Annotated in this window: 53 protein-coding genes and 2 tRNA genes (1 of these 55 cut by a window edge); 13 read left to right on the top strand and 42 right to left on the bottom strand. The window is 41.2% G+C overall.

The genetic code is table 11. The annotated features are described in order from the left end of the window. Window positions 1-22: 22 nt before the first annotated feature. The 10 genes from EGT34_RS12205 to EGT34_RS12160 all read right to left on the bottom strand — a co-directional run bounded on the left by EGT34_RS12205 (window position 23) and on the right by EGT34_RS12160 (window position 8,198). Entirely contained in the window at window positions 23-442 is a 420-nt protein-coding gene (locus EGT34_RS12205) for a F0F1 ATP synthase subunit epsilon (RefSeq protein WP_000224542.1), read from the bottom strand. 17 nt (window positions 443-459) lie between these two features. Then, window positions 460-1,854 (bottom strand): F0F1 ATP synthase subunit beta, encoded by a 1,395-nt coding sequence (atpD, locus tag EGT34_RS12200; RefSeq protein WP_000094481.1) that lies wholly within the window; start codon window positions 1,852-1,854, stop codon window positions 460-462. A 30-nt stretch (window positions 1,855-1,884) separates the two neighbouring features. Next, window positions 1,885-2,754 carry a F0F1 ATP synthase subunit gamma gene (gene atpG / locus EGT34_RS12195; RefSeq protein WP_001284971.1) on the bottom strand — a complete coding sequence of 290 codons (870 nt, stop codon included), beginning with the start codon at window positions 2,752-2,754 and terminating at the stop codon, window positions 1,885-1,887. A gap of 77 nt (window positions 2,755-2,831) precedes the next feature. Further along, entirely contained in the window at window positions 2,832-4,376 is a 1,545-nt protein-coding gene (gene atpA, locus EGT34_RS12190) for a F0F1 ATP synthase subunit alpha (RefSeq protein WP_001186635.1), read from the bottom strand. A 46-nt stretch (window positions 4,377-4,422) separates the two neighbouring features. After that, the gene (locus tag EGT34_RS12185; RefSeq protein ID WP_000818995.1) at window positions 4,423-4,959 is read right to left on the bottom strand and encodes a F0F1 ATP synthase subunit delta; all 537 of its coding nucleotides are present in this window, start codon (window positions 4,957-4,959) and stop codon (window positions 4,423-4,425) included. 12 nt (window positions 4,960-4,971) lie between these two features. Next, complete coding sequence (locus tag EGT34_RS12180; protein ID WP_001024691.1) at window positions 4,972-5,442, bottom strand: F0F1 ATP synthase subunit B; 471 nt, start codon at window positions 5,440-5,442, stop codon at window positions 4,972-4,974. Between the two features lie 38 nt (window positions 5,443-5,480). Then, window positions 5,481-5,726 (bottom strand): F0F1 ATP synthase subunit C, encoded by a 246-nt coding sequence (atpE, locus tag EGT34_RS12175; protein WP_000424060.1) that lies wholly within the window; start codon window positions 5,724-5,726, stop codon window positions 5,481-5,483. An 84-nt stretch (window positions 5,727-5,810) separates the two neighbouring features. Next, complete coding sequence (gene atpB, locus EGT34_RS12170) at window positions 5,811-6,686, bottom strand: F0F1 ATP synthase subunit A (protein WP_000718586.1); 876 nt, start codon at window positions 6,684-6,686, stop codon at window positions 5,811-5,813. A gap of 104 nt (window positions 6,687-6,790) precedes the next feature. After that, window positions 6,791-7,189 (bottom strand): ATP synthase subunit I, encoded by a 399-nt coding sequence (locus tag EGT34_RS12165; protein WP_000084237.1) that lies wholly within the window; start codon window positions 7,187-7,189, stop codon window positions 6,791-6,793. A gap of 169 nt (window positions 7,190-7,358) precedes the next feature. Then, window positions 7,359-8,198: a metal ABC transporter solute-binding protein, Zn/Mn family gene (locus EGT34_RS12160; RefSeq protein ID WP_000490209.1), complete on the bottom strand. Its 840-nt coding sequence runs from the start codon at window positions 8,196-8,198 to the stop codon at window positions 7,359-7,361. A 127-nt stretch (window positions 8,199-8,325) separates the two neighbouring features. Here EGT34_RS12160 and EGT34_RS12155 point away from each other — a divergent pair, with 127 nt between their 5' ends. From EGT34_RS12155 to znuB, 3 genes are read left to right on the top strand one after another with little or no spacing between them, the layout of a single operon-like run. Further along, window positions 8,326-8,823 (top strand): transcriptional repressor, encoded by a 498-nt coding sequence (locus EGT34_RS12155; RefSeq protein ID WP_000093118.1) that lies wholly within the window; start codon window positions 8,326-8,328, stop codon window positions 8,821-8,823. Further along, window positions 8,796-9,584, top strand: a complete 789-nt coding sequence (znuC, locus tag EGT34_RS12150) for a zinc ABC transporter ATP-binding protein ZnuC (RefSeq protein WP_001112013.1) — start codon at window positions 8,796-8,798, stop codon at window positions 9,582-9,584. The genes EGT34_RS12155 and znuC overlap by 28 nt, the downstream gene beginning before the upstream one ends. A 3-nt stretch (window positions 9,585-9,587) precedes the next feature. Continuing rightward, a complete protein-coding gene (gene znuB, locus EGT34_RS12145; protein WP_000970835.1) occupies window positions 9,588-10,397 on the top strand; it encodes a zinc ABC transporter permease subunit ZnuB in 810 nt (269 codons plus the stop codon). A 1-nt stretch (window position 10,398) separates the two neighbouring features. Here the strand turns inward: znuB and EGT34_RS12140 are convergent, their stop codons facing one another. Then, a complete protein-coding gene (locus EGT34_RS12140) occupies window positions 10,399-11,025 on the bottom strand; it encodes a LysE family transporter (protein ID WP_000058354.1) in 627 nt (208 codons plus the stop codon). Window positions 11,026-11,182: 157 nt separating this feature from the next. Here EGT34_RS12140 and EGT34_RS12135 point away from each other — a divergent pair, with 157 nt between their 5' ends. Beyond that, entirely contained in the window at window positions 11,183-12,103 is a 921-nt protein-coding gene (locus tag EGT34_RS12135) for a Dyp-type peroxidase (protein ID WP_000126805.1), read from the top strand. Window positions 12,104-12,148: 45 nt separating this feature from the next. On the opposite strand, the gene EGT34_RS12130 is transcribed toward EGT34_RS12135, so the two are convergent. Then, on the bottom strand, window positions 12,149-13,846 hold the full coding sequence (locus EGT34_RS12130) for an NAD-dependent malic enzyme (RefSeq protein ID WP_000623101.1): 1,698 nt from the start codon (window positions 13,844-13,846) through the stop codon (window positions 12,149-12,151). A 486-nt stretch (window positions 13,847-14,332) separates the two neighbouring features. Here EGT34_RS12130 and argS point away from each other — a divergent pair, with 486 nt between their 5' ends. Both argS and EGT34_RS12120 read left to right on the top strand, forming a co-directional pair. After that, window positions 14,333-16,123, top strand: a complete 1,791-nt coding sequence (gene argS, locus EGT34_RS12125) for an arginine--tRNA ligase (RefSeq protein WP_001090281.1) — start codon at window positions 14,333-14,335, stop codon at window positions 16,121-16,123. Window positions 16,124-16,276: 153 nt separating this feature from the next. Beyond that, a complete protein-coding gene (locus EGT34_RS12120) occupies window positions 16,277-16,903 on the top strand; it encodes an SPOR domain-containing protein (protein ID WP_000467262.1) in 627 nt (208 codons plus the stop codon). A gap of 43 nt (window positions 16,904-16,946) precedes the next feature. Here EGT34_RS12120 and EGT34_RS12115 read toward each other — a convergent pair whose 3' ends face one another. The 7 genes from EGT34_RS12115 to guaA form a co-directional block, all read right to left on the bottom strand. Next, on the bottom strand, window positions 16,947-17,615 hold the full coding sequence (locus tag EGT34_RS12115; RefSeq protein ID WP_000626443.1) for a glutathione S-transferase: 669 nt from the start codon (window positions 17,613-17,615) through the stop codon (window positions 16,947-16,949). A 112-nt stretch (window positions 17,616-17,727) separates the two neighbouring features. Further along, window positions 17,728-18,135, bottom strand: coding sequence for an OsmC family protein (locus EGT34_RS12110; RefSeq protein ID WP_000127662.1), 408 nt, complete (start codon window positions 18,133-18,135; stop codon window positions 17,728-17,730). Continuing rightward, on the bottom strand, window positions 18,132-19,079 hold the full coding sequence (locus EGT34_RS12105; RefSeq protein WP_000069627.1) for a pirin family protein: 948 nt from the start codon (window positions 19,077-19,079) through the stop codon (window positions 18,132-18,134). The genes EGT34_RS12110 and EGT34_RS12105 overlap by 4 nt, the downstream gene beginning before the upstream one ends. 156 nt (window positions 19,080-19,235) lie before the next feature. Next, window positions 19,236-19,541, bottom strand: coding sequence for a DUF3861 domain-containing protein (locus EGT34_RS12100; protein WP_000809284.1), 306 nt, complete (start codon window positions 19,539-19,541; stop codon window positions 19,236-19,238). Window positions 19,542-19,601: 60 nt separating this feature from the next. Next, window positions 19,602-20,129 carry a PadR family transcriptional regulator gene (locus EGT34_RS12095; protein WP_001249781.1) on the bottom strand — a complete coding sequence of 176 codons (528 nt, stop codon included), beginning with the start codon at window positions 20,127-20,129 and terminating at the stop codon, window positions 19,602-19,604. Between the two features lie 220 nt (window positions 20,130-20,349). Beyond that, entirely contained in the window at window positions 20,350-21,138 is a 789-nt protein-coding gene (locus EGT34_RS12090) for an ANT(3'')-II family aminoglycoside nucleotidyltransferase (protein WP_001279064.1), read from the bottom strand. 65 nt (window positions 21,139-21,203) lie between these two features. After that, entirely contained in the window at window positions 21,204-22,772 is a 1,569-nt protein-coding gene (guaA, locus tag EGT34_RS12085) for a glutamine-hydrolyzing GMP synthase (protein ID WP_000210750.1), read from the bottom strand. 387 nt (window positions 22,773-23,159) lie between these two features. Here guaA and EGT34_RS12080 point away from each other — a divergent pair, with 387 nt between their 5' ends. Then, the gene (locus tag EGT34_RS12080; protein WP_169518027.1) at window positions 23,160-24,377 is read left to right on the top strand and encodes a DUF445 domain-containing protein; all 1,218 of its coding nucleotides are present in this window, start codon (window positions 23,160-23,162) and stop codon (window positions 24,375-24,377) included. A gap of 59 nt (window positions 24,378-24,436) precedes the next feature. On the opposite strand, the gene EGT34_RS12075 is transcribed toward EGT34_RS12080, so the two are convergent. Beyond that, complete coding sequence (locus EGT34_RS12075; protein WP_000483007.1) at window positions 24,437-24,874, bottom strand: DoxX family protein; 438 nt, start codon at window positions 24,872-24,874, stop codon at window positions 24,437-24,439. A 193-nt stretch (window positions 24,875-25,067) separates the two neighbouring features. On the opposite strand from EGT34_RS12075, the gene EGT34_RS12070 reads away from it, so the two are divergent. Continuing rightward, window positions 25,068-25,709, top strand: a complete 642-nt coding sequence (locus tag EGT34_RS12070; protein ID WP_000421343.1) for a DedA family protein — start codon at window positions 25,068-25,070, stop codon at window positions 25,707-25,709. A gap of 7 nt (window positions 25,710-25,716) precedes the next feature. Here the strand turns inward: EGT34_RS12070 and EGT34_RS12065 are convergent, their stop codons facing one another. The 5 genes from EGT34_RS12065 to EGT34_RS12045 form a co-directional block, all read right to left on the bottom strand. Beyond that, window positions 25,717-26,307 carry a LysE family translocator gene (locus EGT34_RS12065; RefSeq protein ID WP_000573143.1) on the bottom strand — a complete coding sequence of 197 codons (591 nt, stop codon included), beginning with the start codon at window positions 26,305-26,307 and terminating at the stop codon, window positions 25,717-25,719. 215 nt (window positions 26,308-26,522) lie between these two features. Further along, window positions 26,523-26,909: a hypothetical protein gene (locus tag EGT34_RS12060; protein WP_000677528.1), complete on the bottom strand. Its 387-nt coding sequence runs from the start codon at window positions 26,907-26,909 to the stop codon at window positions 26,523-26,525. A 10-nt stretch (window positions 26,910-26,919) separates the two neighbouring features. Then, window positions 26,920-27,762, bottom strand: coding sequence for a ParA family protein (locus EGT34_RS12055; protein ID WP_000957990.1), 843 nt, complete (start codon window positions 27,760-27,762; stop codon window positions 26,920-26,922). A 76-nt stretch (window positions 27,763-27,838) separates the two neighbouring features. Beyond that, on the bottom strand, window positions 27,839-28,231 hold the full coding sequence (locus tag EGT34_RS12050) for a SirB2 family protein (RefSeq protein ID WP_000338675.1): 393 nt from the start codon (window positions 28,229-28,231) through the stop codon (window positions 27,839-27,841). Between the two features lie 11 nt (window positions 28,232-28,242). After that, complete coding sequence (locus tag EGT34_RS12045; RefSeq protein WP_024437321.1) at window positions 28,243-28,551, bottom strand: BolA family protein; 309 nt, start codon at window positions 28,549-28,551, stop codon at window positions 28,243-28,245. A gap of 230 nt (window positions 28,552-28,781) precedes the next feature. Between EGT34_RS12045 and EGT34_RS12040 the strand changes: the two genes are divergently transcribed. Together EGT34_RS12040 and EGT34_RS12035 are read left to right on the top strand one after the other, a co-directional pair. Next, a tRNA-Gly gene (locus EGT34_RS12040) sits at window positions 28,782-28,857 on the top strand. A gap of 45 nt (window positions 28,858-28,902) precedes the next feature. Further along, a tRNA-Gly gene (locus EGT34_RS12035) sits at window positions 28,903-28,978 on the top strand. A gap of 98 nt (window positions 28,979-29,076) precedes the next feature. On the opposite strand, the gene EGT34_RS12030 is transcribed toward EGT34_RS12035, so the two are convergent. From EGT34_RS12030 to abaR, 9 genes are all read right to left on the bottom strand, one after another. Continuing rightward, on the bottom strand, window positions 29,077-29,838 hold the full coding sequence (locus tag EGT34_RS12030; protein ID WP_001279797.1) for a 4'-phosphopantetheinyl transferase family protein: 762 nt from the start codon (window positions 29,836-29,838) through the stop codon (window positions 29,077-29,079). After that, window positions 29,831-31,696: an alpha/beta fold hydrolase gene (locus tag EGT34_RS12025; protein WP_024437320.1), complete on the bottom strand. Its 1,866-nt coding sequence runs from the start codon at window positions 31,694-31,696 to the stop codon at window positions 29,831-29,833. Before EGT34_RS12025 ends, EGT34_RS12030 begins: the two co-directional genes overlap by 8 nt. Before the next feature lie 53 nt (window positions 31,697-31,749). Next, on the bottom strand, window positions 31,750-33,024 hold the full coding sequence (locus EGT34_RS12020; protein WP_000191722.1) for a DUF1302 family protein: 1,275 nt from the start codon (window positions 33,022-33,024) through the stop codon (window positions 31,750-31,752). Next, window positions 33,021-36,671, bottom strand: coding sequence for an outer membrane lipoprotein-sorting protein (locus EGT34_RS12015; RefSeq protein ID WP_024437319.1), 3,651 nt, complete (start codon window positions 36,669-36,671; stop codon window positions 33,021-33,023). Before EGT34_RS12015 ends, EGT34_RS12020 begins: the two co-directional genes overlap by 4 nt. A 24-nt stretch (window positions 36,672-36,695) precedes the next feature. Continuing rightward, complete coding sequence (locus EGT34_RS12010) at window positions 36,696-40,655, bottom strand: non-ribosomal peptide synthetase (protein ID WP_001060979.1); 3,960 nt, start codon at window positions 40,653-40,655, stop codon at window positions 36,696-36,698. Continuing rightward, window positions 40,652-40,912: an acyl carrier protein gene (locus EGT34_RS12005; protein WP_001030690.1), complete on the bottom strand. Its 261-nt coding sequence runs from the start codon at window positions 40,910-40,912 to the stop codon at window positions 40,652-40,654. Before EGT34_RS12005 ends, EGT34_RS12010 begins: the two co-directional genes overlap by 4 nt. Beyond that, on the bottom strand, window positions 40,909-42,684 hold the full coding sequence (locus tag EGT34_RS12000) for an acyl-CoA dehydrogenase (RefSeq protein WP_085947910.1): 1,776 nt from the start codon (window positions 42,682-42,684) through the stop codon (window positions 40,909-40,911). Before EGT34_RS12000 ends, EGT34_RS12005 begins: the two co-directional genes overlap by 4 nt. Window positions 42,685-42,734: 50 nt before the next feature. Further along, window positions 42,735-44,624, bottom strand: a complete 1,890-nt coding sequence (locus tag EGT34_RS11995; RefSeq protein ID WP_024437318.1) for a fatty acyl-AMP ligase — start codon at window positions 44,622-44,624, stop codon at window positions 42,735-42,737. 622 nt (window positions 44,625-45,246) lie between these two features. Continuing rightward, a complete protein-coding gene (gene abaR / locus EGT34_RS11990) occupies window positions 45,247-45,963 on the bottom strand; it encodes a LuxR family transcriptional regulator AbaR (protein ID WP_000446782.1) in 717 nt (238 codons plus the stop codon). A 760-nt stretch (window positions 45,964-46,723) separates the two neighbouring features. On the opposite strand from abaR, the gene EGT34_RS11985 reads away from it, so the two are divergent. Both EGT34_RS11985 and abaI read left to right on the top strand, forming a co-directional pair. Beyond that, window positions 46,724-47,140, top strand: coding sequence for a DUF4902 domain-containing protein (locus EGT34_RS11985; protein WP_060454585.1), 417 nt, complete (start codon window positions 46,724-46,726; stop codon window positions 47,138-47,140). A gap of 63 nt (window positions 47,141-47,203) precedes the next feature. Further along, window positions 47,204-47,770: an acyl-homoserine-lactone synthase AbaI gene (gene abaI, locus EGT34_RS11980; protein WP_000387874.1), complete on the top strand. Its 567-nt coding sequence runs from the start codon at window positions 47,204-47,206 to the stop codon at window positions 47,768-47,770. Window positions 47,771-47,825: 55 nt separating this feature from the next. Here abaI and EGT34_RS11975 read toward each other — a convergent pair whose 3' ends face one another. The 7 genes from EGT34_RS11975 to EGT34_RS11945 all read right to left on the bottom strand — a co-directional run bounded on the left by EGT34_RS11975 (window position 47,826) and on the right by EGT34_RS11945 (window position 56,420). Continuing rightward, complete coding sequence (locus EGT34_RS11975) at window positions 47,826-49,178, bottom strand: MFS transporter (RefSeq protein ID WP_001193289.1); 1,353 nt, start codon at window positions 49,176-49,178, stop codon at window positions 47,826-47,828. Between the two features lie 119 nt (window positions 49,179-49,297). Then, on the bottom strand, window positions 49,298-50,323 hold the full coding sequence (locus tag EGT34_RS11970) for an enoyl-CoA hydratase/isomerase family protein (protein WP_001091032.1): 1,026 nt from the start codon (window positions 50,321-50,323) through the stop codon (window positions 49,298-49,300). Window positions 50,324-50,335: 12 nt separating this feature from the next. After that, window positions 50,336-51,109 carry an enoyl-CoA hydratase gene (locus EGT34_RS11965; protein ID WP_001198689.1) on the bottom strand — a complete coding sequence of 258 codons (774 nt, stop codon included), beginning with the start codon at window positions 51,107-51,109 and terminating at the stop codon, window positions 50,336-50,338. Window positions 51,110-51,130: 21 nt separating this feature from the next. Beyond that, on the bottom strand, window positions 51,131-52,258 hold the full coding sequence (locus EGT34_RS11960) for an acyl-CoA dehydrogenase family protein (RefSeq protein WP_024437052.1): 1,128 nt from the start codon (window positions 52,256-52,258) through the stop codon (window positions 51,131-51,133). Between the two features lie 11 nt (window positions 52,259-52,269). Next, a complete protein-coding gene (locus EGT34_RS11955; RefSeq protein ID WP_002080114.1) occupies window positions 52,270-53,919 on the bottom strand; it encodes an AMP-binding protein in 1,650 nt (549 codons plus the stop codon). A gap of 81 nt (window positions 53,920-54,000) precedes the next feature. Beyond that, window positions 54,001-54,891 carry a 3-hydroxyisobutyrate dehydrogenase gene (mmsB, locus tag EGT34_RS11950; protein ID WP_024437051.1) on the bottom strand — a complete coding sequence of 297 codons (891 nt, stop codon included), beginning with the start codon at window positions 54,889-54,891 and terminating at the stop codon, window positions 54,001-54,003. 11 nt (window positions 54,892-54,902) lie between these two features. Further along, window positions 54,903-56,420 carry a CoA-acylating methylmalonate-semialdehyde dehydrogenase gene (locus EGT34_RS11945; protein WP_001092389.1) on the bottom strand — a complete coding sequence of 506 codons (1,518 nt, stop codon included), beginning with the start codon at window positions 56,418-56,420 and terminating at the stop codon, window positions 54,903-54,905. A 165-nt stretch (window positions 56,421-56,585) separates the two neighbouring features. Between EGT34_RS11945 and EGT34_RS11940 the strand changes: the two genes are divergently transcribed. After that, window positions 56,586-57,467: a LysR family transcriptional regulator gene (locus EGT34_RS11940; RefSeq protein ID WP_000861801.1), complete on the top strand. Its 882-nt coding sequence runs from the start codon at window positions 56,586-56,588 to the stop codon at window positions 57,465-57,467. Between the two features lie 57 nt (window positions 57,468-57,524). On the opposite strand, the gene EGT34_RS11935 is transcribed toward EGT34_RS11940, so the two are convergent. Continuing rightward, a protein-coding gene (locus EGT34_RS11935) for an amino acid permease (protein WP_000178999.1) crosses the window boundary here: on the bottom strand, window positions 57,525-57,671 show its end. Its footprint extends 1,284 nt past the window's final position; only the last 147 of its 1,431 coding nucleotides appear in the window; its start codon lies off the right edge, out of view — the gene reads right to left on this strand; its stop codon occupies window positions 57,525-57,527.

Here is a 57,671-nt window from a genome sequence, read left to right as displayed (position 1 = left end):
TTTTTCAATCTCGAACCGCGTCTTATTGAGCGCGGTTTTTGATTTTACGGATAGTTTCAAGCTGTGCAGCGGTTTCTGCCAAGGCAGCCAACGCAGCAGCTGAGTCCAAATCACTCTTTTGGTTTGCAAGCAATTGTTCAGCATTTTTACGTGCTTCTAAAATTGCAGCTTCATCCAAATTGTCAGCGCGGATTGCAGTATCTGCAAGAACCGTCACAACATGAGGTTGAACTTCTAAAACACCGCCAGATACATAGACGATTTCTTCTGTACCATTTTCCAACAGAACACGAATCGGGCCCGGTTGAAGCAAGGTTACAAGTGGAGCATGCCCTGGCAAAATACCAAGTTCACCACCTGCACCTTTCGCGATTAACATCGTCACTGCGCCAGAGTAAATTGACTCTTTAACACTTACGACATCACATTGCATAGTCGCCATGAGATGATCTCCTTAAATTAGAGTTTCTCAGCTTTAGCAATCACTTCGTCAATACCACCAACCATATAGAACGCTTGTTCTGGGATGTGATCGTATTCACCAGCTAATAGACCTTTAAAGCCACGAATCGTTTCTTTAAGTGGTACTAATTTACCAGGAGCACCAGTAAATACTTCAGCTACGTGGAATGGTTGAGAGAAGAAACGTTGGATTTTACGCGCACGGTAAACAACCAATTTATCTTCTTCTGCCAATTCATCCATACCCAAGATTGCGATGATGTCTTTAAGCTCTTTATAGCGTTGCAATACGTTTTGTACTGCGCGCGCAATTTCATAGTGCTCTTGACCAACAACTAATGGGTCTAACTGACGTGAAGTTGAGTCAAGTGGATCGATCGCTGGATAGATACCAGAAGATGCGATGTCACGGCTCAATACTACTGTTGCGTCTAAGTGAGCAAATGTAGTTGCAGGCGATGGGTCTGTTAAGTCATCGGCAGGTACATATACTGCTTGGATCGAAGTGATCGAACCAGACTTAGTAGATGTAATACGCTCTTGAAGAACACCCATTTCTTCTGCAAGTGTAGGTTGGTAACCTACCGCAGATGGCATACGACCTAACAATGCTGATACTTCAGTACCTGCAAGTGTATAACGGTAGATGTTGTCGACGAATAATAATACGTCACGACCTTTACCGTTTTCGTCTTTTTCATCACGGAAGTATTCAGCCATAGTCAAACCAGTTAACGCTACGCGTAAACGGTTACCTGGTGGCTCGTTCATCTGACCGTAGACCATTGCTACTTTGTCAAGAACGTTAGAATCTTTCATTTCGTGATAGAAGTCGTTACCTTCACGAGTACGCTCACCAACACCAGCAAACACAGATAAACCTGAGTGTGCTTTCGCGATGTTGTTGATCAATTCCATCATGTTAACGGTTTTACCAACACCAGCACCACCGAATAAACCAACTTTACCACCTTTCGCAAACGGGCAAAGTAAGTCAATTACTTTAATACCAGTTTCTAAAAGGTCAGTAGAAGCTGCTTGTTCAGCATAAGAAGGCGCTTGACGGTGAATCGGCAAACGTTCTTCAGTCGCAACAGGACCTGCTTCATCGATAGGACGACCTAAAACGTCCATGATACGGCCAAGAGTGGCTGTACCAACTGGAACAGAGATCGGTGCGTTTGTGCTAGTTACAGTAAGACCACGTTTAAGACCTTCTGTAGAACCCATTGCGATGGTACGAACAACACCATCACCAAGTTGTTGCTGAACTTCTAAAGTAGTTTCAGTACCGTCAACTTGGAGAGCGTCATAGATCTTTGGAACGCTTGTGCGCTCAAACTCGACGTCGATAACCGCGCCGATGATCTGAATGATACGACCGCTACTCATTGCTGTCTCCTCAATTCAAACTTAATAATGTTAAACGGCAGCGGCACCACCAACGATCTCAGAGATTTCCTGAGTAATCGCGGCTTGACGCAGCTTGTTATAGATGAGTTGTAAGTCTTTGATAAGCTGACCTGCGTTATCTGTCGCTGCTTTCATTGCGACCATACGTGCAGATTGCTCACATGCGACGTTTTCAATCACACCTTGATAAACCATAGACTCGATATAGCGAACTAATAAACCATTTAGCAATTCTTCTGCTTCTGGTTCATAGATGTAATCCCAACCATAAGTACGGTTGAGGTCATCGCCTTCTTCTGCTGGTGCTAAAGGAACAAGTTGCTCAACTTTAGGCTTTTGTGTCATTGCATTGACGAAACCATTTGATACGAGATAGATACGATCTAATTCGCCTTTATCAAATGCATCAAGCATAACTTGCACTGAGCCAGTTAACTGTTCCAAACTAGGGGCATCACCAATTTGAGTGGTTGCACCCAGCACTTTACCGCCGTAATTCTTAAAAAACGAAACCGCTTTTTGACCAATCAAAGCAAATTGAACTTCAATTGACTGCTCTTGTTGTGCTTTGACATGCTGCACAACTTTCTTGAACAAGTTAATGTTCAAACCACCTGCCAAACCGCGATCTGAAGATACAATGATGTAACCAACACGCTTAACTGGGCGGTCCACCATATAACGGTGTTTGTATTCAGGGTTTGCTTGTACCAAGTGAGCAATTACACGGCGCATATTATCGGCATACGGACGGCCCTGAGCCATGCGCTCTTGCGCACGACGCATTTTTGAAGCAGCTACCATTTGCATCGCGCGAGTAATCTTTTGCGTGCTCTTGATACTAGCTACTTTGGCGCGAATTTCTTTTAAATTTGCCATACGCTTAACCTAGTATTCGAAAGCCCTTTCGAGCTTCCGAAGGTTGATCCGTGAACCAAACTTAACTAAAACTGAACTTAGTAAGTTTGAGTCGCTTTAAAGCTTTCAATACCAGCTTTGATTGCTGCTTCGATGTCTTTGTTGTAGTCACCAGTTTCATCGATTTGTTTCATCAACGGAGCATATTCTGAACGGAAGTAAGCAATTAACGCAGCATCAAAGTCTACGATTTTCTTAACTTCTACGTCAGCCATATAGCCTTCGTTAGATGCATAAACAGAAACAGCTTGGTCAGCAATTGAGTAAGGAGCATATTGTTTTTGCTTCATTAACTCAGTTACACGTTGACCATGTTCAAGTTGTTTACGAGTTGCTTCATCAAGGTCAGAAGCAAACTGAGCAAACGCAGCCAATTCACGGTATTGCGCTAAAGCGGTACGGATACCACCAGACAATTTTTTGATGATCTTAGTTTGAGCAGAACCACCAACACGAGATACAGAGATACCCGCGTTCACAGCAGGACGGATACCTGCGTTGAATAATGATGTTTCTAAGAAGATCTGACCGTCAGTAATCGAAATTACGTTTGTTGGTACGAATGCAGATACGTCACCTGCTTGAGTTTCAATAATTGGCAATGCAGTTAAAGAACCAGTTTTACCAGTTACTGCGCCATTAGTGAATTTCTCAACGTATTCAGCAGATACACGTGAAGCACGTTCAAGAAGACGTGAGTGAAGATAGAATACGTCACCTGGATACGCTTCACGACCTGGTGGACGACGTAAAAGCAATGAAATTTGACGGTAAGCAACAGCTTGCTTAGACAAATCATCATAAATGATAAGAGCGTCTTCACCGCGGTCACGGAAGTATTCACCCATTGTACAGCCAGAGTACGGAGCTAAATACTGCATTGCAGCAGGATCAGCAGCCGCAGCAGCGACAACAGTTGTATACGCCATAGCGCCAGTTTCTTCTAGCTTACGTACAACGTTTGCAATTGTTGATTGTTTTTGACCAATCGCAACGTATACACATTTAATGCCAGAGTTTTTCTGAGCGATAATCGCATCGATCGCCATTGCTGTTTTACCAGTTTGACGGTCACCAATAATCAACTCACGCTGACCACGACCCACAGGAATCATGGTATCAACTGATTTATAACCAGTTTGAACAGGTTGGTCTACAGATTGACGCCAAATTACACCTGGTGCTACTTTTTCAACAGCATCAGTTAATTTTGCATCAATTGGGCCTTTACCATCAATTGGGTTACCCAAAGCATCTACGACACGGCCAAGAAGTTCAGGACCAACTGGAACTTCTAAAACACGACCTGTACAACGAGCTTTTTGACCTTCTTGAAGGCTTAGGTAGTTACCTAAAACAACGGCACCCACTGAATCCTGTTCTAGGTTCAGTGCCATACCAAATAAGCCGCCGTCGAATTCGATCATTTCACCGTACATTGCATCAGCAAGACCGTGAATACGCACGATACCGTCGGATACCATAACAATGGTACCTTCGTTTTTAGCGGTCGCGCTGGTGTCCAGATCTCCGATACGCTGTTTAATGAGCGCACTGATCTCGGATGGATTCAGTTGTTGCATTGCGCTATTCCTCAATCTTTTATTAGTTCAGTCTTCATCATTTGCATTATGCAAGAAGACGAGTACGCATTTTTTCAAGCTTGTTAAGCGCAGAATCATCTATCACTTGATCGCCTGCACGAATTACAACACCTGCAATAAGCTCAGGTTTAACTTCAACTGAAACAGTTACTGTGCTGTTAAAACGCTTTTCTAAAGCAGATTTCAACAGTTGCTCTTGTTCAGCAGTTAACGGGAAAGCCGATTCAATCACGACATCCACATTGTTGTTATTCTGTGATTTAAGCTGTTCATATTCTGCTGCAATTTCAGGTAACAACACTAATCGATCATTATCTGCAAGAAGTGTCAAAAAGTTAGACACTGCTTGAGACTGATCTTCACCTAAAACTTTAGCAAAAAGCTTCACTTGCTCCGCAGGAGTAAGTTCAGGGCGATTTAAATAAGCGGAAAATGCTTCGTCTTGCACCGCAGCACTGAGCACTTGTAACGCATTCGACCAATTGTCTGTTGCACCTTGCTCAGAAGCATAAGCAAATGCTGCTTTGGCATACGGACGTGCCAACGTCAAGAGTTCAGCCATAATTCGCCTCGCTTAAAGTTTAGCAGCCAGCTGAGACAGCATGGCGTTATGAGCTTCTGCATCAACTTGTTGGTTCAGGATCTTTTCTGCACCAGTTACTGCCAAGGCAGCTACTTGTTGACGTAATTCTTCGCGAGCAGAATTGATTTCTTGATCAACAGCTTCTTTAGCCTGTTGACGAATACGCTCACCTTCAGCCGCAGCTTGAGTACGAGCTTCTTCGATCAATTGCGCTGCACGACGGTTCGCTTGTTCGATCAATTGAGCCGCTTGTGCTTTAGCCGCATCAAGCTCTTGCTTTACTTGCGCTTGTGCATCGGCAAGGTCAGCTTTCGCTTTTTCTGCTGCATTTAAGCCATCAGCGATTTTGCGCTGACGCTCACTAATCGCATTGATTAGTGGTGGCCAAACAAACTTCATGCAGAATGCGACAAAAAACGCAAACGCAATCGCTTGACCAATCAATGTGAGGTTGATATTCATTGCAATTCCTCAAATAGTGGATTTAGGAATTAAGCTGATTAACCTACAAATGGATTAGCGAAGATGAAGAACAAGCCAATACCAACACCGATCATAGGCACAGCATCAAGAAGACCCGCGATTAAGAACATACGAGTTTGAAGTTGTGGAGCTAATTCTGGTTGACGAGCAACAGCTTCTAAAAAGCGACCACCCAAAAGACCAAAACCAATCGCAGTACCCAAAGCACCGAAAGCGATCAAGATAGCAGATGCAATTGCAACTAGACCTAAAGTGAGTTCCATGAAAAATTCCTCAGAGGTTAGGTTATTACCAAATTAAATTAAAAAAATTCAGCCCAACCATCGTTTGACAGTTAGGCAATACCATTAATGTTTTTCGCTTGCCATGCTCAAGTAAACGATGGTAAGCATCATAAAGATGAATGCCTGCAACGTGATTACAAGAATGTGGAAGATCGCCCAAGGCACAGATAACGCCCATTGAATCCAGAACGGCAATAATGCAATCAGGATAAAGATCAACTCACCGGCATACATGTTACCGAATAGTCGGAGAGCCAATGAAATAGGACGAGCAAGGAATGTTACCAATTCCAAAATCAAGTTCACTGGAATAAGCAACGCTTTTGCAACTGGATTACTTGGGTTAAATGGGTTAAGTGCCAACTCGCCTACGAAACCGCCAACACCCTTTTCGCGGATGCTGTAGAACAAGATAAGTACAAACACAGATAAAGACATACCAAGGGTAATGTTTGGATCTGTAGATGGAACGATCTTGAAGTAAACGTGGTGAGGGTCCATACCAAATACGTTAGCACCCACAAATGCAGCAACTTGAGGAATCCAGTCAACTGGGATCAAGTCCATTAAGTTCATGAGGAAAATCCACACGAAAATAGTGAGTGCAAGTGGAGCGATTAAACGTGATTTGCCATGAAAAGTATCACGGACACTTGAGTCAACAAACTCAATGATCATTTCAATTGCAGATTGGAACTTTGTTGGAACGCCAGCATTTGCAGCTCTCGCAACTATCCAAAATAACAAACAGAAAATCACACCAAGGCCAATTGACCAACCCATTGAATCCAAGTGAATTGCAGTGAACCCCATCGAATGAGCTTCTTCAGCAGTCTCAGCCAATTTCCATGTACCATCTGGCATTTTGCCATAGGTCATATTGGTCAAGTGATGCTTGATATACTCTGTCGAAGTGAGGGCATGTTCTTCAGCAGCCATAAATCACACCTGGTCAATGTCAATTACTAAAAAGAAGGGAAACGAACATCGGCGTACTGTCGATATCTCGCCACCCTCCAAAAAATCTTCAATTCTTCTTGTTTCTATACCCGTTTTTGTAGACGTGACACCCAAAAAGGAGCAACCCACGACATCGCTTGAACGAGAATAAAACCAAACAGCAATGCTAACGGTGATAAAGGTTTAACATTGCTCAAAATCAAAATAAATCCAACGATCATGATTGCAAATTTGCCTAACATGCCCCTATACATGTTAGACAGCACTTGTTTAGATGCTCTCGCACCTGCAGTTCTGAAGGATTGCCACGCAAAATAGCTCGTAGCAAGCCAGCAGACCAATGCACCAAGTGCCGCACTTAATGCTGCTGTCATGTCTTTTATGCTCCACGCCACAAGTGCGGAAACAGGGATCATGCATGCTTGTAAGAAGACCAAAGCTTTTGCTAATCGTCGGTCAATCAAGCGACTAGTTTGGCTCATTTTTATCCACTCACAGCATAAATGCTTGACAAGTTTAGCTGATGATCGCTTTTAATCGCAGGCATTATAGAGTTACACCCCTGAACATGCAATCTTTTCCCGACTTTAGTCGGGGTTTTTCGTGACAGGTGGTGCTGACGCTACAGTCAGCCTTTGTTTACTTTTTATCTCACTTTTGCGTATTTAATACACATTTATCGGTTTTTATCGCCAGTTTCTTCCATGCTGTTACAAAATTATCTTCATTATTCATACTTTCATCAACGGGTTGGAAGGTAATACTACCCAGTTTTTGATATTGCCCTTTTGTTGTAAAACTTTCTGCAAGTAAACACATCTGAGCTTTTGGTCGACTATCATTAAGGTACTTTATTTGTGCCGCTGTAGGAGCTACATGCGGGTCATCCGTTAAGGCACCAGCAAACTTTAAGTTTAGCGAACGCTCCAAATATTGATAAGCATCATGATAAGACCAATACGGTTTACCGTTGCTTGAGCTATCGTAAGCTTGAGCCGCCTGTAACATATTTCGTGCAAATGTATTCGCATTATTCCAATACTTCGCTTTGTTTTCAGGATGCTGTTGTGAACGTAAAGCTGCAATAAAAAAGCCAATACGTACTGCATTGTTTGGTTCTAGCCAGACATGCGTATCTACAGTATTTGGTAAAGCAGCCCCACGTGTATTGCGCTGTGGCAAAATAGAAAGAATACCGCTATCTAACAAAGCAATTGCTTTCTTATTGTTACTTAGCAATTTGTTGAGCGGAGCTTCATGAGCTTTTCCTAACCAGATCACTAAAGAGGCATCATTAATTGCTTTACGGTGTGCCGGTGTTAGCTGTACATCATGCCCACTTTGCCCTTGAAGCAATAACTGGGGTTCTTCAACTCCTTTGGTAATTTCTTTTGCAATCAAATAGATTGGGTGCGTAGAGACAACCAAACCCTGACTCCAACCTAACGTACTCATAAGAGAGAACATACTGAAAACAAAAACGCGGAACATGACAGACCATCAATTAGTAATAGCTCGAAGCATGTTATAATATAACAAAGTTACAAAAATACCTAAGATTAATCGAATGAAGCACCGCTTCATGCTAATATTCCATTAAAAATTTGAGGTTATGTCTATGAGTTCTTGCATGCATGAACATCATGATTCTTTGCATGGTGTACATGATCACCATAATGTCGCAAGTCGTTTAGCTGAAGCAGAAACTTTATGTACTGCGGTCGGTGCACGCCTTACGCCTTTGCGTAAAGAAGTTCTTGAACTCATTTTAAATGCTTCAGGTCCTATGGGTGCCTATGACTTATTAGCACGTATTAAAAGTCAAACAGATCGCCCTGCCGCCCCTCCTACTGTTTATAGAACTTTAGACTTTTTATTAGAAAAGGGTCTTATTCATCGCTTAACATCTATTAATGCTTACATACCATGCTGTCACCCACGTGAAGGTCATCAGGCTGCATTCCTGATTTGTACCGAATGTCACACGGTTAAAGAAGCATCTTCACAAGGTCTAACCCAACAACTTGACCAACTTGCAGCTTTAGATGATTTCGCAGCACAACACAGCATTATAGAAATTTCGGGGAAATGCCAGCAGTGCCGCACAGCTCGCTAAATCCTGTATTGATTCAACTTGAACAGGTCTCTGTTCATCGTGATCAGCGGGATATATTAAAAAAAGTTGATTTTGCTCTGCATGAAAATGAAATTGTGACCTTAATTGGTCCCAATGGCGCAGGTAAATCAACTTTAATTAAAGTTCTACTTGGTATTTTAAAGCCAAGTAGTGGACGTGTCATAAGCAATAAAAAACTAAAAATGGCTTATGTGCCTCAGAAATTTAATCCATCTCATAGTCTTCCTTTACGGGTACAAGATTTATTAGATCTTGAAAAGTGTAGCCCTGCCCTTCGTCAGGAAATTATTCAAGACACTGGTATTGCCAAACTACAACAATCAAAAGTTCAGCAACTTTCTGGTGGAGAGCGCCAACGTGTACTGCTCGCACGTGCTTTACTTAGAAAGCCAGATATCCTCGTTCTTGATGAGCCCATGCAAGGCTTAGATATTCAATCAGAAGCTGAGCTTTATGAATATGTACGTAGTCTGCCGGAGCGTTATGGTTGTGCTATTTTAATTGTTTCCCATGATTTACAGTGGGTCATGCAGGGAACTCAACGCGTTGTCTGTTTAAACAAGCATATATGCTGTAGTGGCTTACCAGAAAGTATTCAGCAGCATCCTGAATACCAAGCAATATTCGGTACTCAGCGAGTTTTCTATCAACATCATCATGATCACTGTGCGCATGGTGACGCTGCACACCCCTGCCCTCACAATAGCAGACCTCACATTCACCCGGAACCGGAAGCTTAAGCCATGATGGAATGGTTACAATTATTGTTACCCGCATGGATTATGGGAACCTTATTAGTCTTTTTGACTGCACCACTTGGTTGTCTCATGCTATGGAGACGTATGTCTTTTTTTGCAGACACCATGGCACATGGAACCTTACTTGGGGTAGCAATTGCTGGTGCTTTAAGCCTTCCTCTCTGGCTTGGCGTAGCAGGTACTGCAATTTTATTAGTCGCTATTTTGTGGGCCTTACATGACAATCGTTTACCAAACGATGCTTTGCTTGCCCTATGCTCAGCAACATTACTATGTAGTGGCCTCCTGTTTATTCAACATGTTCCAAGTTTAAGACCGGAGCTTTTAAGTTATTTGTTTGGTGACTTACTAAGTATTGATTGGCCAGACCTACCTGTTTTCACATTAATTATTGCAGTATCACTGGCAATTCTTTATCGCTTTTGGCAACCACAAATTCAAATTGCCATTGATCCGGATATTGCAATTAGTGAAGGGGTAAATGCGAAATGGCAGCGTCTCATTTTTATGTTACTGCTAGCCTTATTTACCGTATTAGCTTTACGTGCAGTAGGTTCACTTTTAATGGGGGCACTACTGGTTATTCCAGCATTGAGCGCTCGATTACTCGCTCACTCACCAAAGCAGATGGTTATTTGGGCCTTTGTTTTAGCTCAACTCGGTGTCAGTGTTGGCCTATGGTCAAGCGCAGCACTTAATATCTCGACTGGCCTCAGTATTGTTTTATGTATGGCTTTAAGTTTTGCACTTATCTTTATGGTTCAAAAAATGAAAAATCAAACTCAAGCGGCCTAAATCAGGCTGCTTGATGGACCGTACTTAGCAATAACGCTGCACAACTAAACATGACAGCAAAACCACGGTTCAAATATTTTTGTTGCTTAGGAGAACGTAGCAATCTTAAAACTTTTGAAGCTAGCCCTGTATATCCAGCCATTACAATCAAATCAATCGTAACCATAGTGGCTGCCATAATCAGATATTGTATCCATTGAGGTTTGCTTAAATCTAAGAACTGAGGCAAAACTGCCAATAGAAATACAATCGCTTTAGGGTTACTGATATTGACCACAAATCCATTTAACAGCAGAGCAGAAACAGATTTATCCTTTTTTTCGTGTTGAATTTCTATGTCTTTTACAGGTGCTGTCCACTGCAAATAAGCTAAATACAATAAATAGGCTACCCCAAACCACTTAACGGCTTGAAAAGCCAACGGGGTCGTTGCGAATAGAACACCTACACCCGCAGCTACAATCATGATTTGAATTAACAAGGCGATTTGCAAACCGATCGCATTCCAGTAGCCATGTCTAAAGCCATAATTTAAGCCGCTCGACATAGAAGCAATAGCCCCTGCTCCCGGAGAAATACTAATGACCCAACAGGCCAACATATAAGCAAACCAAACTTGCAAAGACATAGTGAAATAGATAATAAAAGTGGAATTATACCGTTTTATAAAACTATCGTGGCGATAATTCAAACAATAAAATCAATAAATAGACTACTAACGGCTCTTCGCATCAGGCACAATAATTGAAGCTCATACTAAATTATAATTGAGGAGAGATCTTCTAATGACTGCTCAATCTGTCATTTTGCCATTACCATCTGATCATGCCCGTTTTATTGTTCTTCGTTTAAAAGATTTAACAATTGCTGAATTAAAAGAACAACTCGAAGCTTTATTCGAAACACGTGACCGTCTCATTACTCAACATTCAGACGCACAAATTAAGACAGCAGTCGCTTTTGGTCCAGAACTTTGGAAGCAACTTTACAGTCAATCTCCTGCTGGTTTTAAACAACTTGAACCAGAAAATGGCGCATTCAATATGCCAGTCGTACCAGCTGATGTGCTTATTCACATTGCCAGTATGCGTTCTGATATCTGTTTTGCTTTAAGCCAAGCATTTTTTGAAGGGATTAAAGATAAAGTTGAAGTTCTGGATGAGCGTGTATGCTTCCGTTACTTCGATGGTCGCGATATTACTGGCTTTATAGATGGTACTGAAAACCCTCAATTTCCAGACGACCGCGCAGAAACCGCTCTCCTCCCAGAAAATGCTGGAGTATTTGCAGATGGTAGTTTCATATTTGCGCAGCGCTATGCACATGACTTGGAAAAATGGAAAAAACTTAAAGTCGATGCACAAGAAAATGTCATGGGCCGTACCAAGCTTGAATCTATTGAATTAGATGATGACGTTAAACCGGAAAATGCCCATGTCGCTCGTACTGTCGTTGAAGATGAGGATGGCGAAGAAATGGAAATTTTACGTCACAGCTTACCTTATGGTGACGGTCGAGGTGATCAAGGTTTATTCTTCATTGCCTATACTAAAGACCTGAGCATTATTGATGCAATGTTAAAGCGCATGTTTGGTACAAGTGGGGATGGCATCCATGACCGCTTATTGCACTTCGTGACACCACTTGACGGGGCATATTACTTTGCACCAAGTGAAGAACTATTAGAAGAAATTTTAGAGGCTTAAAAGAAAAAAAGAGGAGCTTAAGCTCCTCTTTTCACATTCTCATTCTTAGAAAGGAATACGTTTATATTTACGGTATTCTGGTTTCCAGAACGATTGATCAATCTTCTGCTTAAGCAAATCATCACTAATGGTTACAGCCACACCATCTGCCATTGCAGCTTTTGCCACTTCAAATGCAATCACTTTAGACACTTGTTGAATTTCACCTAAAGGTGGCAATAAATCCGCTTGTGGATCTTTCAGCAACGGTGAACAGTCTGCTAAAGCACTACTTGATGCCATAAGCATGTTTTCTGTAACGCGTTTAGCGCCTGATGCTACTACACCTAAACCAATACCAGGGAAGATATATGAGTTGTTGCACTGCGAAATATTATAAAGCTTGCCGTGATGATTTACAGGTGCAAATGGGCTACCCGTTGCAATTAATGCTTTACCTTCAGTCCATTCCACAATATCCGCCGGTACTGCTTCTACACGCGAAGTCGGGTTAGATAACGGCATCACAATTGGTCGTTCACAATTGGCAGCCATTGTTTTAATAATTTCTTCGGTGAATAGGCCCGGCTGACCAGAAACACCGATTAATACTGTAGGCTTGGCATTTTTAACAACATCAAGCAGTGAAATCACTTCTTCAATATTGCCCCATTGGTCTACTACTTCAGCTTTTTGAGCTAACTTACGTTGGAAGTCTAATAGGTTTGGCTGATTTTCAGTGATCAAACCAAAACGATCTACCATGTAAACACGAGCACGTGCTTCAGCATCGGTTAGACCTTCTGAAACCATTTGTGCAACGATTTGCTCTGCAATACCACAACCAGCCGAACCTGCACCTAAGAAAGCAATTGTTTGGTCTTTTAATTGTTTACCTGCTGCACGGCTTGCAGCAATTAAACTACCAACAGAAACCGCTGCTGTTCCTTGAATATCATCATTGAAACAACAAATTTTATCGCGATATTTTTCTAAAAGTGGCATCGCATTTTTTTGTGCGAAATCTTCAAACTGGATGAGCGCTTTTGGCCAACGACGCTTTACAGCTTCAATCACCATATCTACAAAGTCATAATACTCATCACCACTAATACGTGGTTGACGCCATCCCATGTAGATCGGGTCATTTAATAATTGAGGGTTATTCGTCCCTACATCGATTGTGATTGGCAATGTGTAAGCAGGGCTAATACCACCACATGCGGTATACAGCGAAAGTTTCCCAATTGGAATACCCATGCCACCAATACCTTGGTCACCAAGACCTAAAATACGTTCACCATCTGTAATCACGATGACTTTGACATTATTTTTATTAACGTTTTGCAAAATATCATCAATCACATCACGATCTGGATATGAAATGAAAACACCACGATGACGGCGATAGATATCAGAGAAACGTTGACATGCCTCACCCACAGTTGGCGTGTAAATAATTGGCATCATCTCTTCAAGATGATTTTCAATTAAGTGGTAGAACAGAGTTTCGTTGGTATCTTGGATATTACGTAAATAGATGTGCTTATTAATATCATCATTGAAAGCACAATATTGCTGATAAGAGCGTTGGCTTTGCTCTTCGATAGTTTCAATAATATGTGGAAGTAACCCGTGTAAGTTAAAGTTACTTCTTTCCTCTTGAGTGAAAGCGGACCCTTTATTCAAAAGGGGTAACTCTAAAAGTGTATAGCCTGCATAAGGGATATAAAGGGGATGTTTACTTGGGTGACCTGATATCATTGCCTATCTCATTTTCCAGCTTAGAACTCAGAAAAGTACAGTTTCAGCACTCTCTAAAGCTCGTTGTATGCGTAAGCTTAAGACTATTTAATACAAAATAGGTATTTTAAACTGTGATATTGAAATTGAATACTATTTAGAAAAAACATATAACAAAATTAATATTAAAAATTAATTATTTACATTTTTCATCTTTTTAAAACTATTCTTTCTTAACTCCATATATGACTTAAAATCTTATATTTTTGCCCTATACTACATTTCCATAAAAAATACCAAGTGTTTTACTATCTTATAATTTCAAAATTATTACCTAAAAAGCCTGTATTTACGTATTTTTAGAATTTTATTTTTTAATATTTATGAAAAAAATAGTTCTCGGAAACTTCATGAAAGAAATTAGATGAAAGCGTTAAATGCACTCCCCTAACTCATAGGAAATTTGCTATATTTGACGTTTTTCTGCGACATCTATTTTCGATTGATATGAATACGGCAATACAAGCAGCTCTCGACCATGCAGTGCAAACCCTTCAGCAAGAAGGTGTGCTTCCTTCGGATTGGAATAATTCAAGCAATTTAACGCGCACCAAAGACCGAAGCCATGGCGACTTTGCTTCTAATATTGCCATGATCGGCTCTAAAGCTGCTGGTATGAAACCACGCGATTTAGCTGAGAAAATTCTAGCAGCGCTACCAGAAGTTGCAGACATCAGCAAAGCTGAAATTGCAGGCCCTGGTTTTATCAATTTCTTTTTAAATGCAGATCAACGTTTTGCAATTCTTGACCAGATTCAAGCTCAAAAAGAAAGCTTTGGTCGTAGCCAATCAAATGCAGCTAAAAAGATTCAAGTTGAATTCGTTTCTGCAAACCCGACGTCTAGCCTACACGTAGGTCATGGCCGCGGGGCTGCTTATGGTATGACTGTTGCAAACTTGCTTGAAGCAACAGGTGCTAAAGTTGATCGCGAATATTATGTAAATGATGCTGGCCGTCAAATGGATATTTTGGCGACTTCTACTTATTTACGTTATTTGGAATTACTTGGACAAAACCTTGTATTCCCTAAAAATGCATATCAAGGCGATTACGTTAAAGAAATCGCACAAGGCATCATTGATAAAGATGGCGATGCTTACGTTCATGAAGTTGCGAATGTTTATAAAGATGTACCAGAAGACGTACAATATGCTGAAGAGCTAGATAGCGAAGGCAACAAAGTCGTATTATCTGGCGACAAAGAAAAACACATTGACGGTCTTATTGCCAACTCACAACAATTATTAGGTGAAGGCTACCGCGTATTCCATCAGGCAGCACTTCATGCCATTTTAGATGATATTAAAGATGACCTTGCTGACTTCGGCGTAACCTTTAACCAATGGTTTAGTGAAGCATCTCTTAGCGCAAAAATTGACGAAGCGTTAGAAACACTTGATCAACGCGGCTTCTTATATGAAAAAGATGGCAACATCTGGTTTAAATCGACTGAATTTGGTGATGAAAAAGACCGTGTTGTGAAGCGCCGTAATGGTCAAACAACTTACTTTGCATCTGACATTGCATATCACTTAAATAAACTACAACGTGGTTATACTGACCTTGTTGATATTTGGGGTTCTGACCACCACGGTTATATCTCTCGCGTAAAAGCTGCGATTGATGCAATGGGTTATGACTCGAAAAAATTAACTGTTCTTTTAGTTCAGTTCGTAAGCTTATGGCGCGGTGGTGAGATGGTTCAAATGTCATCTCGTTCAGGTCAGTTCGTGACTTTACGTGACTTGCGTAAAGAAGTCGGCAATGATGCAGCTCGTTTCTACTACGTGATGCGTAAAAGTGAACAACACATTGACTTTGACCTTGACCTTGCTGTTTCACAAAGTAAAGACAATGCGGTGTATTATATTCAATACGCTCATGCACGTATTTGCCGTATGCTAGAAAAAGCAGCAAGCACTGGCTTACAATTTGAAGTAAGTGCTGCTCGTTCACATGCTGCACGTTTATCACTTGATGCAGAAACTGAAATTCTTGCTAAACTGGCTGCATATCCAGACGTTGTGTTACGTGCTGCTAATGCATATGAACCACACCAAGTAGGTAACTACTTAAAAGAATTAGCTGCGCTATTCCACGGTTGGTACAATGAACACAAAGTTTTAAGTGATGATGCTAAACTTACACAAGCACGCTTATTACTTTCAATCAATGTACAGCAAGTATTGCGCAATGGCTTAGAATTACTCGGTGTTTCTGCACCTGAAGCCATGTAAGTTAGTGTTGGGGTGTTTGGTCAAAGCCATATACCCCTTCATGTTGTAAGAAATAACGCTTTGCAAGGAAATCTATCTATGCGAAGCGATGTTTTAAAGTAAACGAGAACTAAACTCGAAATAAAACAATCAAAATACAGAGGAATAATCCACGTGTTTGGCAAAACGCAACGCGGTGTATCTGAAAGACCTAACAAGCCTAAAAAGCCTTTAATTCCTAAATGGTTAGGGACACTTGTCGCTATTTTAGCGGTCTTATGTATCGCAGTAATGCTCATGCTTTGGAAACCGTGGCAACCTGTTTCTTCAAAAAACCAGATTACTTCTGAGCACTATAAAGAAGAAGAAACCAATAAAGATTACCGCTTTTATGATCTATTGCCTCAACAGCAGGTCACTCCTATTCCGGAACAGGCAATTCCAGAAAGTAAAAATCAGGGTACTGCCATGATTGTAGAAGCTCCTAGTACAGCTCAACCTGCCGCTTCTGAACCTGCAAGTGTAAGCACTGACGACACTACTGACTCAACAGCTGCTATACCTCAACAACCAAATTATATTTTACAAGTTCGAAGCTATACTGACCCCGATCAAGCAGATGCTCGACGTGCAGAAATCATTTTAAATGGCTTATCGGCTGATGTAATTAAAAGCTCTGAGAATGGAAAAACTTGGTATCGTGTTATTTCTGGTCCATATGACACTCAAGAAGCTGCTCTCGCTGCTCAACAAACATTGCAGCATAGCGGTATTGACTCTATCGTGATTAAACGCAGATAAAGATTAAGCAATAAAAAAGGAACAAATATTTGTTCCTTTTCTTTTATATATCAGCACAATTTCTTTCGTTTGACCCTAAACCTTTCTGTCTCGCTTTTTGAAAAGCTGGTCTTTGCTGAATCCGATGTAAGAACGCTTGAATATGCGGATATTTACCTTGAAGACGTGACTGTAGAGCCTCTAGTGGAAAACTCATTTGAATATCTGCAAATGAAAAATCCCCTGCAAAATATTCATGCTCAGCCAAATAATTTTCTAAAAAACTAATATGGTCTTTCATACGTGGACGAACAAAATTTGCTTTAACACCTTCTGTAATTTTCTTTGCTACAGGCTGAATTAGCCACGGTACATGTTTATTGACGTTATTCATGACCAAAGTCATCACTAATAACGGCATAAGTGAGCCTTCGGCATAGTGCATCCAGTAAATATACTGCTGTAAATCCTGAGCTTGCTTAGGTTTAAACTGCTTTTTTTGATCATACCGCTGCTGCAAATACTCTAAAATAACAGCCGATTCCGCGATAACTTGCTCATCATCTGTCAAAATAGGTGCCTTGCCAAGCGGATGAATACATTTCAATGTTTCTGGTGCTGAATAGTTCGGAAGACGTTGATAAAAATGAATATCATAATCCAAGCCTAACTCTTCTAAAGCCCATAAAATCCGAAACGATCGCGAACATTCCAGGTGGTGTACACTAATCATGGTATTGCCTACTTTTATTTTTCTTTTTACATAAAAAACAGCATGTGATCATGCTGTTTTATTCCATTTGTGGGATGGATATAAAATCATCCACCTCAACAAAATAGCATTTTTATGCTGTAACAAGCACAGTATGAATGTCTAAACTACGTAACAAAGTTTTAGTGACTGGGGTTTTACTGCATATGGTTAAGATTTTTTGCTGAAGTTCTTCGTTTGGAAGTTCTTTAAAAACAATACGACGCTCGATATGTTCTTCATGCTCTCGATTGGTATGAAAATCAATTTCAACCGAGTACTCACCAAAATCATAACCCTTATGTTTTGCATACATTCTTAAAGTAATAAGTGTACATGCTGCCAGACTTCCGGTAAGCAAATCATAAGGTGCAGGCCCTTGGTCATGCCCTTCTAGCTTTTCAGGCTCATCACAAAAGTATTGATGACGGCCGCTGGTAATTTCCCCTTTCCATTGTTCTGCAAGAGGCTTTGCTTTACTGCTCGCAATTACTGCTGTCATTTTGATGCTCTCATTTGATCTGGAAGAACTGGTGCTTCTAAGCGGGCACCCACATAATCTGGAATTTCACCAAAACGCACGTCATGATTAACCCATTGCTCACGTGCTTCTTTTAAATCGTCCATCGTACGTGCAACGAAATTCCACCATAATAAGATCGGAGTTTCAAAAGGTTCACCACCGATTAATAGCACACGGTTCCCGTTCTTTACTTCAATCTCAATTTCGTTCAAACCTGTATCTAATACAACCATATTGTCAGCAGTAAGTTCATGGCCATTCACATGAGCTACGCCATCTAATGCCATAAAACCATATTCAAATTTAGGATTTAGTGGAATACGTGTCTTAGTATCTTGGGTAGCAATGAGATCAACCCCTACTAACGGTGTATGAACCACAACTGGAGAAGTTGTCTCTAAATATTCACCCACCAGTACAGTAAATTCCAGGCCGTCTTTTTCAACAACAGGAAGATCGGGATAATGTTCAAATTTCGGATCCATGTTGCGCTTATGGTCCGGCAATGCAATCCAGAGCTGTGCCGCATGCATTTGAGTTTCAGTATCAGGTGCAACCTCGGTATGAGAAATACCATGTCCTGCTGTCATCAAGTTTACCTGTTTAGGGCGAATTAATTGCTTTGACCCTAAACTATCGGTATGCATCATGGTCCCTTCAATCATCCAAGTGAAGGTTTGCAAACCAATATGTGGATGAGGTCCTACATCTAAACCATTGCCGGCAGGAAATGTTACTGGTCCTGCATGATCTAAAAAGCACCATGCCCCAATCATTCTTTTTTGTCGACTAGGTAAAGCCCGCTTAATCACCGTCCCCTGTCCAATTTCGGCAGAGCGAATTGGAAATTCCTGAATAAATTGATTGGCAAATTTTTCGCAATCCTTTGAATCCGAAATATCGTAATCGTTATTATTGCTCATGATATTACTCTCTTTTACCTATGCTTGTGCAATGAGTCGTTATACTGATCTTAACAATACACTCATTATTCAATATAGTCTTTTAGTAATACACAGGGTGCCATGAATGAGACAATCAATTTTTAACAATCGAAAATTTAAAGGTATATGGCCAACTTAAGGTGATTGAGTCTTAACTTGTTGTTTTAAATTCTTCATAAATTGCCCAAACTGTGGCAAGAATTCTTGAAACAATGGATGGTCTCGATTTTCTAACATGACTTCACTAAATAACTTTAGACCGACCGCAAAAGACTTTGTGGTTTGATCATCAAAAAATTCTGCGTTCTTTAACTTTTCAACAATCTCAAAAATATCGTCATGATTACCAGTATAGAACTCGAGCCTTTCCGTATAGGTAGAAACTTCCCCTTTGGCATCTTTTAAATGTTGTACCGTAACGTGATATTGATGCTGTTTCATACATAAACTCTCTATTAAAGTTGATAGTTTTTGGATAATTTCAACCTGTTTAAGGCCCACTTATAGGCGCCCAATCGCAACAGCAGCCTGATCAATTTTTTCAGCAATTTGATAGATCTGCTCTTGCTTCAAGTCAGTGGTATTCAATTTCAAACGTAAAGCCGTCTTTAAGTTTTCCATGGCACGGTGAATTTCGATTAATTGATCATTACTGTGAATTTCACGTCTCAAACGCAATTTCTCTAACAACCCACTTAGCTTGTCTTGGTGTTCATTTAAATAAGCTTCCCCAAATTCCGTAATTTGATATTGTTTACGCTCTACATCTAGCAAGTTAATGAGGTTCATTTCTTCCAGGCTGGTTAAAGTCGGATAGATTGTTCCTGCACTTGGTGTATAGCCATCGCCTACCAGATCACTTATTTCTTTAATAATTTCATAACCATGCTTAGGATTTTGCTGAATAAGATGAAGGACTAAAAGTTTCATACGTCCAGCTTCAAAAAGTCTCCCACGACGCCCCGAACGGTGATGGCCGTGATGATAGTCATTATGTTCAGCATGATGATGTTCTGATTGTTGTCTCATCTTTGGAGGTTCTCTAATACGCACAATTTATAACTATTAAGATATATCTTAATATATCTTTTATCAAGAAAAAGTAATAAAATCTAACCTATTGTTTTGATAATTATTAAAATTAATATTATTTTCTTTAAACACTAAGTAATAAAAAAGAGTGCTTAAGCACTCTTATATAGCCGTATGTTTAGTAAAGACGGTAAAAAAGCCAGAATCTAAAAAATTATTATGTGATCAAATTTCTTTTCTGCTCAAACTGCTCTTCAATTTTTGAACTCAGAAAATTAACAATAGGCTGCAAAGCATAATGTTCCTCTTGCCAATTTTGCTTGCCGATTTCCCCTCTATATTCCTGTATAAGCCGCTGCAATACGAATTTCTGCTCAGGAGGAAGCTGAGGCATAACCCATCGAGCTGCATTGTCTTTTGAAGCAATATCCTTCATGACTAAACTAAAATAGATCCGGCATAAAGCTAAAATCTGGTTTCTTTCATCTGCATCCTCATCCCAATGAGCTACAATTTCGGGATAAGTATCAGACATTGCTTGCCATAGTTCTTGATCAGAAATTTCAGGTGCCCATTGGTCCAAAGCTGGACCAAATAAAACTGTATGATGAAATCTCGCTTTTCTAAGCAATATACTAATATCTGGGTCTTTCTGCGAACTTAATGTTCCACCTTCTTTAAGTTCTTCACGTAGCCATTCACCAAACTGCATTTCATAACTTAAAGGATAATTTCCAGACTGAATCTCATCTTTTAATAAAATAGTAACTTCTAATGGTCTTTGTAATTCCCCAACAGGCTGTGAAATTTTTAGTAATTCTTGTGCAAGCTGCTCGCGTAAAGCAGATGTTAATGGTTGAGTAACCACGACCAGAACATCAAGGTCACTTTCTGGCCCTAAGCCACCATCAACAGCTGAACCATAAAGATAGATTGCAAATAATGATTCCGCTAAAAGTTGCTGTAATTTTTCTTGTAGATATTCTAACTGAATGAAATCAGACATCTCTCACCTCCTTCGGAAGAAACAGATATAAAAAAGGCAGGATTTAATCCTGCCTTTTCATTTGATTATTCCCACTCAATCGTTGCTGGTGGTTTAGATGACACATCGTATACCACACGTGATACATCTTTAATTTCGTTCATAATACGTGTTGAGATTTTATCAACCAATTCGTATGGTAAATGTGCAAAACGAGCTGTCATAAAGTCAACTGTTTCAACTGCACGAAGCGCAATCACCCATGCATAACGACGGCCATCACCCACTACACCAACTGACTTAACAGGTTGGAATACAGCAAATGCTTGAGCTGTTTTGTCATACCAGCCGCTGTCACGAAGCTCTTGCATAAAGATATCATCAGCAAGACGAAGAATATCTGCATATTCTTTTTTCACTTCACCCAAAATACGAACGCCTAAACCTGGGCCCGGGAATGGATGACGGTAGATCATGCTATGTGGCAAGCCAAGTGTAGTACCTAATTTACGTACTTCATCTTTAAACAAGTCACGTAAAGGCTCAACCAATTCAAATGCTAAATCGTCTGGTAAACCACCCACATTGTGGTGAGATTTAATAACGTGTGCTTTACCTTGTTTGCTTGCAGCAGATTCAATTACGTCTGGGTAAATTGTACCTTGCGCCAAGAATTTCACGCCATCAAGTTTACGTGCTTCTTCAGCAAATACTTCAATGAACTCACGACCAATAATTTTACGCTTCGCTTCAGGATCGGTAACGCCAGCTAGAGCATTTAAGAAGCGCGCTTCTGCATCCGCACGAATAACACGAATACCCATGTTTTCAGCAAACATTTGCATCACTTGGTCACCTTCGTTTAAACGAAGCAAGCCATTATCAACAAATACACATGTTAATTGGTCACCAATCGCTTTGTGTAAAAGCGCAGCAACAACAGATGAGTCAACACCACCAGACAGGCCTAAAAGTACTTTCTCGTTACCAATTTGCTCACGTAACTGCTCTACACGCAAATCGATGATGTGTTCAGGTGTCCAAAGGCCACCGCATCCACAAATTTTGTGAACGAAATTAGAAAGTAGCTCTTCACCTTTTGCCGTGTGTGTTACTTCTGGGTGGAACTGAACACCGTAAAAACGGCGTGTTTCATCACTTACAGCAGCTACTGGACAGCTTGGTGTACTTGCAGTAATCGTAAAACCTTCTGGAATCTGGCTCACTTTGTCGCCGTGGCTCATCCAAACGTGTAGTTGGTTTTCGCGGTCTTGTAAGTTGCCAATAAGTTGGTCACGTTTAACGATATCAACTTCGGCATAACCAAACTCATGTACAGTACCCGGCTCAACTTTACCGCCTAACTGTTCAGACATGGTTTGTAAACCATAGCAAATACCCAATACTGGAACGCCTAATTCAAACACCACTTGCGGTGCGCGAGGGCTGCCCTCTTCATGCACACTCTCAGGTCCACCTGATAAAATGATACCGTTTGGCTTAAAAGCACGAATGTCTTCTTCAGACATATCAAAGGCATACATTTCAGAGTAAACACCAGCTTCACGTACACGACGTGCAATGAGCTGACTATATTGAGAGCCGAAATCCAGGATCAGGATACGATCTTCAGTAATTTGAGTATTGGTAGTCATGACAAACCACTAAATGGCAAAAGAATTAAGCGCGCCATTTTAACATTTTTCACGCTTCGACGCACCGCAAATCATCATATATCTTATTTTTTTCATATTAGAATCATTTTAATAGTTAGAATAATCGATATAAAATATTATTTATTTATATTTATCAATACCCTAAAAGTTACTTTAGAACTTCATGCACATTGATAAATTCATCACATTCTATGCAACATCATAATGAATTTGATGTTAAGATGACCCGATAAAACAGGCATTACCATGGAAAGGTAAATACCATTAAGCGATATTTGTCTGACCTTAAACAGTTATCCGTTTTTTATGGCTTGTTGCCCCATATCAAAATCAATAGAAATCTAAGGAACAACAATGCTTCAAACTATGATTGCAGATTTCCAGCAACATTTTTGGTTGTATGTCTCTATTCCTTTCATGAGTGGTTTAATTGGCTATGTCACTAAAGTGATTGCCATTCAAATGATGTTTTCACCACTTGAATTTAAAGGTATTAAACCGTTTTTTGGCTGGCAAGGTATTGTGCCTCGTAAAGCCGAAAAAATGGCAACGACTGCTGTAGAGCTTATGACGGCTAAGCTCATTAAGCCCGAAGAAATTTTTGCTCGCCTTGACCCCAAGCGTATTGCTAAAGAAATTGAAAAACCATTAATGGCAGCAGCAGAAGATATTACCCGTGAGGTTGCTCAAGAATATCAACCAGGCTTATGGGAAGGCATGCCTGAGTTTGCCCGCCAAAGACTGATCCGCAGAGTGCAATCAAAAGCCCCGGAAATTGTCGAGCACATCATGAGTGAAGTGCAACGTGACGTAAATCGATATTTTGATATTAAACATTTGGTCATTAGTAATTTACTTAAAGACAAACGCCTACTGAACAATATTTTTAAACGTGTAGGCAAACAAGAGTTTAAGTTTTTCAGTAACGTTGGTTTTGTATTTGGTTTTGGTATTGGTGTAATCCAGATGCTCTGCTGGATTGTCACACAAGGAAAATATCCTTGGATGCTACCTCTGTTTGGCGGATTTGTAGGTTTTTTTAGTGACTGGATTGCCCTACAAATGATGTTTAGACCCCTCTATCCGAAAAAAATATTGGGCTATACATGGCAAGGTCTATTTATTAAACGTCAAAATGAAGTGGCAGCTGACTATGCAGCTTTAATTTCCAAACAACTTTTGACTTCACGTCATATGATGGAAGAGTTGTTTTCAGGTACACACTCTGCACGTGTTATTGAGCTGGTTAACCGTCATGTCAAACAGGAAATTGACATGCAAGCAGGTGTAATCCGCCCACTCGTTGTTTATGCAATTGGTGGAGAAAAATACCAGAATATGAAAACTCAGGTTGCGGAACGTATCATGCAGCAACTTCCAGAGACCATGAAATATGTTGAGTCTTATGCAGAAGACGCCATGAATATTCGCAATACCCTGATTGAGCGTATGCAGAAATTAACGCCTTCGGAATTTGAAGGTATGCTACGTCCAGCCTTTAAAGAAGATGAGTGGGCACTCATTGCAGTAGGCGCAGTACTTGGTTTTGTTGTTGGTGAGCTACAAATCCAGTTTATGCTTTAATTTTTAAATATAAAAAAACCGGATGAATGAATCATCCGGTTTTTATTTTGCTTTAGATATTATTTTTCAATTGCATGGTCGAGGCTAATACGTCCAGCACCGTGAAGCATCAAGAAAAATAAACCACCTGCCATTGCAAGATTTTTCATAAAGTGGATGCCATTGTTATATTGTGCTGCTGCATCAGCCCCACCTTGGTGAAATAAGAACGCAGTTAAGATGCTAAAGATCCCAAGACCAAAAGCTGCGAAACGTGCTTGGAAACCAAATAACAACGCTAAACCACCACCGAACTCAACCAGAATAACTAATGGTAGAAGTCCACCTGGAACACCCATTGCTTCCATATATCCTGCAGTTGCTGCATAACCGGTAATTTTCCCCCAACCAGCAGCAAGAAAGATATAAGCGATAAGAAGACGAGCAACAAGGCTAATAAAACTGTCTGCGCCTGGTTGCGTCACGATATTTTTGACCACCACATTTGGATTAAACATATTGCCACCTTTATTTAATGCTTATTTGTTGATGAACTCATTCTAGGTTTGGGACATTGATAATTAAATACTCAAAATCCATATATATCGTTGCACAAATAGGATGATCAATTTGTATATTTTTGATGTTTTATACTGACTTTCTATAGGCTCGCTGCTAGGATTTGAGCACGGTTTACCACTTAATCATCTCATGGAACTTCTTGATTTTATTCTACACGTTGATCAGCATCTCGCCGAATTTATCACAAATTACGGGACGTGGATTTATGGCATTTTATTTTTAATTATTTTTGTCGAAACTGGTTTAGTGGTTATGCCGTTCTTACCGGGTGACAGCTTACTGTTCGCAGCAGGTGCTTTAGCGGCTTCTACAGGCACAATGGACCCTTGGTTACTGGGCATTCTACTCTTCATTGCCGCGGTTTTAGGCGATACAGTGAACTATCATATTGGACGTTTTATCGGTCCACGTGTATTTGAAATGAATTCACGCTTTATTAATAAGCAACATTTAATTAAGACTCAAGAATTCTTCGCCCGTCATGGTGGCAAGACTATTATTTTTGCACGTTTCATTCCATTTGCTCGTACCTTTGCACCTTTCGTTGCTGGCGCTGGCAGCATGAATTATAAGTTTTTCTTAACTTATAACGTAATTGGCGCATTCTGTTGGGTAGCTTCTTTTGTCACTTTAGGCTATCTCTTCGGTGGACATCCACTTGTAAAAGATAACTTTACCCACCTTATTTTTGGCATCATTATTATTAGTATTTTACCGGGTGTGATCGGCTTCATACGTCAAAAGCTAAAAAACCGAAAAGCTAACATTTAAAGAGCAATTAGAAAAAACGGAATACCACCGGAAGCATACATAAAATAAGTAACATGGCCGATCCTTTATATAGATGATCGGCCTTTATTTTTTTCATTGATCCCGTCAATAAAGCACGTCCGAAAAACATCCAGAAACTTGCTGCTGGAATAAGAATCAAAGTAAAAGCAGCCAGAACCATGAGAAAATTCTCAGGCGAATTCCATGTTTCAGCGGGGAAAATACCTGCGGCAAAAAGTAAAGACTTAGGATTTTTTAAAGTTGAGAAGAATAATTGACGTGGGCGAATATTACGATGATTTTGGCTAAATTGTTGTAAATGCGTGGTTTTCCATAAGCGGAATGCCATCCAGAATACATATAATACGCTAGTGATGTGCAAAATAAGCAGTAGTGCAGGCCAAACCGGATCTGCCAAATGAATGAACACTGCCCAAAAACTAATGCCATAAGCGTAGCCCAACCATTCCATTGGGATAAGCCAGAATGTTTTAGATAAACCTTGTGAGTGAGCGGCGGTTGCAAGTAATGCGTTTGTCGGGCCCGGAATAAGTAAAACAGCCAACATAGCTAATACAAAAAACCAGCTCTCAATCATATAATTTCCACATTAGTAAAGATGCGGCAACATTAAACGAAATGGGCAAAATATAGCAAGTTTAGAGCGTATTCTGATTAGAAAGAATACAAGTTATTCTAAGGCTTATCTTTAAAAAATTATTGATTTATAATAATTTTACTATGAAACATTTTGCTAAACTTTATTCATCACAATATGCAATTAGTTAGCATATTGTGATGCAAAACCGATGATTAATTCGTCTTTTTCCGAACAATAATTGGACAATTCTTAAACTGAGCAGCCTGAACAATGGCTTCTTGTTGACCTAATACACGTGAAAGTTCCGTGTTTTTGGTTGAAGAAGATTGTCCCATATTGACAGAGATGGATGGGCCGAATCCCCAACCGCCTCGTCCCCAGCCACCGCCAAGCCCAAGTCCAACACCCATACCTGTACTTTTTGGTGTCTGTACACCATTGTCGATATATTGTTGAATACGGTTATATTCACTTTGTAGTTGCTGGCAACTCAAAGATTGATACTGCGTCGGAGACACATAAGTCGGTTTTACCGTTGTAGCACAAGCGCTCAATAGTAAAATGGCCGCTGCCAAAGGCACAATATATAAGCCTTTCATCATTTTTCTCTTATCGTTTTGGTTCAATTTCGCTGAACAATGCCTCATAAGACTGAGTCAATTTGTGTTCTGGCGCTAAGTGAGCCAAAGGTAAATTTTTCTGATGTGATTCTTTCATCAAAATCGAAGGCGGTAACATGCTATTGAGCACGGGTAACCCTTCATCTTTTAACTGTTGAACCACTTCCCGAGGTAGTTTTGCTTGGGACTGGAACTGATTCACCACAATTCCTTCAATTTCCAAGCGATCATTATGATCATCTTGCGTTTCGAGAACATTTTCAATCAATGTTTGTAAAGCACGCTTTGAAAAGACATCACAGTCGAAAGGAATCAGGACCTTATCTGCTGCAATTAATGCAGACAATGTGAAAAAGTTAAAGGCTGGAGGTGTGTCAATATAAATGCGGTCATAGCGCCCAACCAAGCTTTGAATAGAGTCACGCAATTTATAAATTTTATGTTTGCTTTCAAGTGCATGCTCAAGAGCACCGAGCGTAGGGCTAGCCGGAAGCACATCTAATTTTGCAAAGGATGTAGAGTGTACAAAACTGTCGAGATCTTTGTTGCGTGGAGCTTTTAGAATTGAGCCCAGTGCGTTCCCAATTAAACCTTTTTGTTGATTATTTCCCAACACATCTTCAAAGAAGTTTTCAATATTTGGTTCTAAAACTGCTTTATCAGCAGCGTATGTTGCTTCTTCACCTAAAAGGTATTGGCTTGAGTTGGCTTGAGGATCAAGATCGATAACCAAGGTCCTTAAGCCATGTTTGGCACTAATGGCAGCCAAATTTACAGTAATACTTGATTTCCCTACACCGCCTTTTTGGTTAAACACCACACGAGTTAGCATGTTTCCCTCTACATATTTTTTTACTGTATGCAGTTTAACCTAGAGCTTACGCAAAAAGGCAAAGAATGTAGAACAATTAAGCAAAAACAGGTTTCACTATCACCAGAATAATAATGGCAACAAATGCGATTGCACTAATGACCAAACCCGCACGGCGCTGAGCTAGCAAAATAGTGTCATCCTTTTTAAAGGCTTTCATTAAAGATGATAAGAGCACTAAAAATAAGATAATTTTAGCGTAGAACCATGGCTGTACCTGAAAGTTCTTCATCACCAGTAAAATTGCTCCGGTAATGAAAACCACGGTAAATGACAAATGCTGTAAAGCAACTAAAGCTTTACGCCCTGCTGGGTTAGGTTGTTCACCTTGTACACCAATAAATAGTGTTGAAGCGCGTAATACAAAAACCATAAGTGCGGCTGCTACCGCAGTCATATGGATAATTTTAGTGAGTAAATGTGCATCCATAAACTAAGCCCTTAGCTTTTAGGTGCATGTGCACATTCTGGACTCGCTGGCGCTTGGCCTTGCCACTCACTTGGTAAATAAGCGTGGATTGCTAAAGCATGAATTTGTCCTGGATTCATTAAATCAGAAGCCAAGGCATAAACTTTTTGATGACGCTGAACCAAACGCAAGCCGTTAAATTCTTCACTCACCACAATCACTTTAAAGTGGGATTCTTTAACAGGAAAATAACCACCGTGGCCGGCAGACTCATTAATGACTTCTAAATGGCTAGGTGCAAGGGTCTGTAACCGTTCAATCAACTGTTGTTCAAGGCTCATAGCTTTTCCTTTTACGATTATTCGTATATTTAGACCTAGTATACCCTGTCTACACACAAACAAAAGTTGCTCTTGTACGCTTTGACTTCAAACAAAATGTCTATTTATTCGGCAACTTATCAATAAAAATAACTCTAAATGCTCATTTCTGTTTTTATTTTATGCAATCAGCATAATTATTTGCATAAAGTTGTTGACCCTTGTTTTGCTTAATGTATTATAAGCGGCACGCGGGAATAGCTCAGTTGGTAGAGCATAACCTTGCCAAGGTTGGGGTCGCGAGTTCGAGTCTCGTTTCCCGCTCCAGATTGGTTTTTTTTGAGAAAGTTTTAGTAAAAACTGCTCATACATGCGGGAATAGCTCAGTTGGTAGAGCATAACCTTGCCAAGGTTGGGGTCGCGAGTTCGAGTCTCGTTTCCCGCTCCAAATTCAAAAGGCACTTATCGAAAGGTAAGTGCCTTTTTCTTTTGATCTGTTTATATATTTAGAATTTCAAAATCGCTCATTGCAGTGATTTAAGTTAGTTATTGTTCGCAAGGTTCTAGAGTTATTCGATGTGTAGATATATAAGGTAATAATTGAAAACAATCTATATTAAAGCTTTCTAGGCAATGACTCTGCTGTAAACATAGGGAAAAGATAAAACTATAATTATAGATATAACTTTTAAAATGATACTGCTCAGTTCTTTGAACATCATTATTGGTTAAATCGCAAAATTGTATATGTTCAGGAGATACATGAAAGTTGAGCTTCTTTAAATGACGGCTCATTCCTTCACCAGTACATTTAATATAGGATTCTTTTAAGGTCCATATTTGAAAAAAACGTTGATATACACTAGTTGGATTAGTCCATTCATTTTGCTGAATCCATTCAATTTCACTTGGCGCTAACACGCTATCGACACGCCTCCATTCGAACTCATGGTTCATTCTTTCGACATCGACTCCTATTTCTCCTTTTTCTGTCACAGCAAAGACAATAAGGTCCGCAGAGTGACTAAGATTAAAATAAATAGCCTTATTGCCTCGTACAAAAGGTTTGCCGTTAGGTTGTAATTGAATGATGACCTCATGAGGCAAGATACCCAACTTATCTGATAAAACAGACTTCATTAACACACGAGAAATTAAGAAAAGTCGTGCAGCATGAGAATGATATTGATCATATCTCAGCTTTTCTGCCGCATTGAGAAAGCGGAGATAATGACTCAATATGAGATGGTTATCTGGTACCCGTGAAACTGGGCAAACATAAACCTGTACTTGGGCTATATCAGACATCACTAAGCTGTGCTGTAGTGCTGATGTACTTTGTCAGAACCGGTGTAAGGTAATCATAAACCGCTTCTACATGGGTAACGTGTGGATTATGACCTGCGCCAGCGATGATATGTACAGGAATCTCAGGACTGATTGGAGTAACAGTTGGATCTTTCTCTCCCACAATAATCTCGATTTTAGATCGAAGCTCAGAAAGCAAAGCTGTCTGTGCTGCGCGCTGCTGCGGCAAATTAATGTGGTGCATGTACTCACTAATATGCTTAGACACTGACATGCGGCGTAGTGAATCCATCGCATATCTCACTGACAGATTTTGTTGCCCCTCTGGATGTAAATCTTTAGCAATCACATCTTTCGGCACAAAACGGAAAATGAGTTTAGATATCGCTTGTATCTGAAACATTCTTGCAGCCTGTGCCTGAATAAAATAAGGCGATATAAGGATAAGGCGTGCAACTTTATCTGGATATTTCTTTGCAAGATTTAATGCAAAAAGACATCCTAATGAGTGGGCAATCACCACACTATTTGGTACCAAAAGCTCTGCAGCAGTATCAATAAATTGAGGGTTATTATCTTCCATCATTTCATAACTACCTGAACGCCCAAGTCCCGGTAAGTCCATCATAGCGACCTGATCATAAGTAATTTTATTGATGATTGGAGACCAACATGCACTATCAAATGGAATGCCGTGTAAAAATAATGCAGAAGCTTTTTCTGATCCAACTGGCTGTTTAGTATAGATTTCTGTCCAATATCGGTTCTGATAGCTAAAAGAATTAGGTGTTGGTACTTGCATACGACCAAAACGTGTAAACACCAAGCGATCAATCCAGCGAGAAAAATAAGGCATGATACTGATCAGGTCTGCGATGCCCATCTTCGCCGCCATCGCCTCTGCCCCAGCAACATGGTAATGCTCGGTAGAAATGAAAGAAAGTTGCTCTTTAGAACCGTCAAGTAATACCTCTGGTAATTTCTCGAGCAAAACTTTAGGTATTTGTAAATGTGGTGAGCTAACTCCCAAATGCTCAGCAGCTAGGTGAACTAGGCGATGAAATTTGGGTGTCGCAGGATCAAGCAGCATATACTCCTGAGCAATGGTCTCAGGATAAGATATCGTTCGGATCAGAAAGCTCACAATATACTGCATATTGCATAGAGGGAGGAATGTGTCACGACCACCTGGTAATGCCAGTAAACGTCCCTGATAGAGCTTATCAATCATGTCCGCAATACCAATATATTGCATATCGCCATAATTATAAAAACCATCAATGACTGTCGCCGGATTTATTGCAGTCCATGGCACATTTAAACGCTTACAGGCCTCAATGAAAGCTTGATGCCCTAGAATTTTTGAAGCCTCATAACCACCATGTTTGCAATACAACTCATCAGCCGATTCTTGCGGCGGCGCAGCCACACGATACCCGCCAATCCAGATAAATCGCTCAAGCTGCTTCAATGTTGCAGCCCATTCAATCAACGCCAGCCCTGACTTAATATTGGTACGCTCAGCTTCAGCTTTGCTAATGCCCCAATTAAATGATGCTGCGAGATGATAAATTACATGGATTTTTGTCTGGGCGTCCGATAATAGAGAGTCCAGCTTAAAATCGCGGCTTAAATCATATTCGACAAACGAAATAGACGGATCGACCAGTCCTTCTGTTGCAATGAAACCTAATAGCTTATCTTTCTTGGTTGCGGCATTACGCAGCGCAGCAATCACCTGATGACCTTCACGCAGAAGTTCAACGATCAATCTGCTGCCAATAAAACCTGCTGCACCTGTTACTAATATGGTCTTCCGTGAAAAATTATCTTTTTTTGCGTTATTTAAATTATCCATAAATCACCTTATTAGGTGCTGGGCACTCCAGCATTGTTTTGAAGCGAGTTATCTTAAAAGTTATATCGAACCTGGGCATACACCAGACTGTTATCTCTAAATTGTCCTAGTACCGTATCATTTCTGCCCCAGAAGCGATCTCCACCTGCATTTAACTGCCAGTGATCATTGAGGTTGTAGTTAATACGTACTCTCAACAATTCATTAGGCTCTGGTGCAAAATAGAATCCTGTAAACTCTAACTTTAAATTGTCATTCAATAGGTTAAACGCATAACGCAGCATAGCTCCATACTGATCTTGCTCATATTGATCGCTGATTGTTTGCTGATAACGGTAGACTGTACTCAATGATGGATTTGTTAGGCTATCGGCAGATTTAAAGTCTTCTGTATGCTTGTACACGCCTACTAAACTCAGCGTAGAATTTTTTAATGACCATTCCGGCCCCATAACTACAGTTAAATTATTTTTCTTATGGGTAAGATCTTCACTACCATTCGAGTCAGTGTGGGTATATGCTGCTTCACCACGCCATACGATATCGTTATGGTTATAACTGAAATCAAATCCATAGACAGACATAGGATTATTTTTCAGTTGCAATGTGGCCTCCCCTGTTGGAGACGCTGAAAGAACTGACAGATCAGGCATATGATCTAAACCTGAGAAATACGATGCCCCTACATCTAGACCATCTACGGAATAATCCCAACGCATTGCAAATGCAGGACGGCTCTTACGGTCTATGTCATACTGAACACCAGCAATCTGACGCAATGGAATCACATCTGAACGACTACGCGGATACCACAATGCCGTCCATTTATTGGTTCCAGATTCAGGAATATAAGTCAATTTGATTGCATCATTTCCTAGACGTTGATCTGTCTCATCTGGTACTAGACGCGTATAGTCACGGGGCGATAGGTTATCCGTTGGGTTAATTCCATCCGCTCTCCCCCAGACGACAATCTGACGGCCAACATCGACATAGACGGTCTGGTCCCAATTATATGACGCATACAACTCACGTAAGTTACGATTTACCTTACTCACCTGATCTGGGTTTACAGTGTGGTCTGTTTCGTCTGAAACCACTATGTCGTAATGCAGCTTAAATGCAGGGTTAAATTTGAGTGTACCATTGGACCAGAAACTTGCTTGCCCAATGTTTTTTAACGAACTTAAATCACGATCTGATGACCACACATCGAGTCTAGCTGAGTTTTGGCTCACAAAACTCATTTCGCTGTCATCTGCATAAGTATGCTGCAGTAGCATAAAGCTACTGCAGCATACAAATACCCAATAGGCACCTTGCGTCATTTCTCAAGACTCTGCGGTGAGAAAAGCTTATCGGACAAGGTTTTTTCTGCCGCAAAATCATTGACGATCACTTGCGTCATATGTTGAGTTTGCAGATTCTTCGCCATAGATTTCATGGCTTGCCATCTTGGTTTCACTTTGCCGTAAGGACGGATATCGGTGAATTCAATATGTTTTAATGGTTTGCCTGCTGTATCCCAAATGTCGATGGTTGCTGTAACAAAGTTGTCTTTGAGTATGCACATACGACGTTTGCTATAACCAAAGTCACTCTTCACCGTATTATTGATTGGCGTTGCTTCAATCATGTAGCAATCTTTGCCATTAAATTTGCCATCTGCAAGTTTCGTGTATTTCCAGTCACTGAGCTTATAGCCAAGGACATCACCATAACTAAAGTCCGTACCAATAAAAGCATCACCCTTATTCGCTGATGCAAGACGGCGTACTTTTTTCAATGCAGGCAAATAGACAAACATACTATCGCTGCCTTTTGCATTTTCAATTAACAGCGTCGTGGTTCCTTGGACATCTGCTGGCGAGATAAACTCAGTCAAACGCATGTTGTTCTGAGTATTTCCAGCAAGCTTGGTCATATTTTTAGTTAAACGTACACGTTGCTCGCCATTTTTAGAGGTCAAAATAAATTTGGCGCTAGCTGTTGAAGACAAGAACTTAGAGGCATCATCACTACGATTAACAATATCTTGAACTTCATCTGCATGAGATGTTTTAGGCATCGACATTGTAAGCGCCGTACCTAACAAAAGGCTTGTCACCACAGTTTGTGCAACAGGAATGCTCTTCTTCTTTGAAGAAAAGATAAAACGAGGTTTTAATATTAGAATCATTGTAGGTACCATAATTAAGGTTGCAAATACACTGAAAAGCATCGCAATCACAATAAACATCGCGAGCCATTGATGAACGTGGAAGCCTTGTGATAAGGACAATACGCCATACCCACCGGCAACCGCAGTCGCGACAAAAAGAGAAGCCTTACCAGCAGTACTTAAAGTTTTACGAATAGCGTCTTTGATATCGCCGCCTTCTTCGCGCAAGATTTCACGCAAGCGGTAGAGGAAGTAAATGGCATAATCCGCACCAATACCTACAGCCATGGCCGAGATGAGAGAGTTCGGAATATTGAGCGGAATATCGAGCCAGCCCATCACGCCAAAGATGGCAAGAATTGAGAACAGAAGTGGAGTCAGAACAATCAGTCCAGCTGAAATCGAACGGAAAACCAATGCTGAAATAAAGAATACGGCAAATGAAATTTGTAGAATGTTCATGAGCTTGCCGTGAACCATCGTTTCAGTCAAAGCAATGGTCTGCGTTACATCACCACCAAAACTCACTACAGCCTTGTCGCCCAATTGACCCGCCATATACGTTTTTAGCGACTCAAGGATTTCTTTAATGCGATGATTACTGCCAGTTTTCAGAAGAATCGTGATCTTGGCATAGCGTTGAGTGGTATCAATGTATGAATCAAAATCCGTCGGCTCACCAGACATTGAATACAGCAGCAGATACTGAGCAACGACATCTTTGGTTCCAGGAACCTGAAATGCTTGTGGCTGATCAGCATTCATTGCCTGATTCATTCGTTTGATATAGTCCACGATAGAGATGGTTTTACCGACCTCTGGAATTGAGTTCGCGAACTTTTCAGTATTATCAATCGCTTTTAAGATTTCAGGATTTTCAATACCATCACGAACCTTCGTATCAACCATAATATAAAGGCTGTTTGTGCCACCGAGAGACTGATTCAAGAATCTGTCATCTTGTTGCATTGGTAAGTCACGAGAGAAGAAATTACGGCTATCGTTATCCACCACAATGCGGCTCGTGCCAATAGCAAGGAAGATGCCCATTGCCGCAATCGCAGTCATTAACATCATTCGTGGACGAACTGACAAAATGACATCACCAATACGGTTTGGAATCCAATCCCAAATTGGCAAGCCTTTGCGTTTGACCTTCACAACCGAAGGTGGTGGCAACATTGAGCGGAGTGCCGGAATAAAAGTCATCTCAATCACCAGCGTACTGATGATCCCAATTCCTGTAAAAATACCAAATGAACGAATCGTTGGAATGTTGAAGGTCAACAGAGAGAAGAATCCAGCCGCTGCAATACCACCAGCCAACACCATAACCGGACCAACACGAACCAAAGACTGCACTACAGCTTCGCTATTGGCAGCTTTAGGCTCCATCCCTTGAGCAATCAGGCGATCAAAATCTTCATAGTAGCGCTTGAGCAACTGCACGGCGTGCCCTGCTGCAATCGCTAGAATCAGAATTGGTGTAGGTGAGTTAAAGATATCCATTGGCTGTTTGAACAAGCCCATCATGCCCATACCCCATGCCACAGCCAACAAAGCTGTAACGAGTGGCAGAATCAAACCTTGCTTACTGCGGAATGCTTCAAAGTGCAATAAACCAATCACTAAGACGGCAATCGGGAACAAGATATTGATACGCTTAGAGTAGTCTTCAGCTTTATCCAGATACACAGGATTGCCACCGACACTGATGGTCATATCTTTAGATTGTTCACTCTCTACGATTTTGTTGATCGGGCCCATCATCTTTTGGAAGCCCTCTGGACTTTCCTCAAGCTCAAGCAAAATCGCAGCAGTTCGTTGATCTTTAGATACCACTGAATTCATATAGGTTGGATTCAGTGCCAGTAGTTTTTTCAGGTGATCGATATCTTCTTGAGTGACTGAACTACTCGGCAATAGTTTCTTGGCATCGAACCCTTCTGCATTCGCCTCGATACCTTTTGCCTGACGTGCAGCCAGACTCATCATCGTGGAACGGACCACGCCCGGTGCATTATCAACTTCTTCGGTAATGCGTTTGACTTTCTCCAATACTTGCGGCTGATAAATATCACCCTGCTTTGGAGTAATACCAATCACGACCATATATTTGGAGCCGAATTTCTTTTCAATCAGCTTGGTCGAGGTGATGTAAGGATGCCCTTTAGGTGCAAGTGCATCTGGGTCAATAATAATTTTTACGCCAGATGCAAGATATGCCAGAGCAAGTGTTAAGAGCATCACTACAGTCAAGACAATACGGCGATGACTAAGAATCCAACGCGCGTATTTCTCCATCATTTGTTGAGTCTTACGAGGTGGTTTATTGGCCTCGTGAGTTGGTTTATTTTCATTGCCAACTGACTCATAGGCTTCACCCTTTTGAGCCAATGCTTGAAGATTGTCGACATCTTTTTTGAACTGGGCGAGCACCATCTTTTTTAGCAGTGCTGGCGGCAATACACCAAAAAAACTACCTGGCTCTGCTTCAAACACCCATTCAATCCATGTACCTTCCGGATGTGGTTTGAAACGGTAAGTACCTGTGTAGTGAAAGGGTCCCTCCACTACTTTAAACGCATACAATTCGTTCGGTACTAGATGTGTAATTTCACCTTTAAAGGACATTTCACGACCAATAAAGCTAAAACCGATTTCGTACTTACTACCCACACGCGGATTACTGTCTAGCAATTCAGAATGCTTACACGACAATTGCCAACCTGCATCATTGGCCGGGTTTGCAAGGTAAGTGAAAACCTTGTCAATCTCGGCCGGTATGAGGAAAGCATGTTCTATGGTCACCATAGTTGTTCTACCTTCTTATATTTCTTATGTAGGAATTGGGTACATCTGATCAATTGTCTGGGCTACAGCCACGACATTCTCAGCGTACATAATTGATGAGTGGTCACCAGGCAAATCGACTTGTGTCAACGTGTCTTTGACTAGTTGATCCCAACCTAGACTTTCTCCAAAGTCTTCCTGCTCATCTTTGGCCTTGACCAAAAGGATTGGAAAATCTTCAGATTCTGGGAAATAGGTCTGGAGTGCGATGCCATTCGCCAAATAAGTATCAAAGTAAAGTCGGAAATCTGATGGGTCTGCATCGAGAGGCAGAACATTAATGGCTTTAGCTTCTTTAAGTACATGATCAAACATTTGATCTGGACTCAACTCACGCAAATATTGCGCTGGGATCGTCAACTTTTTGCCATAAGGTGCAGCCAAATCACGGGCGAACCAAGACAAAAGCATGGCATCGTCGGCATCTTCAGGCACATTCTCTGGAATTGGAGCACGGGTATCGATCATGACAATACCTGTGACCTGTTGCCCCATTTGACGCAACTGACGACTGATCTCATATGCAATCGCCCCACCGAAACACCAACCACCGAGGAAATAAGGTCCTTGAGGCTGCATCTTTTGCATTTCAGCAATATAGAGCGTCGCCATTTCTTCAATCGCCACTTCCGCAGCATCGGCTTCAATCAGTCCAGGAGACTGAATAGCACGTAGTGTACGGTTCGGATTGAGATGCCGCGAAAGCTCCATATAACAGAAGGTACTGCCACCAATCGGATGGAACAGCCATAGCGGTTGTTCATAGGTTCCACGGCGCAGCTCAATTACGATGGATGGTTTAATTTCTTTATTTTCACGAATGATCTCACCCAGACGTTCCACAGTGGAGTACTGTGCCAACAAAGCAACTGACAGTTCGGTACCGAAAGCCTTTTTGAGATGATTGACAAGCTTCACAGCTAATAGTGAATGCCCACCTAATTCAAAGAAATCATCATGTATACCAACTCGCTTGACCGACAAGATCTGCTCAAAGGTAGTACACAGTTCGATTTCAATCGGATCACGCGGTGCAACATAATCATTGCTCTGCTCAAAGATCGGCTCAGGAAATGCCTTACGATCCAACTTATTGTTGGCCGTCATTGGAAACTCATCCAATCGGATAAAAGCACTTGGCACCATATAAGCTGGAAGATGGATTTGCATGGTCTTTTTCAAACTAGCAATATCAAGCTCTTGTCCAGTTACATACGCCACCAATTTCTGGTCGTTGTCAGCTGTGGACTTAACCAGCACTACTGCATCTGTAATACCGTCGATTTGTTTGAGAACATTCTCGATTTCACCTAGTTCGATACGGAACCCACGAATCTTGACCTGAAAATCCAGACGTCCGTGATGAGTCAAGCGTCCATCTGTACGCAGGCAGACTTTATCCCCTGTACGGTAGAGTCGACCGGCATTTGGTAGAGATGGCAATGTTCTAAATTGTGCATTTGTCAGTTCAGGTCGATGCCAGTAATCAACTGCCAGACCATCACCGCCAATCCAAAGCTCACCCATAACACCTGGTGGAACTAAACGCTGCTGCTCATCAAGGACATAAAGCTGAGTGTTCGCCAGTGGTTCACCTAAATCAATATACTTTGCATCAGTGATACGAGCCGCACTAGACCACACTGTAGTTTCGGTCGGACCATAGACATTCCATAGACAACCGACTTTACCGAGTAGTTTTTCTGCCAGAATAGTATCTAGCGCTTCGCCTCCACAGAGTGCTGTCAATCCCGCATTGCCGCTCCATTCGCTGTCTAAAAGCATTTTCCAAGTAGCCGGTGTTGCCTGCAGGATATTGATAGACTTGGCATTTAGATAATCCACCAATTGATTGCCATCTTGTGATACCTCACGTGGGCAAACATGGACCACACCGCCGTACATTAGCGGAATGAGTAATTCAAGAATTGAAATATCAAAGGCATAAGTAGTGATTGCTAATAGCTGAGTATCAGCAGTTACTTGCAATCTATCATTCATGGATAGCAAGAAATTGATAATTGAAGGATGCCCAATACGGACACCTTTAGGCTTACCTGTCGAGCCTGATGTGTACATCACATAAGCAATGTCGCCAAAGGCAAGCGTCTCGCGCACCTGTTCAAGTGCCACAACACCAGCTTGATTGATATCTAAGCATGACACAGAAACGTTAAGAGCATCCATCAACTCGGTTTGAGTCAAGATGACTTTAGGTTCGGCATCTTCAATGATGTTCTGTAGACGTTCAGTTGGGAAATTAGGATCCAGTGGCACATAAGCTGCCCCTGCCGCCCAGATCCCAAGGATTGCTGCTGGCAATAACGCCGTGCGGTCTAACATTAGACCTACACGATCACCTTGAGTAATACCGTGTGCACGCAAATATTCAGCAATACCAGCAATATGTTGACCTAACTCACAGTAGCTAACCGCATGATCCTTTGAGGTCAAAGCATGATTGTCACCACGCTCTTCTATCTGCTTTAGAATCATTCCAAGTAGATCATGCTGAGCATAATCAGTCACCTTTCCACGGAGGGCCTCAAACTGAATGCCATCTTTATAATCAGGTGCGATATCTAACTCAACGATCTTACGTTCAGGGTGAGCCACCATCTCTGATAGTACAGCTTGCAGCAGTTGCACCATATTCTCGGCAGACTGTGCAGAAAATAGATCAGTGTTGTATTTCAATACGCCAACGAGTTCACCTTGATATTCACCGCCCATTTCCAGCGTAATATCCAACTGCCCTTCTTGCTGGCGAACCGGAAAACTTCCTAACGTCAAATCTTGTCCAACCAAAGTGGCCGGAGTCTGGATTGGTAGGAGTAGTTCTTTAAACTCATCCATACCGCCCAAACGTTCCCAGAACACTCCTATCTGAGCCAATGGATTAATACTGCCATCACGCTTTGGTGAAACCGCCTCAACTACTCTAGAAAAGGCAACTTTTTGATGCTTAAGGCTCTGTCTTAATTGTTCCTGAACCTGCTGCGTAAATTGACGTAAAGTCTGATCAGCATCGATGTCTATGTGAATAGCAATCGTGTTGACAAACTGACCCAATGCATTACGTAAAGAACGTTCAAGTCGTCCTGCTACGGGCGTAGCAATCACTAGATTATTTTCATTAGATAGTTTGTGCAGCAAAATATAAAAGCCAGATAGCACAAGCCCGAACAACGTGATCTCATAATCTTTTGCCAAGTTTACAAGACCAGATGACACTGACTCAGGCACACGGAAAACCAGTGAACTGCCTTTATGTTGCTGTACAGCTGGACGTGGGTAATCAAGCGGAATGCTATGCACATGCGGTGCATGCTTCAGTGCATTTTTCCAGAAAATTAAGCTCTCATCAGTATCATCAATCACGCTGCTCTGCTGCTTATCGGCATACTGTGCAAATTCGATTCCGTTCACTGCATCCGACTCTGCAACGAGTCCAAAACGTTTGCTAACGTCTCGCAGCAATAGACCAATTGACCAAAAATCCATGAGCGCATGATGAATCACAAATGCGATCACATAATGATTTTGACCGCGTTCATAACAATGAATACGCCATAACGGTGGCTGAGTCAGGTCAAACGGCTGCTTGGCGTCTTGCTCAACCAATTGCGTCAATTCAGAAGCTTCAATATGACGAGCATCAGAAAAGATGATATTCGGATACACGCGATCCCAGATGAGTTGCTCAATTCCCTGATCATTGGCTGGCATGCTTACGCGCAGTAGCGGATAATCATGCATTACCGCTTCTAGTATTTCTATTGGCTTGTTACCTAATGGTTGGTTAACCTTCACATCAAAGGCCACCACCATATTGTAGGCACTGCAAGTTGGCTCAAGACGCTGGATATACCAAATGCCAAGCTGCTCTGCAGAAATCGCATGACGCGACAGAACTTCCGGTTCTAGTCGTGCAAGGTTGTTCATGAAGCAACTCCCTGCTGCAACTCAGAAACAAGATATTCAGCCAACGCATTGATTGTTGGGTAATCCCATAATAGTGTTGGCTCAAGTTCTAATTTCGTCAGATCTTCTAAATCCCCAGACACAGACAAAGCAACAATCGAATCAAGACCATAACTGGTAAATTTTTGATCTGGATCAATCGTCTCAGGCTCTACGCGCATCTCTTTAGCGACTAGCGTACGAATGATTGCGCTCCAGTAAGCTTTATCTTTATTCATGGGGTAATCTCCTTTTTAACCGGTTTGGCATCACGCGGTGCCAGTGCAAAATCGATGACAGATAACATGTGATTGGTTGAAATTCGGTCCAGCAGATCTGCCAATGTGCTTTCACGTAGTGACGTCATAGGAGGAGCTGTCTGCCCTTCAGCAGCATTTAAGAAAATGATCAGCCATGCACCATCCTGTAAAGCAGGCCTTAAACCATGGCGGTTAAAAACCCAGAAACCCAACACAGCAATACGAGCGAATAACTCGGCGTAGTCACGGGCGAGACTGAAGCGCATCGTTTCAAACTCCTTGCTTTGCTCAGAATTTGAAAAGTAGTCCTGAATTTTTTGATCCAATGAACGCTGTTCAACAAGAAGCTGGTTTGCTCGCTCATGTAGCGTAGCTAGCGTCTCAGCAGACAACCCAACTGTGACATTAGAGTCGTTGAGCATTTCGATGATTGTTTCGAGTGACTCCATCACCAAGTCACCATCTCGGTTGAAAATCTCAAGCTCACGGAAATCAATAGCACCTGTCTCTACCTGTAAGTCATATAACTGGCGATAGCGTGCTTTCGCTTCAGCTTGATTGAGATGGTCGGCTTTTTTGCTGCGCCCTTTATTGGCAGATTTGAGCTGAAAACTCAGACTGTCTAGGCAGACGGTGCTACTACCGTCAAACACACTGACAATCAGATGGTCCCTGAATGCTTTCTGAAACATTCCATCTGCATATGCATTTCTTAAGAAAAAACGTGACCCAAGCACTGAGGATGTGATTTTGGCAAGCGACTCTACATATTCAGGCACCAGTACCTTGACGATTGGTGACCATGTACTGAACTGATTGATACAAACGTGTAACCCTCGCGCACCAACAAGTGATAACACCTCCGCTGCTAAAAGGTAGGCATAAGCTGTAGCGAGTTGCTCACGTACCAACGGTATGCTTATTACTTTTTTGTTATATAACTCGCGTTCAATCGCAAACTCGGTTGCGATGCGTAGCATCGTATCGCCGGCACCTAGAGAGAAACTACTGCAATATGCACGCGTTACCTGTAGAGTTTTGAGTCCAAGTTCTAACCCCTGGCCTTCTTCACCGATCAGGGCATCTTTATGAATTTCAGCGTTATTAAAACCAATACCGCTGATATCTAAACCACGCATGCCCACTGTTGGCAGGCGGTTCAGGCTATACGTACCTTTAGAAGCCATATGACGCTTATCGAGCCAGAATGCACTCAGGCTACGGGGTCCACGATCATTTGACGTTTTAGCGATTAGACTTAAAGAGTCACCTAGAGTGGCGCGATTGATCGACCATTTCTCGCCATTTAAGACGTACTTACTGTCGGAAGGTTGCGCAGTCACTTCACTAGATAACAGGTCAGCACCATGCGCTTTCTCACTATAAGCCAGCGCTGGAGCAGCACCACTTAAAATTCGGTTAGCGATGTTTTGGCATTGGCTCTCATTACCACCGATCCATACGATCACAGACCAAGCATTCGTGCTATAGGTCGAATTGATGGTCAGATCGCGTCGTGCCAACACACGATGCAGATATAACAACTCTTCACCAATTTCCATACGGCCTCCAAGCTCTGAAGGCACATAGAAACGGTTCATACCCACCGCATTCAGAAAATCAACAGCTCGCTGTGGATATTGCTCTTTCTCATCACGCTCGATAGCTGCGGACCAAGAAAAATCATTATTAGTATCATGTACGGAGCCTAAAATTTGCTCCAGACGAGCGGCAGATTGAAACTGCCGCAAATTGGATGTAAGTGACATGGATTTTCACTCAAGGATTTAAAAGATAAGGGTTAAAACAAAGCACTTTTCAGACGATTAAAAATCAGCGTGCGTACTTCACGTTCCTTGATCATTGAGTTGAGTAGATTGGAGCTATAACGAATCAGCTGCCCCCGCTGCTCACGATCACGGATGACGTCTAAGCCGTTCTTGACATAGTTTCGAGCAATCACCGTTCTACGGTTTGGATGGGTTAAACAGACCAGTTGACCGCGTTCGATCTGCTCTTTAATTTTTCTTCTTCTAATTTTGCCGCTAGTGGTCTTATTTATTCGGCCTTGGTGCAGTAAATAGACACCGTCTACAGGCAAACCAATATCAGCCGCCACTTGTTCTTTAACTTGAGTTCTGATGGTTTCAAAATTAAGTGTTTTATCTAAGGACTTTTTCTTAATCTCAAGTACAACCGTAACCCCTTCAGAATCAGCAAAGTTCACTGCTGCGACACAACCTTTACGAACAGCAGGATGTGCCATTTCAACAGAGCACTCGATATCTTGCGGATAATAGTTTTTGCCACGAATGATAATCACATCCTTAAGGCGGCCGGTTATATAAAGGTCTCCGTTTTTGATAAAGCCCATATCACCCGTTCTTAAGTAGTGTACTTGGCTAGGTTGTCCCGCCTCATCAAGGATCGTTGCTTCAAAGGTTTCCTGATTAACTTCCGGCTTTTGCCAGTAACCCGCAGTGACACTCTCACCTGCTAGCCAGATTTCACCGACTTCGTGAGCCGCTACCTCTTTACGGGTATGAGGATTAACGATACGACAATCAATATGTTTCGAGATCTTGCCACAGCTCACTACTTGTACGGCTGTCTGATCTTGGCTGGTCTGTACCAAATGGGCATTTAACTGGTCACGATCAAGTGAAATTGCATTGAGAGGACCAGTTACGCCACTGACTAAGAGCGTCACTTCTGCCAAGCCATAACATGGCAAGAAAGTATCTAGTCGGAGCTTCGATAGTGTATTGAACTTCTCCATGAAGCGTTGCATGACATGGGCCTTGATCGGCTCGGCACCATTAAACAGCACACGCACACGGCTTAGATCAAGCGATGCAGCCTGCTCATCAGTGATGCGATGTAGGCACAATTCATAGGCAAAATTTGGCCCACCACTAATCGTGACGCCTTTTTCACTAATAAATTGTAGCCATTTAATAGGTTTTCGAATGAAGTCCAGCGGCGACATGACATAACAAGTCAGTCCCACATATACGGTTTGCAAAACCGAGCCGATCAACCCCATATCGTGGTAAACAGGCAGCCACGTCAGGCCAACATCTTCTGGTTGTGTACCAAAAGCTTCGGCAATCATGACTTCATTGGCCATAATATTTTTATGAGTGACAATTACGCCTTTAGGCCAGCCTGTTGAGCCTGAAGTATATTGAAGGAAGCAGATATCTTTTTCAGTAATAAGCGGAAAATCTTTTTCCACCAAGTCACGCTGCAATTCGGCATCAACAGCATGTAATATCAAATTTTCATTTTGAGCTTTTAGTGTGATAAGACCTGCGAGCTCAAGAATCTTTTTTGTTGTGAGTACAATCTTAGGCTCACAGTCATTCATAATATTCAAAATATTAGAAAAACCATTACGGTTAAACGGTAAGCTGACTGGTACTGCAATAATTTTAGCTTTCAAACAGGCAAAGAACGATACGATAAAGTCCAACCCAGGTTCGAACAGCAATACGGCACGGTCACCACTGTCTACAATATTCATTAATATTTGGGCTTGATGTTGAACTCGCTCATTCAAATCTGAATATGTCAGAGATTGAATACCACCAGACTGGCGTCCCAAATACTCAAAAGCGATCTTATTTCCATTTAATTTTGCGTGGGATTCCAAAGTTGCAATGATATTATCCGTACACATTACAGCCATAACTTACTCCGATTAATTATAATTAACCTTTAAAATCTGCTAATTCAGAAACGACATTTCTTGCTAGGTTTCTTAATAAAAGAATAAATATACTTTTTATTTAAAATATAAATTCACATTATATTTTATGTGTGAGTGTTAATTATTACACCTGTAAGTGTTTACAGGTTAGTGGTCTCTTATCGAAAATTAAGAAGCTAAATCCTTTATATGAATCATTTTTTGTTCAGTTATATATTTTTAATTTCTTATCATTATTTTAAATTAATGCCTCATCTATTCCTAATTTAGATACGTATAAGCCAAGATTTTGAAGGTTTTTTACTCTTAAACAGTTTCTTTCTTATTATTTTTAAATCTAGATTAAATAATTTCAAAAACTTTATAAAACAATATAAATTAAAAATCAAATTATTATATTTATATAGGCATATATAAAATATAAATATTTAAGGATATAGCTTAGAAATAAGTAAATAGATATTTTATTTTAATATTAAAAATTAATTTATTATATTTCCTTAAATTTAAATTATTTAACTAATGTAAATCAATCATATAAATCTTAAAATTACTTATTTCTTTTAATTTTAATATTAAATTCCTATTTTATTTATAATCTCTACAAAAGCCCTAGCATTACAGCTCGAATAGCTGCTGAAATTTTATTATTTACATTTAACTTTTGCATGGAGTTACTGAGATGGAAATTTACGGTTCTTTCAGTTACTCCAAGAATCTGAGCTATTTCTGCTGACGTTTTGCCTTCGGCAGTCCAACGTAGCGCCTCTTTTTCCCTGTTCGTTAAATAAAGATTGAATTTAGCAAACTCTACATCATTTACTATTTTAGCAATGCTGGAATGCACTGTTTGAGTCAACCAGTACATATTCGTATATTGTGCTTTTTGCTCTTTTTCTGATAACTGGTCGTTGGATCTTGCCAGTGTTAGCATTCCTCGGGTCCCAATAAAATCACGGCTTGACTGAGCCCAACCGACATTTAAACCATAAGAACGCGCTTCCTCCCAAAAATCTTTTTCTGCCTGTGACTTTGCAGATTGACTCGACCAAACAAGAGGTTGAAGTGATACCATACAATGCTGCACAGTTGGATCTATCTTCACATATTGCCGTTCCACATAACGTTTCTGCCATGCTTCTGGATAATTATTCAACATAATTGTTTTTGGTTCAGCAATAGATAAGGGTGATTGCATACCATAAGCGCAATAGTCAAATCCGAGCCTTGATGCGGTAGATTTAACGATCTCAAACAACTGGTATTCATTTTTTACCACCAAAAATGCTGATAATAAATCCTCTTGCCAACTTTCCATTTGCTCTCATTAGACTCCATTCACAGACTATTTTTTATTCGGTTGCATATTGTGAATCCAAGCAATCAAATTGAAGTGTAGGTCTAATCTTTTACCGTAATTTCCATAAAGTCCTTCAAAAATCTAAAAGATTCTGAAGTCGCTGAATATATTTTCGGTGCCTACTCTTCTATTAGAGCTCTCAATTAAAGATTTTGAATTCATCATCCAATTAACAACACTTTTAAGCCCGGAATGGTTGCAAATTATTCAGATAAACTAGATGTCTGAAAGCTTTCAAGGTTGTTATATTTCATGCGCAGATTATGCTTTAAAAATTAAAATTTACACGATGCATTTTATTCCAAAATATATATTTTTTTAATTTATAAAGAGGTCGACTACTTAATCTTTATAGTATGCTTTTATTAATTTAATTAAATAATATTGTCTATCAATTATTCGATATCTCCAATTTTCTTAGTTTTTATATATAAAAACTAAAAATAATTATAATACTTTAAAAACCAATCAATTAAAGTAAAAATCCTCATACTTATAATTAGTATTTAAGTAGTAGCAATATTGACTATCTAATAAGCTCCATCGAAGGATTCTCTTTAAAAAAAATAACTTTTTACCCGAAAATCTCTCTAATAAGAAGAGCTTAAAGATGTGCTAACAAATTACAGTTAACCTGTTAAATATAACAGTATTTTATTGGCAAAAATTTATGTTATTTATTCATTAAATCTTAATTTAGGGTACTTAAGCAGGTAGCATGGTTAGCATACCCCCTCATTTCTCTATCTCAACAGATGGTTTTATTCGAATGAACGAAAACCAACTCATGAGTTATCCTCTCCAACATATCATCTCTACCGTTGAATCTAGACATACTGAAGCGTCTCAAATTTTCTATTATGGTTTTACTGAATGGGCAACTTCACAAACTCCAGCTTTAAGTACCGGATGGGATTGGGAACTCATTGAGAATAATGGCATCACTACCGTAAAACGAGTGGGGTTACCTCGAAGCAATATCATGATTGTTGATGTATCTGGTATGGATATCGGATTTGATATTAATGAAACATTACTCGAGAAAAAAATAGATACTTTATTCTGGGAACCGTTAATTTATGCCCAAATCAATACGTCCTTAACCAAGTCTTCATTAAGTCAAACCTTCTCTTAGAAACCTGTAAATTCTTACAGTTACCGCCTTTCCAGCTGTTCAGTAAAGTCACTTGAAAAATAAGTGGAAGCACTTGTAATGAATATTATTGCTGGATTTCAAAACAATTTTTCAGAAGGCCTATATACCAAATTTAAAAGTTACCGCTACAGGGTATTTGTTGAATATTTGGGTTGGGAGTTGAACTGTCCAAACAATGAAGAACTAGATCAATTTGATAAAGTCGATACAGCCTATGTCGTGGCTCAAGACAGAGAATCCAATATCATTGGTTGTGCCAGACTACTACCCACCACACAACCCTATTTACTCGGGGAAATATTTCCCCAACTTCTCAATGGAATGCCTATTCCCTGCTCACCAGAAATTTGGGAATTATCAAGGTTTTCAGCCGTAGATTTTTCAAATCCACCTTCCTCTACCAGTCAGGCTGTGTCATCACCTGTCTCAATTGCAATTCTGCAAGAAGCAATCAACTTTGCAAGAGAACAAGGCGCAAAACAACTCATTACGACTTCTCCTCTTGGAGTAGAACGTTTATTACGTGCTGCGGGTTTTCGTGCCCATCGTGCAGGTCCACCAATGACGATTGATGGATATTCGATGTTTGCATGCTTGATTGATATCTAATTTCTTATATAGGACTCATGCCTATCCGTGGGGCATAAGTCCTAATTTTTACATATCAATCAATCTTGGTTTTTAGATTTAAGTTTGCTTTCTTATAATAAGTCTCATCCTTTTTATAGCTCCAATCGCGCGGCATAAATGATGTCGATATAATCGCAACTACAGCCATACTTCCGATATAAAACATAATTAAATATGGATTGCCTTGCCCAATACTGAGCAGTTTAGTGGCAATCATAGGGGCTAAACCACCACCTAGTACACCTGCCAACTGTACCGAAATCGAAATACCGCTATAACGAATTTCAGCAGGAAATTGACGCGCAAAAAGCTGAGCTTGTGGCGCATACATAATCGGGAACACCACACCAATTGCCAAAACAATTGCCGTCCAGACCAGTACCGGATCTTTGGTATTGAGCATGCTAAAAAATGGATAAGAATAAAGTGCCAATACACATAGACCAAACATAAACATATTGCGTTGACCGACTTTATCGGACAAATGTCCGCATAACGGTGTCATAAATAAAATCACGGCTGCACCGCAAATAGTGGCAAACAAAATGTCTTGTCGTGGAATACCTAATTGTGTGGTGGTGTAAGCTAACGTAAAGGTTGAAGCAATATAGAACCATGCATTTTCGGCAGCGCGAGCCAAAATAATGGTGATAAGTTGTTTTGGATGGTTTTTAAAAACCTGAAAAGCCGGAACTTTGACTTCTTCGGACTGTTGTTTTACTTTTTCAAAGTCTGGTGACTCAGGCACTTTTACACGAATATACCAACCCACTGCCAGTAAAATAATGCTAGCAAGAAATGGTAATCGCCAGCCCCAGCTAAACAATGCTTGCTCAGGTAATAACGATACCAGTCCTAGTGCGATTGAGGCGAGCATTAAGCCCCCACCGGTACTGGCTTGAGGTAAACTTCCCCAGAACCCTTTACCACCTTCAGGTGCATGTTCTACTGCCATAAGCACGGCACCGCCCCACTCACCGCCCATGGCCATACCTTGAATAAATCGCAAGATCACCAAGCCAATTGCAGCCCAATATCCAATTGATTCGTAAGTCGGTAAGAGGCCAATCAGTACGGTTGGAATTCCCATGAGCATCAGCGTTAGCAACAACATTGACTTACGGCCAATCTTGTCACCGAAATGGCCAAAGACTAACCCCCCTAAAGGCCGCCCAATAAACCCAACAGCATAGGTTGCAAATGCTGCAAGCACACCTGTAAGTGGGTCCAGATTTGGGAAAAATAGCTTGTTAAAAATGAGGGCTGCTGCTGCACCATAAACAAAAAAGTCATACCACTCAATCGTGGTGCCGACCATGCTAGAGATGCCTGCTAATCGATGTGACGACTTTTTAGGGTGTGAACCGTTTCCATGTATTGTTTGCATCGTAATGTCCTTTTTAGATTTTCTTGTTTTGTCTTTTTATGCTTATGATCTGTCCTGACCATAAGCATGTTCAGGTCTCGCTTGATCTCCTTAAGCTTTTTATGTGTTTGAAAAATGGTTTAGCTTAGTTTTTCTAAAATTTGTTCCAACTCAGGATTACGTTCTTGCCACCGTGGTTGTTTATCTTTATCAACAATGAGCGCACGAACGCCCTCAATAAAGTCACCATGCTCAAACCAGATATCCTGTAAATCACGCTCAAGCTGCATACACTGCTGTAGTGAAAGTCCACGGCCTAAATGTTGCAGTTTCAAGCTGGTTTGTTTGGCAATAAATGAACGCTGCTGCAAAATACTAAGCATCTTACTCGCCCAAGTTTTTAAGTTTTCATCCTGTTCATTTTCAAGGCTTTGTTCGATCTCATCTAAATGCTGAAATCCAAAATGTTTACGGATGCCTTCGGCAAGTTGTTTAAGCTCACTTTCGGCAGGACGAGTAATAAATCGGGTAATGATGTGTTCAATTCCCTCTTTGCTTAAACTTGGCGCTTCAACGAGAGCGTCTTGTAAAGCTTGTAACTGATCGCTTGGCATATGGTAGTCAATTAAGTCGAGATAGAGCGCATCGCTACTGCTGATCTGCTCACCCGTAATTGCCATATAAACGCCAATATCATCAAGACGAGACAGGAAATGAGTTGCGCCAACGTCCGGGAAAAAACCAATCGCTGTTTCAGGCATGGCAAATCTGGACTTTTCACTGCTTACCACAATGTGACACGCCTGAGCCAAGCCAAAACCACCACCTAATACATAGCCATCAAGCACAACGATGATTGGCTTTTCATATTCGCGCAGTGTATTGAGCATTTTATATTCGGCACTAAAGTAGCCTTTGTAATCGGCTGTGCCATTTTTATAACTGTCGTAGAGATAGCGAATATCGCCACCTGCACAGAAGGCTTTTGGGCTATTTGATTTGATTAAGATCGCCTGAACAGCAGCATCATTTCGCCACAACTCCAATTGGGCGCCAATTCCTTCAATCATATCTAGCGACAATGCATTGAGATGAGTCACACGATCTAAGGTGATCACGCCAAGCTTACCTTGTCGCTCAATCATTAAGTGATTTTCTGTATTCATTTTATTGATCTCTTACTGATTTTTAAAATTTGCCTGCCGTTTTTCAACAAATGCCTGCATGCCTTCTTTTTGGTCCGCAGTTGCAAAAATGGAGTGGAACATGCGGCGTTCAAAACGTAAACCTTCGGTGAGATTCACCTCAAAAGCTCGATTAATGGTTTCTTTGAGCATCATGTTTGCAGTTAAAGACCGTGCTGCGATTTTTTCAGCGGCTTGCAAGGTTTGTTCAAGTAATTCTTCTTTACTAAACACACGTGCAACCAAACCACTTTGTTCTGCCTCTACTGCACCCATTTGACGAGCGGTAAGGCACATTTCCATTGCTTTAGCTTTACCAATGGCATGGGTTAAACGCTGTGTCCCACCAATACCCGGAATTACCCCTAAAGTGACTTCGGGTAAACCAAACTTGGCGTTATCAGCAGAATAAATAAAGTCACACATGAGTGCTAATTCACAGCCACCACCCAATGCATAGCCACTCACCGCAGCAATTAAAGGTTTACGGCGCTGTGCAATACGGTCTGCAAGATGAAAAAAGTCATCTAAATAAATATCGGGAAATGCCAAATCGGCCATTTCTTTAATGTCGGCCCCTGCGGCAAAAGCTTTTTCAGAGCCTGCCAATACGATACAGCCAATTTCGCGATCTTTTTCGAGTTGATCTAATGCCTGATTAATTTCACTAATTAATTCACTATTTAAGGCATTGAGCGCTTGAGGGCGATTTAATGTAATCAATCCAACCCCATTACGCTTTTCTAATAAAATACTTTGCCACTGCATTATTTATTCCTTGTTCTGATTTTATAGACTACGTGCAATCACTAAACGTTGGATATCACTTGTGCCTTCGTAAATTTGACAAATACGCGCATCACGGTAAATACGTTCAATTGGGAAGTCTCTGAGATAACCATAGCCACCAAACACTTGTAAGGCACTTGAGCACACACGTTCCGTCATTTCTGAAGCAAATAACTTGGCCATTGAGGCTTCGTTGAGACACGGTTGGCCTGCTTCTTTGAGACGTGCAGCATAGTGAACCAGTTGTCTCGTTGCTTCAATTTCGGTTGCCATGCTAGCAAGACGAAATGCGATGGTTTGATGCTCAAAAATTGGTTTGCCAAAAGTAATACGCTCTTTGGCATAACGAGTTGCTTCTTCGAGCGCCGCACGTGCTAGACCAACTGCTTGTGCAGCAATACCAATACGCCCACCTTCTAAATTGGCGAGAGCGATTTTTAAGCCTTCGCCCTCTTTGCCTAGCATGAGGCTTTTGTGAATGCGTACATCTGTTAGAGCAATCTGACACGTATCTGAAGCATGCAGACCTAGTTTTTCTTCAACACGAATCACTTCATAACCCGGTGTCTCGCGTGGAACTAAAAAGGCACTAATGCCCTTTTTACCTGCGCTCGGATCGGTCACAGCAAACACGATAATGACGCCGGCATTATTACCCGAGGTAATAAACTGCTTGGCACCATTTAAAATGTAATCGTCACCATCTTTTACCGCACGGGTCTTGATGGCTGCTGCATCTGAGCCAGTATGCGGTTCGGTTAAGGCAAAAGCTCCAATCATTTCACCTTGTGCCAAAGGTTTTAAAAAGCGCTCTTTTTGCTCGTCAGTCCCAAATTTTAAAATAGGCACACAACCAACCGAGTTATGTACACTCATAATGGTCGAGGTTGCACCATCCGCTGCTGCAACTTCCTCGAGTGCCAGTACATAGGCTAAGTTACCCGTGTCTGAACCACCCCATTCCTCTGAAACAAGCATTCCCATAAAACCGAGTTGTCCCATTTGAGTCAGAGTTTCTTTTGGAAAAGTTCCATCTCGATCCCAATCACTGGCATTAGGCTTGATTTGTTCTTGGGCGAAACTTTTCGCCATATCACGAATGAGTAATTGTTCTTCGGTAAATTGCATTATTATTTCCTTTACCCTGCTTTAGCTTGTTGTTTAGCAATTTCTTGATTACGCAATAAAAAGCGCTGAATTTTGCCACTTGGAGTTTTAGGTAATTCACTCACAAATTCAACTAATCGTGGGTAAGCATGAGCAGAAAGTCGTCTTTTAACAAACTGGCTGAGTTCTTCAGCAAGCGCATCTGAAGGCTGTACGCCCGCAGCTAAAATTACAAAAGCCTTAACCACTTCGGTGCGATCCGGATCAGGCACGCCTATTACTGCGGCTTCAATCACAGCGTCGTGTTCAAGTAGTGCGCTTTCCACATCGAAAGGTCCAATACGATAGCCTGATGTGGTGATCACATCATCGCTACGGCCGACAAAGCTCATACTGCCATCGGCATGTAGCTCGGCAGTATCACCTGTTAAGTAGTAATGACCGACGAAAGGTGATTTACGGCTTTCTTTATAGCCACCAAACCACATCATTGGAGACTGGCTAATGTCGACTGCTAAAATTCCCGGTGTGTCTGGCGGAAGTTCTTCACCTTGTTCATTAACAATCGCAACACGATAGCCCGGACTTGGAAAACCTGCTGAACCAGCATGAATTTCATGTTTTAAACCATGATGATTACACACCACCATGCCTACTTCAGTTTGCCCGTAGTGGTCATAAATTGGAGCATCAAGGACTTGTTTAAACCAACGAATTACTTCCGGATTTAGCGGCTCTCCTGCACTACTCACCACACGGAATTGTCCTTTTAACGGCGCCATTTGTGCCGGATCAGCTGCCATCATCATGCGGTAAGCGGTTGGTGCACCTGCCAAGTTGTTAACTTTATAATCTTTCACAATTTGGCATAGGCTATCGGTACTAAAACCGCCTTCATAGAACAAAGTGGCATGGCCTAAAAATAACGGTCCAGTAATCGCATAGTACAACCCATACGCCCAACCCGGATCGGCAATATTCCAGAATGAATCCTCTTCGGTTAAACCAATGGCATCTTGCATATAGCGACCAAAAGCAATCAGTGCTTTTAGTGGCACTTCCAATGGTTTCGCTGGTCCTGTAGTGCCAGACGTAAACATAAGCAAGAAAGGATCTTGGATGCTACGCATCACCAGATCACATTGATCGGACTGCTGCTTCACTTCATTCCAGAAATTAAAATCACCTGCTTTAAGCGGAGTACCTTGTGCGTCGGCCACTGTCATAATTGCAGGGCACTTTTCAATTTCGTCGAGCTTGCTACGGTTACCCATATCAGTCACCACCAGCTTACTTTGAGCAAGTTGAATACGGTGCTCAATCGCTTTGGGACCAAAGGCAGTAAATAGGGGTTGGTACACCGCACCAATTCGCCAAGCTGCCAAAATGGTCACGATCAGTTCAGGTGTTCTTGGCAATAAGCCTGAAATACGGTCTCCCGCTTTCACACCTTGTGATTTTAAAAAGTTAGCAAACTGACTCGACCATTCTTTTAGTTCACGGAAGGTATATTGTTCTTTGCGACCGTCTTTTCCTTGCCAGTACAGCGCGATCTTGTCGCCATCTGCATGTCTATCACAACATTCATAACATGCGTTCAGTGCATCGAGTGAACCTGACAACATCTGTTTAGCAGTGCTTTCCAAATCGAAAGCCTGTACAGCATTTTGATAATCCATCATATCTTTTCCCTCAGTCCGGATTTGTTGTTATTCACGACAGGGTTTGATTTATTCGTTTAAAGCCATCCTTTGGCTTTACCGTTATGCCTCTTGTGGCAGGTATTGTTGAATAATGCTCGAGAAATCGAGATGAGCATTACCACGCATACACATTTGCTGATAAAGCTGTTGCACCATACCACCTAACAAAACCGGCTGTTTCACTTGGCCTGCGGCTTCTACAGCGAGTCCTAAATCTTTGAGCATTAACTGAGTCGCAAACCCATCTTGATAGCCTCGAGATGCGGGCGCATTTTCATTAATATGTGGCCATGGGTTACATACATCCGAACTCCAGCAACGGCCACTTGAAGTATTAATTACACCTGCCAATGCTTGTGGGTCGATGCCTAGCTTCACACCGAGTGCCATGCCTTCGGCCACCGCAGCCATTGAAATTCCTAAAATCAGGTTATTGCAAATTTTGGCAATTTGACCTGCACCCACATCACCACAATGAACAATATTTTTGCCCATGTGACTGAGCACAGGTTTCACCTCATTAAAGGTTTGCTCATCGGCACCGACCATGAAGGTTAAGGTTCCTGCTTGAGCGCCAATGGTTCCACCAGAAACTGGTGCATCACAAATTTTAATATTTTTGCTATGTGCAACAGCAGCAATGTCTTTAATGGTTTGCGGGTCAATGGTGCTGCTATCAATGCATAAGCTACCTGCTTTTAGCACTTCCAAGACACCATTTTCGCCTAAGTAAACCTCTTTAACATGCTTTGCGGCAGGCAACATGGTAATGACTACATCTGCTTGTTTAGCTGCGTCCTGTGGGCTGTCGCAAACCACACCACCTGCCTCGGCGAAGTGCTGAATCGCGACTTCACTGAGGTCGTAACCATAAACTTTGAGTCTTGCTTTTAGTAGGTTTTGAGCCATTCTGCCGCCCATATTACCTAGACCGATAAAGGCGATATTCATCCGTGATCCCCTTAACGTAAACTAATGGTTGTATTTACACCGCCAACTTCATGGCTATCTTCAAACCAGCGACTGGTAATCGTTTTGGTTTGGGTATAGAACTGCACAGCCTGTTTGCCGTATGGTCCCAAATCACCTAGTTTTGAGCCTCTTGAACCCGTAAAACTAAAGAACGGCACAGGTACAGGAATTGGAATGTTGATACCGACTTGACCAATATCAATAAGGTTTTGGAAAGTACGTGCAATGGCACCGCTTTGTGTGAATAGACCTACACCGTTACCAAATGGGTTGGCATTGATCAAAGCGATTGCTTCATCGAGTGTATCTACACAAATAATTGAAAGTACCGGGCCAAAGATTTCTTCTTTATAAATACGCATGTCGGTATTTACACCACTAAAAATCGTGGCACCCACAAAGTTACCTGACTCATAACCTTGGACTTGAACATTGCGACCATCGAGTAGTAACTCTGCACCTTGCTCAACACCGCTATTAATCAAGTCAATTACACGCGCTTTGGCACGTTTTGAAATCACTGGACCAATGTCAGTATTTGGTTCATGGCCTGCATTTACTTTTAGAGTTTTGGCTTTTTCAACTAACTCTTGAATCCACTGTTTACTGTCACCAACCATCACTGCAACCGACAATGCCATACAGCGTTGCCCAGCAGCACCAAACGCTGCACCTACTAAAGCATTTAAAGTTTGTTCTTTATTGGCATCCGGCATCACAACCACATGGTTTTTTGCACCCATCATGGCTTGCACACGTTTGCCATGCTGCCCTGCAAGGTTATAAACATGTGTTCCAACCGCTGTTGATCCTACAAATGAAATTGCTTTAATGTCTTTATGGGTACACAAACGGTCAACCACTTCTTTACCGCCATGCACAACGTTCAGCACGCCTGCCGGAATACCTGCTTGTATCGCAAGCTCAACCAACATCATGGTCGATAATGGATCTTGTTCTGATGGTTTTAAGACAAAAGTATTGCCGCACACGATTGCCATTGGGAACATCCAAAGCGGGATCATGGCTGGGAAATTAAACGGCGTAATACCCGCACAAACACCCAAAGGTTGTTGCAAGGTATACGTATCTACACCGCGTGCTACACCTTCAACATATTCGCCCATTTGTAAAGTACCAACTGAGCAGGCATGTTCAACCACTTCTAGACCACGTTGAATATCACCTTCGGCATCTGCCAAGGTTTTACCTTGTTCAGCCGTCAATACTTGTGCGATTTCTTTCATGTTGGCACGGATCAAGTCTTGTAGCTTGAGCATGATGCGCATACGTGCCTGAATTGGAGTCTGGCGCCACGAAGCAAAAGCATCTTGTGCAGCCTGAATAGCAGCGTCGACTTCTTCAACCGTTGCAAAAGGCACTCGACCAATCACTTCCTGAGTTGCAGGGTTAACAATGTCTTGCCATTCTTGTGTTTTAGATTCGATAAACTGTCCGTTAATAAGTAATTTAGCGGTGTCCAATTCGATTTTCTGGATTGTGTTCATAACCTCTCCGTAGGTCATATTTTTATTGTGTTCAGTTATTAGAAAATACTTTTCTATGTATTTTCTTTATTCAGGTTTTATTTGAGACTAACAAAGAAATCTTTGACCACCAACGCAAATTCATGCACGATTGTTGTGCAAATATGCACAGGGACAATAACAAAAATGAAAGTGGATTGGGATCATCTACAGTTTTTTCTGGTTTTAGCACGCACTAAAACTCTAACCAATGCTGCACGTATTATAGGTGTCGAGCACAGTACGGTGGCTAGACGGATTCAGGCACTAGAACTTGCTTTAGGTACCACGCTATTTAAGCGTGAAGCAACGGGCTATGAGTTAACTCTCGAAGGGATGGCACTTGTCCCTCGAGTTGAACAAATGGAACAAGCTTTCTTACAAATTGAAAAACCGCATCAACCTTTACAAGGTCGTGTGCGAATTGGCACACCTGAGGGTTTTGGAACTGCATTTTTAGCCCGCTTACTGGCTGAATTCTCCATACAGTATCCTCTGCTTACCATCGACCTGATACCCGTACCAAAAATGATTAAGCTCTCGCACCGTGAAGCAGATATTGTGGTGTCGATTGAACGCCCAACCTCAGGGCCTTATATCATTACGCGCTTGTCTGATTACTGTTTAAAAATTTACGGTAGCCAAAACTATCTAGCGCAAAACCCACCAATTCGCCGTCTGGAAGATTTAACCCAGCACCGCTTTGTGAACTATATTGATGATCTGGTATATAGCCCCGAGCTGTATTGTCTAGAACGCTTACCTTTAAAGCTTAACGCGAACTTTCGTAGTAGCAGCATTTTGGCGCAACAAATTGCGGTCAGCGCAGGCGCAGGTCTTGCAATTTTGCCCAAGTTTTTGGCAGATGATAAGCCTGAGCTCGAAGAGGTGTTAGAACAACAAGTTCGTTTTACCCATACTTTCTGGATGCTGACCTTCGTTGATTTACAGCATGAACCGCGCATTAAACTAGTCTGGGATTACTTGCGTAAACAGGCCGATAAATATCAACATTTACTGGTTGATTAAATAATAAATAAAAAGCCAATCATATGATTGGCTTTCTGGTAAATCGAGACAGGTTAATTAAAAGATTTCTTGACCTAATTTTCTCATACGCGGCTTATAGAACGCATAATAGGTCACGCTTAAAACCACTAACCATACTGGGCTAACGTATAACGCTTTTAAGGTATCTGGCTCTAATGCCAAAATCACCAAGGTAAACAAGAA

This window comes from Acinetobacter sp. FDAARGOS_558 (assembly GCF_003937785.1).
GTDB classification, from domain to species: domain Bacteria; phylum Pseudomonadota; class Gammaproteobacteria; order Pseudomonadales; family Moraxellaceae; genus Acinetobacter; species Acinetobacter baumannii.
Note: the sequence above shows the minus strand (reverse complement) of the source record. Positions and strands in the feature narration are given on the sequence as shown.

Coding starts and splice junctions, on each gene's coding strand:
- EGT34_RS12015 (WP_024437319.1), bottom strand. CDS start 36,671: ATGGTGACCATAGAACATGCTTTCCTCATACCGGCCGAGATTGACAAG.
- guaA (WP_000210750.1), bottom strand. CDS start 22,772: ATGACTACCAATACTCAAATTACTGAAGATCGTATCCTGATCCTGGAT.
- EGT34_RS12115 (WP_000626443.1), bottom strand. CDS start 17,615: ATGATTAGTGTACACCACCTGGAATGTTCGCGATCGTTTCGGATTTTA.
- EGT34_RS12185 (WP_000818995.1), bottom strand. CDS start 4,959: ATGGCTGAACTCTTGACGTTGGCACGTCCGTATGCCAAAGCAGCATTT.
- mmsB (WP_024437051.1), bottom strand. CDS start 54,891: ATGAATATCGCCTTTATCGGTCTAGGTAATATGGGCGGCAGAATGGCT.
- EGT34_RS11960 (WP_024437052.1), bottom strand. CDS start 52,258: ATGCAATTTACCGAAGAACAATTACTCATTCGTGATATGGCGAAAAGT.
- EGT34_RS11970 (WP_001091032.1), bottom strand. CDS start 50,323: ATGAATACAGAAAATCACTTAATGATTGAGCGACAAGGTAAGCTTGGC.
- atpB (WP_000718586.1), bottom strand. CDS start 6,686: ATGGCTGCTGAAGAACATGCCCTCACTTCGACAGAGTATATCAAGCAT.
- EGT34_RS11940 (WP_000861801.1), top strand. CDS start 56,586: ATGAAAGTGGATTGGGATCATCTACAGTTTTTTCTGGTTTTAGCACGC.
- EGT34_RS12060 (WP_000677528.1), bottom strand. CDS start 26,909: ATGAAAGGCTTATATATTGTGCCTTTGGCAGCGGCCATTTTACTATTG.
- EGT34_RS12110 (WP_000127662.1), bottom strand. CDS start 18,135: ATGACAGCAGTAATTGCGAGCAGTAAAGCAAAGCCTCTTGCAGAACAA.
- EGT34_RS11975 (WP_001193289.1), bottom strand. CDS start 49,178: ATGCAAACAATACATGGAAACGGTTCACACCCTAAAAAGTCGTCACAT.
- EGT34_RS12050 (WP_000338675.1), bottom strand. CDS start 28,231: ATGGATGCACATTTACTCACTAAAATTATCCATATGACTGCGGTAGCA.
- EGT34_RS12075 (WP_000483007.1), bottom strand. CDS start 24,874: ATGTTTAATCCAAATGTGGTGGTCAAAAATATCGTGACGCAACCAGGC.
- EGT34_RS12010 (WP_001060979.1), bottom strand. CDS start 40,655: ATGAACAACCTTGCACGACTAGAACCGGAAGTTCTGTCGCGTCATGCG.
- abaR (WP_000446782.1), bottom strand. CDS start 45,963: ATGGAAAGTTGGCAAGAGGATTTATTATCAGCATTTTTGGTGGTAAAA.
- atpE (WP_000424060.1), bottom strand. CDS start 5,726: ATGGAACTCACTTTAGGTCTAGTTGCAATTGCATCTGCTATCTTGATC.
- EGT34_RS11955 (WP_002080114.1), bottom strand. CDS start 53,919: ATGATGGATTATCAAAATGCTGTACAGGCTTTCGATTTGGAAAGCACT.
- EGT34_RS12025 (WP_024437320.1), bottom strand. CDS start 31,696: ATGGATAATTTAAATAACGCAAAAAAAGATAATTTTTCACGGAAGACC.
- EGT34_RS12045 (WP_024437321.1), bottom strand. CDS start 28,551: ATGAGCCTTGAACAACAGTTGATTGAACGGTTACAGACCCTTGCACCT.
- EGT34_RS12160 (WP_000490209.1), bottom strand. CDS start 8,198: ATGTTCCGCGTTTTTGTTTTCAGTATGTTCTCTCTTATGAGTACGTTA.
- EGT34_RS12005 (WP_001030690.1), bottom strand. CDS start 40,912: ATGAATAAAGATAAAGCTTACTGGAGCGCAATCATTCGTACGCTAGTC.
- EGT34_RS12105 (WP_000069627.1), bottom strand. CDS start 19,079: ATGAGCAATAATAACGATTACGATATTTCGGATTCAAAGGATTGCGAA.
- EGT34_RS12090 (WP_001279064.1), bottom strand. CDS start 21,138: ATGTCTGATTTCATTCAGTTAGAATATCTACAAGAAAAATTACAGCAA.
- argS (WP_001090281.1), top strand. CDS start 14,333: ATGAATACGGCAATACAAGCAGCTCTCGACCATGCAGTGCAAACCCTT.
- atpD (WP_000094481.1), bottom strand. CDS start 1,854: ATGAGTAGCGGTCGTATCATTCAGATCATCGGCGCGGTTATCGACGTC.
- EGT34_RS12020 (WP_000191722.1), bottom strand. CDS start 33,024: ATGACGCAAGGTGCCTATTGGGTATTTGTATGCTGCAGTAGCTTTATG.
- EGT34_RS12030 (WP_001279797.1), bottom strand. CDS start 29,838: ATGTCTGATATAGCCCAAGTACAGGTTTATGTTTGCCCAGTTTCACGG.
- EGT34_RS12155 (WP_000093118.1), top strand. CDS start 8,326: ATGAGTTCTTGCATGCATGAACATCATGATTCTTTGCATGGTGTACAT.
- EGT34_RS12140 (WP_000058354.1), bottom strand. CDS start 11,025: ATGTCTTTGCAAGTTTGGTTTGCTTATATGTTGGCCTGTTGGGTCATT.
- atpA (WP_001186635.1), bottom strand. CDS start 4,376: ATGCAACAACTGAATCCATCCGAGATCAGTGCGCTCATTAAACAGCGT.
- EGT34_RS12180 (WP_001024691.1), bottom strand. CDS start 5,442: ATGAATATCAACCTCACATTGATTGGTCAAGCGATTGCGTTTGCGTTT.
- EGT34_RS12080 (WP_169518027.1), top strand. CDS start 23,160: ATGATTGCAGATTTCCAGCAACATTTTTGGTTGTATGTCTCTATTCCT.
- EGT34_RS12065 (WP_000573143.1), bottom strand. CDS start 26,307: ATGATTGAGAGCTGGTTTTTTGTATTAGCTATGTTGGCTGTTTTACTT.
- EGT34_RS12055 (WP_000957990.1), bottom strand. CDS start 27,762: ATGCTAACTCGTGTGGTGTTTAACCAAAAAGGCGGTGTAGGGAAATCA.
- atpG (WP_001284971.1), bottom strand. CDS start 2,754: ATGGCAAATTTAAAAGAAATTCGCGCCAAAGTAGCTAGTATCAAGAGC.
- znuB (WP_000970835.1), top strand. CDS start 9,588: ATGATGGAATGGTTACAATTATTGTTACCCGCATGGATTATGGGAACC.
- EGT34_RS11945 (WP_001092389.1), bottom strand. CDS start 56,420: ATGAACACAATCCAGAAAATCGAATTGGACACCGCTAAATTACTTATT.
- EGT34_RS11985 (WP_060454585.1), top strand. CDS start 46,724: ATGGTTAGCATACCCCCTCATTTCTCTATCTCAACAGATGGTTTTATT.
- EGT34_RS11995 (WP_024437318.1), bottom strand. CDS start 44,624: ATGGCTGTAATGTGTACGGATAATATCATTGCAACTTTGGAATCCCAC.
- znuC (WP_001112013.1), top strand. CDS start 8,796: ATGCCAGCAGTGCCGCACAGCTCGCTAAATCCTGTATTGATTCAACTT.
- EGT34_RS12135 (WP_000126805.1), top strand. CDS start 11,183: ATGACTGCTCAATCTGTCATTTTGCCATTACCATCTGATCATGCCCGT.
- EGT34_RS12070 (WP_000421343.1), top strand. CDS start 25,068: ATGGAACTTCTTGATTTTATTCTACACGTTGATCAGCATCTCGCCGAA.
- EGT34_RS12165 (WP_000084237.1), bottom strand. CDS start 7,189: ATGAGCCAAACTAGTCGCTTGATTGACCGACGATTAGCAAAAGCTTTG.
- EGT34_RS12100 (WP_000809284.1), bottom strand. CDS start 19,541: ATGAAACAGCATCAATATCACGTTACGGTACAACATTTAAAAGATGCC.
- EGT34_RS12130 (WP_000623101.1), bottom strand. CDS start 13,846: ATGATATCAGGTCACCCAAGTAAACATCCCCTTTATATCCCTTATGCA.
- EGT34_RS12205 (WP_000224542.1), bottom strand. CDS start 442: ATGGCGACTATGCAATGTGATGTCGTAAGTGTTAAAGAGTCAATTTAC.
- EGT34_RS12095 (WP_001249781.1), bottom strand. CDS start 20,129: ATGAGACAACAATCAGAACATCATCATGCTGAACATAATGACTATCAT.
- EGT34_RS11965 (WP_001198689.1), bottom strand. CDS start 51,109: ATGCAGTGGCAAAGTATTTTATTAGAAAAGCGTAATGGGGTTGGATTG.